Origin of the sequence: Deinococcus phoenicis (assembly GCF_000599865.1) — a bacterium.
Lineage (GTDB): Bacteria > Deinococcota > Deinococci > Deinococcales > Deinococcaceae > Deinococcus > Deinococcus phoenicis.
In genome coordinates, this window is record NZ_JHAC01000049.1 from 1 (window position 1) to 54,310 (window position 54,310).

At 70.0% G+C, this 54,310-nt stretch carries 58 protein-coding genes; 34 read left to right on the forward strand and 24 right to left on the reverse strand.

The features are described 5' to 3' along the window. The 6 genes from DEIPH_RS13915 to rdgB form a co-directional block, all read left to right on the forward strand. Nucleotides 1–1,005 (forward strand): sensor histidine kinase (locus DEIPH_RS13915; protein WP_051517398.1); only part of this gene is annotated, 1,005 nt, incomplete at its 5' end. A gap of 37 nt (nt 1,006–1,042) precedes the next feature. Then, complete coding sequence (locus DEIPH_RS13920) at nt 1,043–1,837, forward strand: NTP transferase domain-containing protein (RefSeq protein ID WP_034359174.1); 795 nt, start codon at nt 1,043–1,045, stop codon at nt 1,835–1,837. A 103-nt stretch (nt 1,838–1,940) separates the two neighbouring features. Next, nucleotides 1,941–2,177 carry a ferredoxin gene (locus tag DEIPH_RS13925; RefSeq protein WP_034357627.1) on the forward strand — a complete coding sequence of 79 codons (237 nt, stop codon included), beginning with the start codon at nt 1,941–1,943 and terminating at the stop codon, nt 2,175–2,177. A gap of 464 nt (nt 2,178–2,641) precedes the next feature. Beyond that, entirely contained in the window at nt 2,642–3,574 is a 933-nt protein-coding gene (locus DEIPH_RS13930) for a magnesium transporter CorA family protein (protein ID WP_034359176.1), read from the forward strand. A gap of 40 nt (nt 3,575–3,614) precedes the next feature. After that, nucleotides 3,615–4,316, forward strand: a complete 702-nt coding sequence (locus DEIPH_RS13935) for a hypothetical protein (protein ID WP_034359178.1) — start codon at nt 3,615–3,617, stop codon at nt 4,314–4,316. Between the two features lie 73 nt (nt 4,317–4,389). Continuing rightward, nucleotides 4,390–5,004, forward strand: a complete 615-nt coding sequence (gene rdgB / locus DEIPH_RS13940) for an RdgB/HAM1 family non-canonical purine NTP pyrophosphatase (protein WP_034359180.1) — start codon at nt 4,390–4,392, stop codon at nt 5,002–5,004. A gap of 17 nt (nt 5,005–5,021) precedes the next feature. On the opposite strand, the gene DEIPH_RS13945 is transcribed toward rdgB, so the two are convergent. Continuing rightward, entirely contained in the window at nt 5,022–5,465 is a 444-nt protein-coding gene (locus tag DEIPH_RS13945; RefSeq protein ID WP_034359182.1) for a SufE family protein, read from the reverse strand. A gap of 119 nt (nt 5,466–5,584) precedes the next feature. On the opposite strand from DEIPH_RS13945, the gene DEIPH_RS13950 reads away from it, so the two are divergent. From DEIPH_RS13950 to DEIPH_RS13975, 6 genes are all read left to right on the forward strand, one after another. After that, the gene (locus tag DEIPH_RS13950) at nt 5,585–6,445 is read left to right on the forward strand and encodes a sulfurtransferase (protein WP_034359185.1); all 861 of its coding nucleotides are present in this window, start codon (nt 5,585–5,587) and stop codon (nt 6,443–6,445) included. Nucleotides 6,446–6,575: 130 nt separating this feature from the next. After that, nucleotides 6,576–6,977, forward strand: coding sequence for a hypothetical protein (locus tag DEIPH_RS13955; RefSeq protein ID WP_034359187.1), 402 nt, complete (start codon nt 6,576–6,578; stop codon nt 6,975–6,977). A 208-nt stretch (nt 6,978–7,185) separates the two neighbouring features. Continuing rightward, entirely contained in the window at nt 7,186–7,545 is a 360-nt protein-coding gene (locus DEIPH_RS13960) for an MmcQ/YjbR family DNA-binding protein (RefSeq protein WP_034359189.1), read from the forward strand. After that, on the forward strand, nt 7,542–8,081 hold the full coding sequence (locus tag DEIPH_RS13965; protein WP_034359191.1) for a class I SAM-dependent methyltransferase: 540 nt from the start codon (nt 7,542–7,544) through the stop codon (nt 8,079–8,081). Before DEIPH_RS13960 ends, DEIPH_RS13965 begins: the two co-directional genes overlap by 4 nt. A 75-nt stretch (nt 8,082–8,156) precedes the next feature. Then, nucleotides 8,157–9,371 (forward strand): MFS transporter, encoded by a 1,215-nt coding sequence (locus DEIPH_RS13970; protein WP_152544952.1) that lies wholly within the window; start codon nt 8,157–8,159, stop codon nt 9,369–9,371. Between the two features lie 24 nt (nt 9,372–9,395). Further along, complete coding sequence (locus DEIPH_RS13975) at nt 9,396–9,872, forward strand: MerR family transcriptional regulator (protein ID WP_034359194.1); 477 nt, start codon at nt 9,396–9,398, stop codon at nt 9,870–9,872. Between the two features lie 230 nt (nt 9,873–10,102). Here DEIPH_RS13975 and alaS read toward each other — a convergent pair whose 3' ends face one another. Continuing rightward, nucleotides 10,103–12,793 (reverse strand): alanine--tRNA ligase, encoded by a 2,691-nt coding sequence (gene alaS, locus DEIPH_RS13980; protein ID WP_081790931.1) that lies wholly within the window; start codon nt 12,791–12,793, stop codon nt 10,103–10,105. Nucleotides 12,794–12,901: 108 nt separating this feature from the next. On the opposite strand from alaS, the gene DEIPH_RS13985 reads away from it, so the two are divergent. After that, entirely contained in the window at nt 12,902–13,696 is a 795-nt protein-coding gene (locus tag DEIPH_RS13985) for an aminoglycoside N(3)-acetyltransferase (protein WP_034359195.1), read from the forward strand. A 60-nt stretch (nt 13,697–13,756) separates the two neighbouring features. On the opposite strand, the gene DEIPH_RS13990 is transcribed toward DEIPH_RS13985, so the two are convergent. After that, nucleotides 13,757–14,266, reverse strand: a complete 510-nt coding sequence (locus tag DEIPH_RS13990) for a hypothetical protein (RefSeq protein WP_034359196.1) — start codon at nt 14,264–14,266, stop codon at nt 13,757–13,759. 183 nt (nt 14,267–14,449) lie between these two features. After that, on the reverse strand, nt 14,450–15,634 hold the full coding sequence (locus DEIPH_RS13995; RefSeq protein ID WP_034359198.1) for a YihY/virulence factor BrkB family protein: 1,185 nt from the start codon (nt 15,632–15,634) through the stop codon (nt 14,450–14,452). A 203-nt stretch (nt 15,635–15,837) separates the two neighbouring features. On the opposite strand from DEIPH_RS13995, the gene DEIPH_RS14000 reads away from it, so the two are divergent. From DEIPH_RS14000 to DEIPH_RS14010, 3 genes are all read left to right on the forward strand, one after another. Further along, nucleotides 15,838–16,266 (forward strand): thioesterase family protein, encoded by a 429-nt coding sequence (locus DEIPH_RS14000; RefSeq protein ID WP_034359202.1) that lies wholly within the window; start codon nt 15,838–15,840, stop codon nt 16,264–16,266. Between the two features lie 237 nt (nt 16,267–16,503). Further along, nucleotides 16,504–18,252, forward strand: a complete 1,749-nt coding sequence (locus tag DEIPH_RS14005; RefSeq protein ID WP_034359204.1) for an NAD-dependent malic enzyme — start codon at nt 16,504–16,506, stop codon at nt 18,250–18,252. 66 nt (nt 18,253–18,318) lie between these two features. Beyond that, complete coding sequence (locus DEIPH_RS14010) at nt 18,319–19,218, forward strand: GNAT family N-acetyltransferase (protein WP_034359206.1); 900 nt, start codon at nt 18,319–18,321, stop codon at nt 19,216–19,218. Nucleotides 19,219–19,305: 87 nt separating this feature from the next. Here the strand turns inward: DEIPH_RS14010 and lon are convergent, their stop codons facing one another. The 4 genes from lon to DEIPH_RS14030 form a co-directional block, all read right to left on the reverse strand. Continuing rightward, nucleotides 19,306–21,756 (reverse strand): endopeptidase La, encoded by a 2,451-nt coding sequence (gene lon / locus DEIPH_RS14015; protein WP_034359208.1) that lies wholly within the window; start codon nt 21,754–21,756, stop codon nt 19,306–19,308. 176 nt (nt 21,757–21,932) lie between these two features. Beyond that, nucleotides 21,933–23,153 carry an ATP-dependent Clp protease ATP-binding subunit ClpX gene (gene clpX / locus DEIPH_RS14020; protein ID WP_034359210.1) on the reverse strand — a complete coding sequence of 407 codons (1,221 nt, stop codon included), beginning with the start codon at nt 23,151–23,153 and terminating at the stop codon, nt 21,933–21,935. Next, nucleotides 23,150–23,761: an ATP-dependent Clp protease proteolytic subunit gene (gene clpP, locus DEIPH_RS14025; RefSeq protein WP_152544953.1), complete on the reverse strand. Its 612-nt coding sequence runs from the start codon at nt 23,759–23,761 to the stop codon at nt 23,150–23,152. The genes clpX and clpP overlap by 4 nt, the downstream gene beginning before the upstream one ends. 200 nt (nt 23,762–23,961) lie before the next feature. Further along, a complete protein-coding gene (locus tag DEIPH_RS14030) occupies nt 23,962–25,656 on the reverse strand; it encodes a ribonuclease J (protein WP_034359215.1) in 1,695 nt (564 codons plus the stop codon). 303 nt (nt 25,657–25,959) lie between these two features. Between DEIPH_RS14030 and DEIPH_RS14035 the strand changes: the two genes are divergently transcribed. From DEIPH_RS14035 to DEIPH_RS14045, 3 genes are read left to right on the forward strand one after another with little or no spacing between them, the layout of a single operon-like run. After that, the gene (locus DEIPH_RS14035; RefSeq protein WP_034359216.1) at nt 25,960–26,625 is read left to right on the forward strand and encodes a response regulator transcription factor; all 666 of its coding nucleotides are present in this window, start codon (nt 25,960–25,962) and stop codon (nt 26,623–26,625) included. 12 nt (nt 26,626–26,637) lie between these two features. After that, nucleotides 26,638–28,968, forward strand: coding sequence for a PAS domain-containing sensor histidine kinase (locus DEIPH_RS14040; RefSeq protein WP_034359218.1), 2,331 nt, complete (start codon nt 26,638–26,640; stop codon nt 28,966–28,968). 5 nt (nt 28,969–28,973) lie between these two features. After that, on the forward strand, nt 28,974–29,432 hold the full coding sequence (locus DEIPH_RS14045) for a response regulator (protein WP_034359221.1): 459 nt from the start codon (nt 28,974–28,976) through the stop codon (nt 29,430–29,432). A gap of 175 nt (nt 29,433–29,607) precedes the next feature. Here the strand turns inward: DEIPH_RS14045 and DEIPH_RS14050 are convergent, their stop codons facing one another. From DEIPH_RS14050 to DEIPH_RS14075, 6 genes are all read right to left on the reverse strand, one after another. Next, nucleotides 29,608–30,024, reverse strand: a complete 417-nt coding sequence (locus DEIPH_RS14050) for a hypothetical protein (protein WP_034359223.1) — start codon at nt 30,022–30,024, stop codon at nt 29,608–29,610. A gap of 121 nt (nt 30,025–30,145) precedes the next feature. Beyond that, on the reverse strand, nt 30,146–30,709 hold the full coding sequence (locus DEIPH_RS14055; RefSeq protein WP_034359226.1) for an HD domain-containing protein: 564 nt from the start codon (nt 30,707–30,709) through the stop codon (nt 30,146–30,148). Between the two features lie 95 nt (nt 30,710–30,804). Then, on the reverse strand, nt 30,805–31,374 hold the full coding sequence (locus tag DEIPH_RS14060) for an HNH endonuclease (RefSeq protein WP_051517399.1): 570 nt from the start codon (nt 31,372–31,374) through the stop codon (nt 30,805–30,807). Nucleotides 31,375–31,427: 53 nt separating this feature from the next. Further along, nucleotides 31,428–32,120, reverse strand: coding sequence for a MarC family protein (locus tag DEIPH_RS14065; protein WP_051517400.1), 693 nt, complete (start codon nt 32,118–32,120; stop codon nt 31,428–31,430). A 129-nt stretch (nt 32,121–32,249) separates the two neighbouring features. Then, nucleotides 32,250–32,903: a hypothetical protein gene (locus tag DEIPH_RS14070; RefSeq protein ID WP_034359230.1), complete on the reverse strand. Its 654-nt coding sequence runs from the start codon at nt 32,901–32,903 to the stop codon at nt 32,250–32,252. Nucleotides 32,904–32,944: 41 nt separating this feature from the next. Further along, nucleotides 32,945–33,349, reverse strand: coding sequence for a Fur family transcriptional regulator (locus DEIPH_RS14075; protein WP_034359232.1), 405 nt, complete (start codon nt 33,347–33,349; stop codon nt 32,945–32,947). A 145-nt stretch (nt 33,350–33,494) separates the two neighbouring features. Here DEIPH_RS14075 and DEIPH_RS14080 point away from each other — a divergent pair, with 145 nt between their 5' ends. Together DEIPH_RS14080 and DEIPH_RS14085 are read left to right on the forward strand one after the other, a co-directional pair. Beyond that, on the forward strand, nt 33,495–34,463 hold the full coding sequence (locus tag DEIPH_RS14080; RefSeq protein ID WP_034359234.1) for a bifunctional biotin--[acetyl-CoA-carboxylase] synthetase/biotin operon repressor: 969 nt from the start codon (nt 33,495–33,497) through the stop codon (nt 34,461–34,463). Next, entirely contained in the window at nt 34,460–35,038 is a 579-nt protein-coding gene (locus DEIPH_RS14085; protein ID WP_034359236.1) for a biotin transporter BioY, read from the forward strand. Before DEIPH_RS14080 ends, DEIPH_RS14085 begins: the two co-directional genes overlap by 4 nt. 181 nt (nt 35,039–35,219) lie before the next feature. On the opposite strand, the gene DEIPH_RS14090 is transcribed toward DEIPH_RS14085, so the two are convergent. From DEIPH_RS14090 to DEIPH_RS14105, 4 genes are all read right to left on the reverse strand, one after another. Next, nucleotides 35,220–35,438: a type II toxin-antitoxin system prevent-host-death family antitoxin gene (locus DEIPH_RS14090; protein ID WP_034359239.1), complete on the reverse strand. Its 219-nt coding sequence runs from the start codon at nt 35,436–35,438 to the stop codon at nt 35,220–35,222. Nucleotides 35,439–35,575: 137 nt separating this feature from the next. Further along, nucleotides 35,576–36,655 (reverse strand): recombinase RecA, encoded by a 1,080-nt coding sequence (gene recA, locus DEIPH_RS14095; RefSeq protein WP_034359241.1) that lies wholly within the window; start codon nt 36,653–36,655, stop codon nt 35,576–35,578. Beyond that, complete coding sequence (gene thpR, locus DEIPH_RS14100) at nt 36,652–37,428, reverse strand: RNA 2',3'-cyclic phosphodiesterase (protein WP_034359244.1); 777 nt, start codon at nt 37,426–37,428, stop codon at nt 36,652–36,654. The genes recA and thpR overlap by 4 nt, the downstream gene beginning before the upstream one ends. Further along, nucleotides 37,425–38,645 (reverse strand): CinA family nicotinamide mononucleotide deamidase-related protein, encoded by a 1,221-nt coding sequence (locus DEIPH_RS14105; protein ID WP_034359246.1) that lies wholly within the window; start codon nt 38,643–38,645, stop codon nt 37,425–37,427. Before DEIPH_RS14105 ends, thpR begins: the two co-directional genes overlap by 4 nt. A 327-nt stretch (nt 38,646–38,972) precedes the next feature. On the opposite strand from DEIPH_RS14105, the gene dnaX reads away from it, so the two are divergent. From dnaX to DEIPH_RS14130, 5 genes are all read left to right on the forward strand, one after another. Then, nucleotides 38,973–41,234 carry a DNA polymerase III subunit gamma/tau gene (gene dnaX / locus DEIPH_RS14110; RefSeq protein WP_034359248.1) on the forward strand — a complete coding sequence of 754 codons (2,262 nt, stop codon included), beginning with the start codon at nt 38,973–38,975 and terminating at the stop codon, nt 41,232–41,234. Nucleotides 41,235–41,315: 81 nt separating this feature from the next. After that, a complete protein-coding gene (locus DEIPH_RS14115; protein WP_235183255.1) occupies nt 41,316–42,959 on the forward strand; it encodes a glycoside hydrolase family 10 protein in 1,644 nt (547 codons plus the stop codon). A gap of 61 nt (nt 42,960–43,020) precedes the next feature. Then, the gene (locus DEIPH_RS14120) at nt 43,021–43,521 is read left to right on the forward strand and encodes a flavin reductase family protein (protein ID WP_034359250.1); all 501 of its coding nucleotides are present in this window, start codon (nt 43,021–43,023) and stop codon (nt 43,519–43,521) included. A 145-nt stretch (nt 43,522–43,666) separates the two neighbouring features. Next, on the forward strand, nt 43,667–44,638 hold the full coding sequence (locus DEIPH_RS14125) for a CobW family GTP-binding protein (protein WP_034359251.1): 972 nt from the start codon (nt 43,667–43,669) through the stop codon (nt 44,636–44,638). Between the two features lie 22 nt (nt 44,639–44,660). Continuing rightward, a complete protein-coding gene (locus DEIPH_RS14130; RefSeq protein WP_034359253.1) occupies nt 44,661–45,128 on the forward strand; it encodes a PaaI family thioesterase in 468 nt (155 codons plus the stop codon). A gap of 154 nt (nt 45,129–45,282) precedes the next feature. Here DEIPH_RS14130 and DEIPH_RS14135 read toward each other — a convergent pair whose 3' ends face one another. Further along, entirely contained in the window at nt 45,283–45,555 is a 273-nt protein-coding gene (locus DEIPH_RS14135; protein ID WP_034359255.1) for a hypothetical protein, read from the reverse strand. Between the two features lie 44 nt (nt 45,556–45,599). On the opposite strand from DEIPH_RS14135, the gene DEIPH_RS14140 reads away from it, so the two are divergent. Next, entirely contained in the window at nt 45,600–45,839 is a 240-nt protein-coding gene (locus DEIPH_RS14140; protein WP_034359258.1) for a DUF3248 domain-containing protein, read from the forward strand. A gap of 21 nt (nt 45,840–45,860) precedes the next feature. After that, nucleotides 45,861–46,337, forward strand: coding sequence for a DUF3809 domain-containing protein (locus DEIPH_RS14145; RefSeq protein WP_034359259.1), 477 nt, complete (start codon nt 45,861–45,863; stop codon nt 46,335–46,337). On the opposite strand, the gene DEIPH_RS14150 is transcribed toward DEIPH_RS14145, so the two are convergent. Continuing rightward, a complete protein-coding gene (locus tag DEIPH_RS14150) occupies nt 46,334–46,795 on the reverse strand; it encodes a hypothetical protein (RefSeq protein ID WP_152544954.1) in 462 nt (153 codons plus the stop codon). The genes DEIPH_RS14145 and DEIPH_RS14150 overlap by 4 nt on opposite strands. Before the next feature lie 180 nt (nt 46,796–46,975). Here DEIPH_RS14150 and metK point away from each other — a divergent pair, with 180 nt between their 5' ends. Continuing rightward, a complete protein-coding gene (gene metK, locus DEIPH_RS14155; protein WP_034359263.1) occupies nt 46,976–48,202 on the forward strand; it encodes a methionine adenosyltransferase in 1,227 nt (408 codons plus the stop codon). Nucleotides 48,203–48,256: 54 nt separating this feature from the next. On the opposite strand, the gene coaD is transcribed toward metK, so the two are convergent. Together coaD and DEIPH_RS14165 are read right to left on the reverse strand one after the other, a co-directional pair. After that, nucleotides 48,257–48,763, reverse strand: a complete 507-nt coding sequence (gene coaD / locus DEIPH_RS14160; protein ID WP_034359265.1) for a pantetheine-phosphate adenylyltransferase — start codon at nt 48,761–48,763, stop codon at nt 48,257–48,259. After that, nucleotides 48,760–49,311: an RsmD family RNA methyltransferase gene (locus tag DEIPH_RS14165; protein ID WP_034359267.1), complete on the reverse strand. Its 552-nt coding sequence runs from the start codon at nt 49,309–49,311 to the stop codon at nt 48,760–48,762. The genes coaD and DEIPH_RS14165 overlap by 4 nt, the downstream gene beginning before the upstream one ends. Before the next feature lie 150 nt (nt 49,312–49,461). On the opposite strand from DEIPH_RS14165, the gene mobA reads away from it, so the two are divergent. Then, nucleotides 49,462–50,055 (forward strand): molybdenum cofactor guanylyltransferase, encoded by a 594-nt coding sequence (gene mobA / locus DEIPH_RS14170; protein WP_034359269.1) that lies wholly within the window; start codon nt 49,462–49,464, stop codon nt 50,053–50,055. A gap of 176 nt (nt 50,056–50,231) precedes the next feature. Beyond that, the gene (gene rpsO / locus DEIPH_RS14175) at nt 50,232–50,507 is read left to right on the forward strand and encodes a 30S ribosomal protein S15 (protein ID WP_051517401.1); all 276 of its coding nucleotides are present in this window, start codon (nt 50,232–50,234) and stop codon (nt 50,505–50,507) included. Between the two features lie 68 nt (nt 50,508–50,575). Here rpsO and DEIPH_RS14180 read toward each other — a convergent pair whose 3' ends face one another. Both DEIPH_RS14180 and DEIPH_RS14185 read right to left on the reverse strand, forming a co-directional pair. Continuing rightward, nucleotides 50,576–51,004 (reverse strand): gamma-glutamylcyclotransferase family protein, encoded by a 429-nt coding sequence (locus DEIPH_RS14180; protein WP_034359272.1) that lies wholly within the window; start codon nt 51,002–51,004, stop codon nt 50,576–50,578. A 24-nt stretch (nt 51,005–51,028) separates the two neighbouring features. Then, entirely contained in the window at nt 51,029–51,736 is a 708-nt protein-coding gene (locus DEIPH_RS14185) for an XRE family transcriptional regulator (protein ID WP_235183256.1), read from the reverse strand. 161 nt (nt 51,737–51,897) lie between these two features. Here DEIPH_RS14185 and DEIPH_RS18880 point away from each other — a divergent pair, with 161 nt between their 5' ends. The 3 genes from DEIPH_RS18880 (at nt 51,898) to DEIPH_RS14200 (ending at nt 54,098) form a co-directional block, all read left to right on the forward strand. Beyond that, nucleotides 51,898–52,281 carry a hypothetical protein gene (locus tag DEIPH_RS18880; RefSeq protein ID WP_051517402.1) on the forward strand — a complete coding sequence of 128 codons (384 nt, stop codon included), beginning with the start codon at nt 51,898–51,900 and terminating at the stop codon, nt 52,279–52,281. Continuing rightward, nucleotides 52,278–53,459 (forward strand): S1C family serine protease, encoded by a 1,182-nt coding sequence (locus DEIPH_RS14195; protein ID WP_034359275.1) that lies wholly within the window; start codon nt 52,278–52,280, stop codon nt 53,457–53,459. The genes DEIPH_RS18880 and DEIPH_RS14195 overlap by 4 nt, the downstream gene beginning before the upstream one ends. Before the next feature lie 144 nt (nt 53,460–53,603). After that, entirely contained in the window at nt 53,604–54,098 is a 495-nt protein-coding gene (locus DEIPH_RS14200) for a hypothetical protein (protein ID WP_034359277.1), read from the forward strand. Nucleotides 54,099–54,310: the final 212 nt, after the last annotated feature.

Genomic DNA, 54,310 nt, shown 5'->3' on the forward strand with positions numbered 1-54,310 from the left:
GGCCGCGCCGCCCTCACCGTCGTGACCGATGCGCGGGCGCTGGGGGAAGCGCAGGCGGCCTTCGGGCGGGCGCTGTGGCTGCTGGTGCCGCTGGCGTTGGGGCTGGCGCTGGGGCTGGGCTGGACGGTCGCGGGGCGGCTGCTCTCGCCGGTGCGGACGCTGGAGGGCGCGGCGCGGGCGGTCGGGGCCGGGGGAGAGCTGCGGCGGCCCCTGCCCGGCGCGGGTGAGGGCGACGAACTCGCGCGGCTGGCCCTGACCTTGCAGGAGACGTTTACGCGCCTGGCCGATGCCCGCGACCGCGAACAGGACTTCCTGCGGGCCGCCGCACACGACCTGCGCAGTCCGCTGACCGCCCTGACCGCGCGGGTGGACGCGGCGCTGGCCCGCGACCGCGACGCCGCGCGCTACCGGGCCGAACTGCGCGAGATCGGGACCGACATCGCCCGGCTGTCCGGGCTGGCGAACCACCTGCTGCTGCTCGCGCGCGATCCCTCGGCCCTCGCGCGGGAGGAAGTGCCGCTGCGCGCCCTGGCCGCCGACGCCGTGGACCGTGCCCGCGAACTCGTCCCCGAGGCCGACGTGGACCTGATCGCCCCGCAGCCCGTCATGGTGGCGGGGGACCGCGTGCTGCTGGGGCAGGCCATCTGGAACCTGACGGCGAATGCGGTGCTGCACGCCCCCGGCGCGACCGTCACGGTGAGCGTCACGGACGACGAGGCGGGCGGCGCGGCCGTGACGGTGCGTGACGACGGCCCCGGCGTGGACGCGGAGGTGCTGGCCCGGCTGGGCGAGGCGTTCTACCGCCCCGACGTGAGCCGCGCCGCCTCCGGCCCAGGGGCAGGTGGGCACGGGCTGGGCCTCGCGCTGGTGCGCCGCGCGGCGGCCCTGCACGGCGGGACCCTGAGCTTGGAAAGCGTGCCCGGCGAGGGCCTGACCGCCACGCTGCACCTGCCCGCCCGGCCCCCGTTTCCGCTCTCCCCGGCCCCGCTGCCCCCCGGCAGTTGAGGCGACTGGACCGGAAGAGGATGCTAGGCTCTCCCCCATGACACAACCGAGAGCCGGGCAATGGAGCGCCGTCGTGCTGGGCGGCGGCGACCCCGGTGACCCCTTCGCGGCGGCCCACGGCGTGCCCGTCAAGGCGCTGATTCCGGTGCGCGGCGAGCCGATGGCGCTGCATGTCCTGCGGGCGCTGCGGGCGAGTGGGCGCGTGGCCCGGATCGCCTACGTCGGCCCCACGACGGCCGAGATGGACCCCCTGATCGACGAACGGGTGACCGACCACGGCACCCTGCTCAGCAATCTGGAAGCGGGCGTCGAGGCCCTGGCGGGCGCGGGTCTGGCCCCGGGCGAGCGCGTGTTGGTGGCGACCGCCGACATTCCGCTGGTCACGCCGGGGCAACTGGGTGAGGTGCTCGACGCGGCACCCCAGGCGGCGGCCCTGGTCTACCCGGTGGTCCGCCGCAGCGACTGCGAGCAGGCCTTTCCCGGCGTGAAGCGCACCTACGCCCGGCTGCGGGACGATACCTTCACGGGCGGGAATATCTTCCTGCTCGACCCGCGCCTGATCGGCCAGTTCCTGCCCCGGCTGCGCGAGGTGCTGGCCGCGCGGAAGGCCCCGCTGAAGCTGGCCGCCCTGATCGGGCCGGGCATCCTGCTGAAGCTGCTCACGCGCCGCCTGACCGTGGCCGAACTGGAAGGGCGGGTCAGTACCATCCTGGGGGTCCCGGCCCGCGCCCTGGTCACCGGGCACGCCGCCATCGGCACCGACGTGGACAAGGACGGCGACCTGCTGCTGGCCGAGGCGCATCTGCGCGCCGACGCACCCGCCCAATCCTGAGCGGACAACTTGGCTTTTGAGGCGTCTGCACGGGCAAAATCCTGTCGGGGGTCTGCAACGTCCGGCCTTGTCACGCTCCGGGGGGGTGTGCATACTGTGCCCCATGCCTCACGTGATTGTCAGCCCCTGCATCGGTGTCAAGGACCAGGCCTGCACCGAGGTCTGCCCGGTGGAGTGCATCTACGACGGCGGTGACCAGTTCCTGATTCACCCCGACGAGTGCATCGACTGCGGCGCGTGCGTGCCCGCCTGCCCGGTGAGCGCCATCTTCCCCGAGGAGGACGTACCCGCCGGTGAGGAAGAGTTCATCGTCAAGAACCGCGCCTTCTTCGGCCTGTAAGTTCAGGCAGCGCCCCCGTCCTGAGCCACTTATCCGCCCCGCTGTCCCCGGCCTGGTGCCGGGGGCTTTTTCTGGCCTGCTTTCAGCCCTTGCCCCTGCCGCACCCTCGCCGCTAGCATGGCGGGGCCGGTGCGTGGGCCTCCCGAAAGGGTGCCCTGTGCCCCAGGAGAGGAGGTGATGACGTGAATCCCGAACCCCAGGCTGACCTTGACCCCCCCAGTTGGGCCTGGCCCAGTCTTGAGTGGCCCAGTTGTGACTGGTTCAGTCGTGACTGGCCCCAGTGTGATTGGCCCCAGCGTGGCTGGTTCGGCCCCACGCCATCTCGCCCCTGGAGGACGCACCATGCAGGACACGAACACTAGGGCGGCGCTCCGTTCCGTCGCCGCATGTCTCGGGCGGCAACTTCACGGCACGCCGCCCTCATCACGGTTTCTCACGCCGCTTGGCTCAGCAGGGGCGCGCCCATGCTGACGTACTACCGCAGCATCGGCGGCAAGCTCCAGACCGTCCAGGGCTATATCGACGGCTGCTGGATCAACGCGACCGCCCCCACCGCCGAGGAACTCGCCCGCGTGAGCCGCGAGACGGGCCTCGACCTCGACTACCTGAGTTATCCCCTCGACCCCGACGAACGCTCCCGCTTCGAGCGCGAGGACGGCCAGCTGCTGATCATCATGCAGACCAGCTACCGGCTGGGCGAGGACAGCGATATTCCCTACGACACGGTGCCGCTGGGCATCCTGCACACCGACCACTGCCTCGTCACGGTCTGCGCCACCGAGAACCCGGTCGTGAACGACGTGGTCAGCGGGCTGGTGCGGCGGGTCAGCACCTCCAAGAAAAACCGCCTGACGCTCCAGCTTTTTTTGCGCAACGCCCAGCGGTTCCTGATCGATGTGCGGCAGATCAACAAGCGCGTGGACGCCATCGAGGACCGCATGGAGACGGCCACCCGCAACAAGGAACTGATGGACCTCCTCAAGCTCGAAAAGAGCCTGGTGTACTTCATCACCGGCCTCAAGGCCAACGAGGCGATGATGGAGCGCGTCAAACGCGACCGCATCTTCGAGATGTACGAGGAAGATTCCGACCTCCTGGACGACGTGCTGATCGAGAACCTCCAGGCCATCGAGATGGCGAACATCGCCAGCAACATCCTGACCAGCATGGCGGGGGCCTTTGCCAGCGTCATCAGCAACAACGTCAATCAGGTCGTGAAGGTGCTGACGGTCACGACCATTCTGGTGGCGATCCCCACCCTGGTCACCAGCATCTTCGGCATGAATGTGCCGCTGCCCTTTCAGCAGAGTCCGGAAGGGTTGTGGATCGTGCTGGGCATCGCCACGGTGCTGGCCGGCACCCTCGCCTTCCTGTTCTACCGCTGGCGGGTGTTTTGAAGGGGCGGCCAGCTTCTCCCTCTAACCGGCAGGCCTGCCCATGACTGATCCCCGCCTGGGCACCCGCTTCGCCGTCTACCTCTGCCCCCCGGCGGGCGACCCGTATTACCGGCTGGGCAGTGAGCTGCTGGGGTTCGACGTGCGGGCGGGACGAGAGGTGCCGCTGCCCGGCTTTCTGCGCCCCGCAGATCAGGTGGACGCCGGACCGTACGGCCTGCACCTGACCGTGGTGGAGGGCTTCTATACCGACCCTGCATGGTGGCCCGACATCGAGGCCGAGGCGCGGGCGTGTGTCGCCTGCCTCACGCCGGGCGCGGTCCTCACGCTGACCGGCGGACGGGTGGAGCTGTGGGACGGCGGCGAAACCGGGGTCCACCGCTTCGACCCGGGCGCGCCGCTGCTGGTGCTGCATACGCTGCTGCTCTCGCGTCTGGCCCGCTTCGTGACCGCCTCGCCCTTCGGCGCGCAGGTGGCGCAGGGGAAGTATGCCCGGCCCTTCGAGCAGGCGCGGCTGGGCCTGCTGCACACTCCGCGCGGCCTGGACTCGTGGCAGCCGCACTTCACGCTGGTGCAGCCCTACGGCGGCGCCGACCCGGCGGACCTGCGTGCCCGGCTGGAGGCTCTGACCGCGCCCCACCACGCGCAGACGTACCGCTCGGTGGCCCTCTTCGAGAAGCGGGAGGGCGAGACGCACTGGCGGGTGCGGGCGGACCTTCCCCTGGGGACCCCCCAAACGGAGTGAACCTCACGCGCCGTCCCCGCGCCTCACCTACACTCGGCAGGTGACGAGGAATGCGGGAACAGGCGAGAGCAGTATGCGGGTGGTCGTGGCGACCGGAAACGCCGGAAAAGTGCGCGAGATCGCGGAGGCGCTGGGGAATCTGGAGGCGGGCGGCCTGGGCTGGCAGCTGGAAGCCCTGAACGGCCTGCCGCTGCCGGAGGAAACGGGCACCACCTACGAGGAGAACGCGGCGCTCAAGGCCTGCGCGGCGGCGATCACGACCGGCCTGCCCGCCCTGGCGGACGACTCCGGCCTGGAGGTCGCGGCGCTGAACGGCCAGCCCGGCGTGTACAGCGCCCGCTTCGGCAACCGCGCGAACGACACCGAGCGGAACGTGTACCTGCTGGAAAAACTGCGGGGCGCCGCCGACCGCCGCGCGAAGTTCGTGTCGGTGGTGATCCTGGCCTACCCCGACGGCCACCTCGAAACGTACCGGGGCGAACTGCCCGGCACGCTGCTGGAAGGCCCGCGCGGCGAGAACGGCTTCGGCTACGATCCCCTCTTCGTGCCCGACGGCGAAACCCGCACGCTGGCCGAGATGACGGTGGCCGAAAAGCGCGCGATCAGCCACCGGGGCCGCGCCCTGGCCGCGCTGATGCAGGCCCATGAGGGCGGGCGGCCCGCGCCGGAAGTGTCGCAGGTGGAGTGAGGCGCGGGAGAGCTGGGCTATCCCTCCGCGTGTTCCCGCACGTCGTTTTTCAGCCGCATCAGGATCGCGCCCATGCCGCGCAGGCGCATCGGCGTGATCAGTTCGGTCAGGCCCATGTCCATGTAGAACTGGTCGGGCACGTTCAGGATCGTCTCGGGCGATTCGCCGTTCAGGGCCTCGCGCAGGATGCCCGCGTAGCCGCGCACGGTGGGCGCTTCCTCCGGGACCTTGAAGTGCAGGTTCACGCCGCCCTGTTCGTCCCGCTCGGTGACCAGAAAGAAGGGGCTGGCGCACTCGGGGACGGGCTGGAGAAACTCGGGGTGCTCCACGTACTTTTCCGGCAGCGGCGGCAGCTTCTTGCTGTACTCCAGCAGCGCCTGGAGGCGCAGAGGCTTGGGCGCGCTGCGAAACAGGGTCACGATGTTCTGGAGTTTCTCGGGCAGGGGCGCGGCGTCCGTCATGGGGCCACTGTACCGCTGCCCCCCGCCGCGTTATGGTAAGCCCTGTCCAGTTGACCTTTTTGGTCAATGAATGCGCTGCGCAGGTACAATCAACCCCGGAAAGCTTGGAGGAGGCACAGATGGAATACGCGAAAGACGTGCTGGTCAGCACCGACTGGGTGGCCCAGAACCTGAACACCCCTGGTATCCGCCTCGTGGAGGTGGACGAGGACATCCTGCTCTATGACACCGGGCATATTCCCGGCGCGGTGAAGGTGGACTGGCAGGCCGACTTCTGGGACCCCGTCATGCGCGAGTTCATCAGCGCGGACGACCTCTCGGCGCTGCTGGGCCGCCTGGGCTTGCAGGAAGGCGACACCCTGGTGCTGTACGGCGACAAGAGCAACTGGTGGGCTGCCTACGCCTACTGGTTCCTCAGCTACAACGGCGTCCAGAACCTGCGGCTGATGAACGGGGGCCGCCAGAAGTGGGTGGCCGAGGGCCGCGAACTCACCACCGACGTGCCGGACTCCGCACCGACCCAGTACCCCGCCCTCCAGCGTGACGAGAGCCTGCGTGCCTACCGCGACGAGGTGAAGGCGCACATTGAAACCGTCCGCGCGGGTCAGGGCGCGATGGTGGATGTCCGCAGCCCCGACGAGTTCTCGGGCAAGGTCACGCATATGCCCAACTACCCGCAGGAAGGCGTGCTGCGCGGCGGCCATATCCCCGGCGCGGCCAACATTCCCTGGGCACGCGCGACCAACGAGGACGGCACCTTCAAGACCGCCGACGAACTGGGCGCCCTGTACGCGGGCGAGGGCGTGACCCCCGACAAGGACGTGATCGCCTACTGCCGCATTGCCGAACGCAGCAGCCACAGCTGGTTCGTGCTGCGCGAGCTGCTGGGCTATCCCAGGGTCCGCAACTACGACGGCTCGTGGACCGAGTGGGGCAACGCCGTCGGGATGCCTATCGAGAAGACCTACAGCGAGGCGTAAAGCCGCCGGGGGTCGGGGCGCAGAGAGCAGGGGCATCCCCTCTCTGCGCCCCTTGTTTGTTGCTTTATTCATCTTCCTCCCCTCCGGTCAGGGGAAGCGCCGGGAGGCCGCCCGCCGCTAAGGTAGAGGCATGAAGTTCCTGATTCTCATTGTTCTCCTGGTGGCGGTGGTGCTGTTCCTGCGTCTGAGAAAACAGTCGGCGGGCAGTGCCCAGCCCCCCGGCACCGCCGATCTCGACGAGGAAACGGCGGTCAGGCCGGACATCGACCCGGCGGCCCTGGCTGCGGCGCGGGCCAGCGTCACGCCCGCCGTGCCGGACGCGGTGCTCTCCGACGCGCTGCTGGACGCCACCCCCCGGCAACTGGCGACCATGCTCGCCTCCGTCCCCACCGAGGTGATGGCCGCCGCCGTGGGCCACGACTCGTCCGCGCAGCCGCCGATCCAGGCCCGCGCCGAGGACCTCGCGCAACTTCGCAAGGTCAGCGAGGCCGTGGACGACCTGGAAATCTGGAGTTTCGGCGACAAGAACTGAGGGCGCGGCCAGACGCCGCCCAGGGGTGGAGAGCCTGGAGGAGGGCGCCGGTCCGCCTCAGCGTGCTGACGGATAGCGGGGCCTGCGGGCGTTAGAGGCCGACCTGCCCGCCGCCCTCTCCGGACAACGGCTGTGAGAACTGGACCTGCGGGGGACGTGCGAGCTGCGTCCCCCGCCTTCTGCCCAAGCTCTGCCCAATACTGCTTCCATGCTCTCTATCGCTGACGTGCGGGCGGCCTGCACCGCCCTGCCGGGGTCGTGCGAAACCTTTCCCTTTGGCGCGTCCACGCTGGTCTTCAAGGTCGGCGGGAAGATGTACGCCCTCACCGACATCACGGGTGACCCGGTGACCCTCAGCCTGAAGGTGCGGCCCGAGTGGGGCGACGAACTGCGCGCCGGGTATCCCGCCATCGTGCCGGGGTATCACCTCAACAAGCGCCACTGGGTGACGGTCACGCTGGACGGCACGGTTCCCGACGCCCTGCTGCAAGACCTGCTCTCGGGGAGCCATGCCCTCGTGGTGGGGAGCCTGACGCGGGCGCAGCGGGCCGAACTGGGGCTGGCATGAAGATCATGCTGGGCGCGGGCGAGCAGCGATGGGCCGGGTGGACACCTACGCAGCGGGAAGAGCTGGATCTGACCGACCCCGCCGCCTTCGCCCGCTTTTTTGAGGGCGCGCGGGCGGATGCCTTTCTGTGCGAGCACGTCTGGGAACACCTCACGCCCCAGCAGGGGCTGGCCGCCGCGCGGCTGGTCCTGGCGTATCTCAGGCCGGGCGGCCTCCTGCGTGTCGCCGTCCCGGACGGGCATCACCCGAACCCGGCGTATCGGGCGCGGGTGGCCGTGAACGGCCCCGGTCCCGCCCAGGACCACCGCGTGCTGTACACGCTGGAAAGCTTCGTGCCGGTGTTCGAGCACGCGGGGTTTGCCGTCACGCCGCTGGAATGGTGGGACGCTGCGGGCGTCTTTCACGCCGCCGACTGGTCGCCGGCAGACGGCCCGATTTACCGCAGCAGCCTCCTGGACCACCGCAATGCCGATTGGCGGGCAGGCCGTGGACGGCCGGGCTTCACCAGCCTGATCCTCGACGCCCAGCGGCCCTGAAGTTGTCCCGAACGGTGTGACAGGAGGAGACGCGATTCACGGTCTTCCGTAACCTATACGTATACGTTTAGGTTTATGGCCGTTCCTTTCTCTCTCACTTCTGCAGCTGGCCCGGAGGCGGCCCAGTCGGCGCGGCAGGGCATCGCTGCCTGGGCCGTCACGGCGGCCTGCCTGATCGTCTTTATGGGGATCGGTGTGGTGGACCCTATCCTGCCCGAGATCGGGCATCAACTGGGCGCCACACCCACCCAGGTCGAGCTGCTCTTTACCACCTACCTCGGCGTGATGGCCGTGATGACGCTATTTGCCGGGAATATCGGCACGCGGCTGGGCCGCCGCCGGGTGGCGCTGATCGGCCTGGGGCTGATCGGCCTCTTTGCCCTCGCCTGCGGCCTGAGCGGCAGCATTCCCGCGCTGGCCGTCTTCCGGGGCGGCTGGGGCCTGGGCAGCGCGCTGTTCACGCCCACCGCGCTGGTGCTGCTGCTGGCGCTGATCGGCCACGCCGAGAAGGCCATCATGCGCTACGAGGCCGCCATCGGCTTGGGCATGAGCATGGGGCCGCTGCTGGGCGGCGTGCTGGGCAGTCACGGCTGGCGCTTTCCCTTCCTGGGGGCCGCCGCGCTGATGCTGCTGGCCCTGGTCGCCGTCGCGGTTTTCGTGCGTGTGCCGGAGAGCAGGGAGCCGGCGCGCCCCGTGGGGGACGTATTCCGCGCCTACCGCCACCCCGCCTTTCTCGCGGTCGGCCTCACGGGGCTGCTGTACTACTTCGGGTTCTTCCTGCTGCTGGGCTACACGCCGCTCTTTCTGCACCTCAGCACCCTGGGGCTGGGCCTGACCTTCTTCGGCTGGGGCCTCCTGCTGGGGCTGGGAAGCACCCTGCTGGCCGAACGGCTGCTGCACCGGGTGCGGGCCAGCCGGATCGTTCTCGGATCGCTGGCGGGCCTCACGCTGCTGTTCGTGCTGCTGGGCTTTGCGCCCCTGGCGGGCGGCGTGAAGATCGCCCTGGTGGTGCTCAGCGGGACCCTCTTCGGCCTGATGAACGCCCTGCTGACCACCCTCAGCGTGGAGGTCGCCCACCTGCCGCGTGCCACCGCCACCAGCGCCTACAACTTCCTGCGCTGGCTGGGGGCGGCCGCCGCGCCGGTGACCAGCGGCTTCGTGGCCGAGCATCTGGGCGCGCCTGTGCCCTACGCCTTTGGGGCGGTGGCGGTGGCGCTGGCGGTGGGCATCATGGCCCTGGCCGCCCGCCCCATCGACGCGGCGCGGGCCAGCGACCCCCACGTTCACTGACCGCTGCCCACTACACTGTTTCCCATGACTGGCCCAGCCGTGCCCGACGACACCCCCCGCCTCCGGGTGGGTGAGGTCGCCGCGCGGCTGGGCCTCACGCTGCGGACCTTGAAGTATTACGAGGAACTGGGTCTGGTCACGCCGGGGCGCAGCGGCAGCCGCTACCGCCTGTATTCCGAAGCCGATGTGGAACGTCTGGAGCGCGTGCGGCGGATGCGTGCGCTGGGCCTGAGCCTGGACACCATCCGCGCCACCTTCACCCAGCCGCAGGAAGTGGACCCGGAAGGCCGCCGGGTGCTGACGCCGGAAGCCCTGCGGACCCTGGAAGGCGACCTGAGCGGGCAACTGGAGGTGCTGACGGGGCGCATCACGGCGGCCGAACGCGAACTGCGCGACGCCCGCGCCCTGCGCCGCGAACTGGAACGCGACCTCGCCTACGTGCGGCGGCGGTTGAGCGGGATTCAAGTGGGCGAGCTGCTGCGCGAGCAGAAGCCGGGCTGAACCGGAGTGCATAGAGGTCATCCGGATTGGTTCGGGAAAAGGCCGTGCCAGAGCGGGTTTTGGGAGACGGCGCATGAATTTGACTTCCCCTGCATCCTACGCTATTCTTTCCTTATCACCGTCCGAGAGGGCGGCTTTTTTATTGCCTGTGGGGCTGTCGCGGGGACAGCGGCCAGAAAAAGAGAAGCGGGGGCCTTCGCCCCAGCCTCTCCCGCTTCCTGGCTTTGCGCTCAGAACGCCGTGTCCAGCGCCCCCAGCGCCGCGTCCGGGTTTCTAATTCCGGCTTGCGCCATGTCGGGCCGCCCGCCGCCCTTGCCGCCGCCCGCCGCCGCGAGCTTGCCGACGAGTTGCCCGGCGTGTGCGCCCCGCGCGACGGCGTCCTTCGTGGCCTTCACGACCAGCCCCTTGTCGCTGGCAATCACGGCGAGGTCCGCGCCGCTCTGGTCCAGCAACTTGTCCGCCGCGCCGCGCAGCTCGTTGCCCTCGATGCCCGAGAGCTTCAGCGCCGCGACCTTGAAGCCGCCCAGCTCGCGGACCTGCTGCGCGCCCCCGCCGCCCCCCATCTGCGCCTCCGCGAGCTGCCGCCGGGCCTGCACCGTTTCCTGCTGCGCGGCCCTGAGCTGCGTCTGGAGGCCGACGACGCGCGGTTCCAGGGCGTCCGGGCTGGTGTTCAGCAGGCCCGCCACGCGGCCCACGTTGTTCAGGCGCTCGCGGACCCAACCCGTCGCCGCCTCGCCCGCCAGCGCCTCGATGCGGCGCACGCCTGCCGCCACGTTCTCGTCGGACACGATGACAAACGCGCCGATGTCCCCGGTGCGGGCCACGTGCGCCCCGCCGCACAGTTCCATGCTCGTCACGGTGGCGTCACCGAAGGGAATGCCGCCCTCTACCCGCACCACGCGCACGGTGTCGCCGTACTTCTCCCCGAAGAGGGCCGTCGCGCCCGCCGTCTTCGCCTCCGCGATGGGCATCTCGCGCCAGGACACGGGGAAGTTGGCCGTCACCCAGCGGCTCACCAGGCGCTCGACCTGCGCGAGTTCGTCCGCACTCAGGGCCGCCCCGTGCGCGAAGTCGAAGCGCAGGCGCTCGGGGGCGACCAGCGACCCCGCCTGCCGCACGCCCGGCCCCAGCACCGCCCGCAGCGCCGCGTGCAGCAGGTGCGTGGCCGTGTGGTGCCGCTGGGTGGCCTGCCGCTCGCCCGACACCACGCCGCGCACAGTCTGGCCCTCACGCAGCTCGCCTTCCTCCACCAGCACGTCGTGCAGGAACACGCCCGCCGGGGTCTTGCGGGTGTCGCGCACCAGACCACGCCCCCGCTCGCCATCGGCGCTGGCCCACTCCAGCACGCCGGTATCCCCGACCTCGCCGCCGCCCTCCGCGTAGAAGGGGGTGCGCGACAGCACCACGGTCGCCTCGCTGCCTGCGGGCAGGTGCTCCAGCCTCTCGCCAGGGCCGACCAGCGCCAGCACCTCGCCCTGCGCCTCCAGCTCGTCGTAGCCCACGAACTGGGTCGGCGCGAGGCCTTCGAGCGCCTCCTGGGTCCCGCCGAACAGCTCGGACTTGCCGTACTTGCTCGCGGCGCGGGCCGTCTCCTGCGCCTTTTCCAGGCTCTCGGCGTACTCGGCCTCGTTCACGCTGATGCCGTATTCCTCGGCAATCTCGCGGGTGAGGTCGAGCGGAAAGCCGTAGGTGTCGTACAGCAGAAAGGCTTCCTCGCCGGGCAGCACCGCGCCGCGTTCCATGCCGTTCAGCAGGCCGCCGATGCGCTGCATCCCGCTTTCCAGCGTCTTGAGGAAGCGCTCTTCCTCGGCGCGGATGGCGGCCGTCACGCGCGCCTCCTCCTGCACCAGTTCGGGGTACGCGCCGCCCATCGCCTGCACGACCAGGGGCACCAGCTTGTAGAGGGTCGGCTCGCGCAGGCCCAGCAGGTAGGCGTGGCGGCTCGCACGGCGCAGAATCTTGCGAATCACGTAGCCGCGTCCGGTGTTGGACAGGGCCACGCCGTCCGCCACCGTCATGGAAACGCTGCGGATGTGTTCGGCCACCACCCGGTGTGAGAGGCTCTGCGGCCCCTCATAGGGCCTGCCGCTGAGTTCGGCGACCTTCTCCACCAGGGGCCGGAACACGTCGTTGGAGTAGAAGTCGTACACGTCCTGCACGACGGTGGCGATGCGCTCCAGGCCCATGCCGGTGTCGATGTTCTTGAAGGGCAGGTCCGCCAGCACGGGCGTCCCGTCGGGGAGGGGGTCCTGGCGATCGTACTGCGGGAACACGTTGTTCCAGATTTCGAGGAAGCGGGCGCTCTCGCGGGTCTCGGCGTAGTCGGCCCAGGTGTCGTCGCCGTACTTCGGTCCCCGGTCGTAGAAAATCTCGGAGCAGGGGCCGCAGGGGCCGTTGGGGCCTTCTTTGGGCGCGTCGGCGGGCCAGAAGTTCTCGTCGGCCCCGAAGCGCAGGATGTGGTCTTCGGGCAGGCCGATGTCCTGGGTCCAGATCTGGAAGGCTTCCTCGTCGTCCTGGTAGATGGTCGCGTAGAGCTTGGAAGCGTCCAGGCCCATCCACTCGGGACTGGTCAGGAACTCCCAGGCCCAGGTCAGCGATTCACGCTTGAAGTAGTCGCCGAAGGAGAAGTTGCCCAGCATCTCCAGCAGCGAGCAGTGCCGCAGCGTGCGCCCCACGTTCTCGATGTCGCCCACACGCAGGCACTTTTGGGCCGTGGTCACGCGCCGGTTCTCGCCGTGGCCCGGAAACTGGGCGGGTGCGCCCATGAACTGCGGCTTGAAGGGCTGCATCCCCGCCACCGTGAACAGTGTGGTGGGATCGGGCGCAATCAGGGAATGGCTGGGCAGGCGCAAGTGCCCCTTGCTCTCGAAAAAGGAGAGGTACTTCTCGCGGATTTCAGCGGTGGTCAGCGGCCCGGTCATGGGGGAGAGTCTATCAGCGGGGGTGCGGGGCGAATCTGCCGCTGTCACGCTTGGCTGTGCGCCAGTCGGCGGATGCCCCTTCCTTGCTGGCCGGTTAAGCTGCGGAGGATGCCTGAAGCCGACGCCATTGCCCACACGGGCGCCCCGCGCACCCGCCAGAGCCTCGCCGCCGACCTGCGCGCGCTGGGGGTAGGGGCGGGGGAGACGCTGCTGGTCCATTCCAGCCTCAGCGCCCTGGGCTGGGTGGTAGGCGGCCCGGTGGCGGTGCTTCAGGCTTTGCAGGACGTGTTGACTCCGGCCGGCACGCTGGTGATGCCCACCTTTACGCTGAACCTGACCGATCCCTCGGGCTGGCGGCGTCCACCTGTGCCGGAGGCGTGGTGGGCCACCATCCGCGCCGAGCTGCCCGCCTTCGACCCGGCGCTGACCCCCACCCGCAACATGGGCCGCATCCCGGAGCTGTTCCGCACCTGGCCGGGGGTGCGGCGCAGTGACCATCCGCACAGCTCCTTCGCGGCCTGGGGCCAGCACGCCGAATTCGTCACAGCCGATCACGCCCTGGCCTTCTCGCTGGGCGAGGGATCGCCGCTGGCCCGCGTGTACGATCTGGACGGCCGGGTGCTGCTGCTGGGCACCGAGAAGAACACCAGCTTGCACCTCGCGGAGGTGCGGGCCGGACGGCGGGCCACCGCCGCATTCGGCGGTCCCGTTCTCAGGGCTGGGCAGCGGCAGTGGGTCACCTTCGAGGAACCCGACTACGATGATGGGACATTCCCGCCCGTCAAGGCCGCCTTTGGGGCGAGCGGCGCGGTCACGGTCGGTCAGGTCGGCTCCGCCTCCGCCCGGCTGATGCGGCAACGGGCACTGGTGGACTTCGCGGTGCAGTTCTGGCGAACGGCCTGACGCTGCCCACGAAAAGAGGCAAAGCCGCAGCCTTGCCTCGGTCAGAAGGGGGGTTTCAGCTCAGACGAACTGGCCGCCGTGACGGGCCGCCGCCGCCTCCACCGCGTCTGCCGGGACCGAGTCCTCAACGGCGATGGCCCGGCCACCGTTCGACATGCCGCTGTTCAGGCGGTCATAGCGGTCTTCTTCCACATACCCACCCGTCTCGTCCACGCCAGCCGCTCCGCCGATGGCGCCCACGCCTGCGCCGACACCCGCACCGAGGGCCGTCATTCCCAGGATCACGGGCAGCGCCAGGCCCCCCGTGGCGACGGTCGCGACCGCTCCCGCCACACCCGCCACCGCGCCCACTGCGGCACCCACGCCGGTCCCCTCGATGGCCCCTTCGCCCGCGTCCTCGGCGGTGCCGCCGCCCTCGACAAAGTCCGTCCGGGTGGTGGTCGTCTGTGTCGTGGTGCCGCGCCGGTTCAGCATGGTGTTCCCGATCTCCGGCTGGATAAGTCCCTGCGCGCGCAGGTCCTCGATAAAGGCGTCGGCCTGTTGCTGGCTGGGAAAGAGGAGATGTTTCATGAGAGCCAGTCTGAGGGCGAGCGGAAAGGTTCAGATGAGAAGGCCACCAAGCCGGATTGCGGATCGGGGGGAGGGATTCTGGCGAACCGTATTCCGAAGGGGATGTCCCGGGGGCCGGCTGTCTTGCGGCGCGACCCGAGGACCGCGAACCCGCCCCGCTTCCCCGGCTCCAGTCGGGACGGTTCAGCGCTTCCTGCGTCCGGTCCACCCCACCAGCCGCAGCACGATCACGGCAGGGACCGCCAGCAGCGCGGTCACGGCGTTCCAGAGGGCCGAACCCACGCTGGGAAGCAGGGCGCGGGAAGCGGGGGCGGGCGCAGCGGGACGGGCGCTGCGGCGGAAGCGGGAAAGACGGGGCAGCGGCAGCCCCAGCACGCGGCCCCGCGCGTCCTGCACAGGCTCACCGGGTTTGGCGTTCTGGGCGGCTTCCCGCTCCTGCTGGCTGGGCGTGGTGTCGATCTCGGCACCCTGGGCCGCCACGGCCTGCTTCTTGGCGACATTCGCGGCCCCCCCGGCATGGGTGCCGAACTTCTGCGAGTACACCCAGGTCACTTCCGCCCCGAAGAAGAAGATCATGGCGCTGTAGTAGATCCAGAGCATCAGGACCACCAGCGACCCCGCGACGCCGAACACGCTGCCCGGTGCGGCGCGCCCCAGGTAGAGGCCGATGGCGAGCTGCCCCAGCGTGAACAGCAGGGCGGTCACGGCGCTGCCCACCCAGACCTCGCGCCACTGGAGCTTGACGGCGGGCAGGAACTTGTAGATCAGGGCAAACACCGGGGTCAGCAGCAGGATACTCAGCAGCGCCGTGCCCGCCCGCACGAAGAAAGCCCCCGCGCCGATGCGGTCCCCGAGGTGCTGCGCGATGGCCGAGAGGTACGTGTTCAGGCCCAGAAAGGCGATCAGAATCAGGCCGATGCCCAGGATCAGCCCGAAGGACAGCACTCGCGCCTGCACCACTTTCAGAAAGCCTCCCGGCGGCGGCGGGTCCGCGCCCCACAGGCTGCTCAGCGCGTCTTGGAGCTGCACGAAGAGGCCGGTCGCCCCCATGAACAGCGTCACGAAGCCGAAGATGCTGGCCACCAGCGAACCGCGCTGAATGCCTTCCTGGTTGGACACCAGGCTCTTCAGGAAGGCGGCGGTGTCCTGGCCCACGTTCTGCGCGACCGTGCTGTCCGGCCCGAAGAGTTGCTGCACCACCTGATCGTTCGTCAGAAAAAAGCCCGCCACCGCCACCGCGAACAGCAGCAGCGGCGCGATGCTGAACATGGCGTAGTAGGCGATGGCCGCCGCCAGCCGGGGGGCCTTGTCCTGGCCGAACGCCAGGGCCGCTTCCCGGATCAGGGTAAACAGGTCCGCGAACTTCACACGGCCAGTCTAGGGGCTGATTCCGCCCTGGCCCGGCGGATGAACATCTGGAAAAGTGCCGGGGGTTCATCCGCCGGGCCAGGCCCTTTTTTCCGGCCCGCTGCCGAAGCGGACAGGGGCACCGCTCCGCAGGCCGGGCAGCGGGGAGCGCGTGGCTCCGGGCCTCTTCGCCCGGCCTGCCGCCTCCCTGCTAGCTTGACGCCATGCGCCCTATCCCGGCCAGCTTCACCCAGACCCTCGCCGTTACGGTCACCTCTGAAATGACCGTGCAGTTCGCGGAACTCGGCGCGGTGCATCCCGTCTACGCGACCTACTGGCTGGCCCGGCACTTCGAGGAAGCGGGCCGCAAAATCATCCTTCCCTTTCTGGAAGACGGCGAGGGCGGCATCGGCACCGACGTGCAGGTCACGCACACGGCCTCGGCGTTGCCCGGTATGACCGTCACCGTGACCGCCACCTTCGAGCGGATGGAGGGCCGCCGTATCGTCTGCACCCTGCGTGCCGTCTCTGAACTCGGGGACGAGATCGGGCACGGCACCACCGGCCAGATGGTGCTGCCCCAGGCGAAGATCGACGCGAACTTCGAGCGGCTGCGCGGGCGCTGGCGGGAGCGGCAGGGGGAGGGCGCCTGAACCGGCCCCGTTCCGCTGAATCTGGCCGACGTGGCGGAAGGTGAATCGGTCACAGCTTCAGGGGAGCGGCTGTCCTTCGCGCGGTCCCTCTCTGGCCCCTTTGCCGACCCGATGACGACGAGATCCTGTTTCTACCGCTGCCGCACCAGGGCTGACGTGACCTTATCTTGCACCAAGTAAAAAACGTGTGCGTGGTATGGAATATGGCGCATCCGTCTGGGCTAAACTCCTCAGGGTATGCCCGAAGCTCCCCGCGTCTCCCGCTACTATGACGTCAAGCGTGACGAGAACGGCCACCGTTATCTGGACGTGAACGTGACCGGCTTCTCGCTGCTGCACATCCCCCTGCTGAACAAGTCCACCGGCTTTACCCGCGAGGAACGCCGCGCCTTCGGCATCGAGGGCCTGGTGCCGCCGCACCACAGCACGCTGGAGGAACAGAAGGACCGCACCTACCTGCGCTACCTCCAGCAGACCACCGATCTGGATCGGCACGAGTTCCTGCGCGCCCTGCAAGACCGCAACGAGGTGCTGTTCTACGCGCTTTTCGCCGACCACCTCGAAGAGATGCTGCCCATCCTCTACACGCCCACCGTGGGCGAGGCCGTGCGCGTCTTCTCGCATATCTACCGCTACCCGCGCGGCTTCGCGGTCAGTACCGAGGAGATCGACCGGGTGGACGACCTGCTGGAAAACGTGCCCCTCAACGACGTGCGGATGATCGTGGCGACCGACTCCAGCGCGATTCTGGGCATCGGGGACCAGGGCTTCGGCGGCATGGCGATCTCGATCGGCAAGCTCAGCCTCTACACGGCGGCGGGCGGCGTCGGCCCTGACAAGACCCTGCCCGTCGAGCTGGACGTGGGCACCGACCGCCAGGACCTGATCGACGATCCCCTCTACCTGGGCGTTCACCACAAGCGCCTGACCGGCCCCGAGTACGACGAGTTCCTCGACCGCTTCGTGGAGGCGACCGTTGCCCGCTACCCCAAGGCGATCATTCAGTGGGAGGATTTTGCGCGCGGCACGGCCTTCCGGGTGCTGGAGCGGTACCGCAAGGTGGTGCCCAGCTTCAACGACGACATCCAGGGCACCGGCGCGATGGCGCTGGCCGGGCTGATCAGCGCCAGCCGCCTGAAGGGCGAACGCCTGACCGACCAGACCTTCGTGGTGGTCGGGGCCGGGGCGGGCGGCATCGGCGTGGCGAGCGCCATCCGCCAGGGCCTGATGCGCGAGGGCCTGAGTTATGCGGACGCCAATGCCCGCGTGTTCGTGGTGGACCGTTACGGCCTGCTGATGCACGGCCAGCCCGGTCTGGAAGACCACCAGCTTTCCTTTGCCCGCCACCCGGGAGACGTGCAGGGCTGGGCCTGCGAGGGCGAGTGGCCCACTCTGCACGAGACGGTCGTGAACGCCCGCGCCACGGCCCTGCTGGGCCTGACCGGCGTGCCCGGCCTGTTCCGGCAGCCCACCGTCGAGGCCATGCTGGCGCACACCCAGCGCCCCATCGTCTTCCCCCTCTCCAACCCCACCAGCAACGTGGAGGCGCAACCCGCCGACCTGCTGCGCTGGACGGACGGCGCGGCGATCATCGCCACCGGCAGTCCCTTTCCCGACATCGAATACGGTGGGCAGACCTATCCGGTCGGGCAGGGCAACAACGCCTTTATCTTCCCCGGCCTGGGCTTCGGGGCCGTCATCAGCCGCGCGCGTGAAATCACCGACAGCATGGTGATGGAGGCCGCGCAGACCCTGGCCGACGAGACGGCGGCCTACGGAAACCGGGTCTACCCGCCCATCAGTGCCCTGCGCGAACTCAGCCTCAAGGTCGCTGTGCGGGTCGCCCGCCGGGCCATTGCCGAGGGCGTGTGTGCCGAGCGGCGCATCCGCAACCTCACCGACGACGAGCTGGAGGCGTTCGTGCGCGGCCGCCAGTGGGTGCCCAAGTACCTGCCGCTCCGGAAGGCGGCGGGGGCGCGGGACTGAGGGAGGCGGCGGCTTCCCCGCCCTTCGGCCCACGTTCCCGGCGTTCGTCCGCGTCAGACTTCCACCATGTTCACCCTGCGTCCCGCCACACCGAAGGATGCTGTTCCCATCCTGACCCTGCTTGGCGGAGTCTGGGACGGTGATGAGGAAGCCGTCGCTTATCACGGCGGCGGGCGCACGCCGGGTGTCATAGCGCTGGAGGAGGGGCGGCTCGTCGGGTACGCCTCCCTCCGGCGTGGAACCCTGCATCCCACGCACCTTTACGTGGGGGTTCACGTTCACCCGGATGCGCGGCGGCGGGGGGTGGGCGCGGCACTCTGGGAAGCAGTGACAGCGGGCGTCAGCGGCAGCCTGAAGACCGCGACCTCTGCCCACCACCCGGAAGCCCTGCGCTTTCTGGAACGCCGGGGGCTGCGGGTCAGCGTGCGGACGCATCAGCCGACGCTCGATCCGGCAGTTCTGACGGGGGCGGAGGTGGAAGAGTGGGTGGGGGCAGTGCGGGCACGGGGATACGACCTGCTTCCCATGGCCGCCCTGACTGGCCCGAATGTTCGCCGTGACCTCGCCCGGTTGCATCTGGAGGTCTATGCCCACACGCACCGCCACGACCCGCCGGCCGCCGCCGCTCTGGCCGGGGTGGACTTTCTGGGCGATGACCTGAACCCCGCCTGGCTGTGGATGGCGCGGCGGGCAGGGCAACTGGCGGGCGTCGCCAGCATCCGCACCACGGCTGACCCGGCGGGCGGGGAACTGGGCTGGTTCGGCGTGACGGCCGAACATGCCGCAGAGGGCGCGGCCCTTACCCGGGCGCTGACCGGCCTGGCTCTGCGTGCGGCAGGGGCAGACAGCGTGCGGGAGGTGGCCGCCGAACTCGACAGCGCCGATCCGAATGCCCTGGACCTGCTGCATGCCCTGCCCTGGCACCCGGGACGGGTCTGGCTGACCCTGGTGTCGACGCCCCGCTAACCCACCACCACAAAAAGAAACGCCCCCGATCCCCCGGAGGCGTTCCTCTTGTTGCTGATCCCTGAAGGCTGACGGCTGAAAGCTTTCTTACGCCCCCGGCTGCGTCACGTCGCGCCCCTGGGTGGGGGGAATCGCGGCGGGCTGAGACTCGGGCGCGGGCAGCAGCAGCAGGTCCAGCACCTCGCCCACGCGCTCGACGGCGTGTATCCGCAGGTCGCCCCGGATGCTCTCGGGCACGTCCTGAAGGTTCGGCTCGTTGTCCTTGGGGAAAATCACTTCGCGGATGCCGCCCTGGTGCGCGGCCAGCAGCTTCTCCTTCAGGCCGCCGATGGGCAGCACCCGGCCCCTGAGGCTGATCTCGCCGGTCATCGCCACATCCAGCCGCACCGGGCGGCCCGTGATCGCGCTGATGACGGCGGTGGCAATCGTGATGCCCGCGCTGGGGCCGTCCTTGGGCGTGGCGCCGTCGGGGAAGTGCACGTGCAGGTCGAGCTTCTTGTGGAACTCGGGATCCGCGCCGTACTTGTGGGCGTGGGCGCGCAGGTAGGCGACCGCCGCCGAGACGCTCTCCTTCATCACGTCGCCCAGCGAGCCGGTCATGCTGATCTTGCCGCTGCCGGGCGTGGCGAGCGCCTCGACCATCAGCATGGTGCCGCCCACGCTGGTCCAGGCCAGACCCTGCGCCACGCCGACCTGGGGTTCTTTCTCCATGCGGTCAGGGTGGTGCAGCGGCACGCCGAGGTAGTCGGGAATGTCCGCCGCGTCGATCACCTTCAGGCCCTCCCAGGGTTTTTCGAGCAGCTCGCGGGCGGCCTTGCGGGCCAGCTTGCTGATCTGGCGGTCGAGGTTGCGCACGCCGCTCTCGGCGGTGTACTCCTCCACGATGCGGTTCAGCGCGGCGTCGGTGATCTCCAGCCTGCCGGTCAGACCGTGGCTCTTGATCTGCCGGGGCACGCGGTAGCGCTTGGCGATCTCCACCTTCTCGGGCTGGGTGTAGCCGGGAATGTTGATGACTTCCATGCGGTCCAGCAGCGGGCGCGGAATGGTCTGGAGGGTGTTCGCGGTCGTGATGAACATCACCTGCGAGAGGTCGTAGGGCACCTCCAGGTAGTGGTCCTGGAAGGTGTGGTTCTGCTCGGGGTCGAGCACTTCCAGCATCGCGCTGCTGGGGTCACCGCGCCAGTCGCTGCTCATCTTGTCGATCTCGTCGAGCAGGATGATGGGGTTGGTCACGCCCGCCGTCTTCATCGCCTGGATGATGCGGCCCGGCATCGAGCCGATGTAGGTGCGGCGGTGGCCGCGAATCTCGGCCTCGTCGCGCACGCCGCCCAGCGCCATCCGCACGAACTTGCGGTTGAGGCTGCGGGCGATGCTCTTGCCCAGCGAGGTCTTGCCGACGCCGGGAGGGCCGACCAGCACCAGAATCGGGGCACGCAGTTCGCCGTCCTCGATGCGCTCCTCGGCGGTGCGCTCCCTGCGCTGCTCTTCCGTCTCGCCGTCCTTGTGGGTCAGCTGGCGCACGGCCAGGAACTCCAGGATGCGGTCCTTCACGTCGCCCAGCGCGTAGTGGTCGGCGTCGAGGATGTCACGCGTCCGGTTGATATCGAGGATTTCCTCGTCGCGCTTGCTCCAGGGCACGTCGGTCAGCCAGTCGATGTAGTTGCGGACCACGGTGCTTTCGGGGCTGCCGCCGGGCGTGCGCTCCAGGCGTTGCAGCTCCTTGAGGGCCTTGTCCTTGACCGACTCGGGCATCCCCGCCGCCTCGATCTTCTCGCGCAGGGCGTCGACCTCGGCGGGGCCGTCCTCGCCGCCGCCCAGCTCCTTGCCGATGGCCTTCATCTGCTCGCGCAGGTAGTACTCGCGCTGGTTGGCGTCCATCTGCTCCTTGACGCGCCCGGCGATCTTCTTGTCCATATTGAAACGCTCGGTGTCGCGCGTGAGCAACTTCAGCACGGCTTCCAGGCGGTCACGGGGCGAGACGGCCGAGAGAACCTCCTGCTTTTCCTCGGGAGTCCAGGTGGCGTGGTGGGCCACCTGATCGGCCAGCGCGCCGGGGTCGTTCAGGTTCTTCAGGCCTTCGAGCTGGTAGTTGTCCAGGCGCAAGTTCTTGTTCTGGCGCTGGTATTCCTCGAAGGCCGACTTGACCTCCTGCATGAAGACCTGCACCTCGCGCCCCGCCTCCTGGGTGGCCGCGTCCTGCTCGGTGGGCTGCGTCTCGGCCCGCACCCGCAGGTAGGCCGAGGGCACCTCGTCCAGTACCTTGGCGCGTTCCTGCGCCTCGACCAGCACCTGATAGGTGTTGTCGGGCATCCGCACAACCTGCTTGACGACCGCCAGCACGCCCATGTCGTACAGCTCGGCGCGGGTGGGGTCGTCGGTGCGCGGGTCACGCTGGGTCAGCAGCAGCACGCGGCGGTCGCTGGCCTGCGCCTCGTCCACGGCGCGCTTGCTCTTGGGGCGGCCCACATCGACGTTCATGGTGATGCCGGGCAGGATCACGATGTTTCTGAGTGCGACTACGGGAAGTTCCCAGATCATGCTTGCTCCTTGGAACCGGAACCGGAAAAGGGTCCGGAGAAGAGGTGAGTCTAACGCGGGGGGTCTTCTTCTGCGCTTCTTCGCCTGGGTTACCCCCGGTGAACAAAGACACCCCGCCCACGATGTCCCCAGATTCTAGGGACGTGGGCGGGACCGTGCTGTAATCTACGTTGCGTTTAGGCAGACTTCTTGAGTCCCTTAGACTCAAGCAGATCGAGAGGCTGATCGATGTTCCCGGCGTCGAAGCGCAGCTCCTTGAGGTTCTCGACGGGCAGCTCGAACAGCAGGTCGGTCATGGCCTTTTCCAGCACCGCCCGCAGGCCACGCGCGCCGGTCTTGCGTTCCCTGGCCCGGTGGGCCACCTCGCGCAGCGCCCCCTCGGTGAAGGTCAGGTCCACGTCCTGAAAGCCGAACAGCGCCTGGTACTGCCGGACGATCGCGCCCTGCGGCTCGGTCAGAATCCGCACCAGGGCGTCCTCGTCGAGGTCCTGAAGCTGCACCACCAGCGGCAGGCGGCCCACGAACTCGGGGATCAACCCGAACTTCACCAGGTCCTCGGGCAGAAAGCGCAGTTCCTCTTTCTCCTCGCCCTTGTGCTCGGCGCCGAAGCCCACCGCGCGTACGTTGGTGCGGGCGCGGGCGATCTCGGCCATGCTCTCGAAGGCCCCACCCACGATAAAGAGGATGTTCTTGGTGTTCACCTGCACCAGTTCCTGCTGCGGGTGCTTGCGGCCCCCCTGCGGCGGCACCTGCGCCACCGTGCCCTCGATGATCTTGAGGAGCGCCTGCTGGACGCCCTCGCCGCTCACGTCACGGGTGATGGAGGTGCCCTCGGACTTGCGGGCGATCTTGTCGATCTCGTCGATGTAGATGATGCCGCGCTCGGCTGCCGATACGTCGTACTCGGCGGCCTGGAGCAGGCGCACGATCACGTTTTCCACGTCGTCGCCCACGTAGCCGGCCTCGGTCAGCGTGGTCGCGTCGGCAATGGCAAAGGGCACTTCCAGCATCTCGGCCAGCGACTGCGCCAGCAGCGTCTTGCCGGTGCCGGTCGGCCCGATCAGGAGGATGTTGCTTTTTTGCAGGTTCACGTCGGGGTGGGCCAGGCGCTGGTAGTGGCTGACGACCGCGACTGCGAGCGCCTTTTTGGCCTCGTCCTGCCCGATCACGAACTCGTCGAGGTAGGCCTTGATCTCGCGGGGGGTGGGCAGTTCGTCCAGGCTGAACTCGCTGCCCTTGGCCTTGTTCTGCTTGACCAGCTCGAAGGCGCGGTCGGTGCACTCGTTGCAGATAAAGGCCGCGCGGCCCGGGGCCTCGATCAGTTGCGCGATCTGGGGATGCTGCCGCCCGCAAAACGAGCAGCGGTCGCCGCCCGCGCTGGTGCCGCGCCCGGTCACAGGGCCGCCTCGACCGGGCGGGTGCTCTGGATCACCGAGTCGATCAGGCCGTACTTCATCGCTTCCTCCGGCGACATGAAATAGTCGCGCTCCATGTCGCGCATCAGCTTCTCGTGCGGGATGCTGGTGTGCTCGTGGTAGATCTCGACCAGGCGGTCGCGCAGGTGCAACACCTCCTTGGCCTGCACCTCCAGGTCGGGCGTGTTGCCCCGGAAGCCCGCCGACCCCTGGTGAATCATGATGCGGCTGTTGGGCAGCGCCAGCCGCTTGCCCTTGTCCCCGGCCATCAGCAGCACGCTGCCCATGCTCATGGCGATGCCCACGCAGATCGTGCTGACCGGAGCTTTGATGTAGCGCATGGTGTCGTAGATCGCCAGGCCCGCGTACACCTCGCCGCCGGGGCAGTTGATGTACATCTGGATCTCCTGCTCGGGGTTCTGGGAGTCCAGCAACAGCAGCTGCGCCACGATGGTGTTCGCCATCTGCGATTCGATGGGCGTGCCCACAAAAATGATCCGGTCTTTGAGGAGGCGCGAGTAGATGTCGTACATCCGCTCGCCCCGACCGGTCTGCTCGATCACGTAGGGAATCACGCTCATGCGCGGCATTATCGCACGCGCTGGCGGAGGGAACGTGGGCAAGACTGCGCTGGGAAGCGCTGCATTTGCTGGTCCACCGGGCAATGGCAACAGGCCGAACGGTCCGGGGCGGGCAGGCTGCCCATTTCCCCAGACCGTTCGACGGTTCGGCATTTTGACTGTTGTTCAGATTGTCTGCTGTTCAGACCGGCGCGCCCGCGCCCTGGCCCTCAGTCCACGATCAGCGGAATCAGCACCGGATTCCGGCCCGTCACCTTGCGCACGAAGCGGCGGACGGCCCCGTACATGTCGTCTCGCACGTCTTCCAGCCGCTTCTTCTCGCGCATCCCGCCCTCGACGGCGTCCAGGGCGATCTTGCGAATCTGCCCGTCGAGGTCGCGGTTGGCGCGGACGAAGCCGCGCGAGACGATCTCGACGTGCGGGGTGGGGTGCAGCACCGCCGTCATGATCAGGATGCCTTCCTGGCTCATGTTGGCGCGGTCGAGCAGCACGTCGTCCCCGATGTCGCCCACGCCCAGGCCGTCCACGTAGACGCCCCCGGCGGGCACCGTGCCCGTCACCTTGAACTCGTCGGCGCCGAGGCGCACCACGTCACCGTTCTTGGCGATCAAGGTGCGCTTGGGCGGGCGGGGGAGGGTCTGGGCCAGGCGGGCGTGGTTGATCTGGTGGCGGGGTTCGCCGTGCCAGGGCAAGAAGAACTTGGGCCGGGCGAGGTTCAGCACGGTGGCGAGTTCCTCCTGGCTGCCGTGCCCGGAGGCGTGGACCCGGTAGGTGGGGGGGTAGTACACGTCCACGCCGATCTCGTACAGGCGGTTGATGACCAGGTTCACGGCGTCCTCGTTGCCGGGAATCGGGTTGCTGGACAGGATCACGCTGTCGCCCCGGCGCAACGCGATCTTGGCGTGGTTCCCGAAGGCCAGGCGGCCCAGCACGGCCATCGGCTGGCCCTGCGACCCGGTGCAGACATAGAGAATCTGCTGGTCTTGCAGGTCGCCGACCTCCTCATTGGTCAGCAGGGGCTCGGGCAGGTCCATGTAGCCCAGGCTCTGCGCGACCTGCGCATATTTGAGCATCGAGCGGCCTTCCATCACGACGCGGCGGCCCTGGCGGTGCGCGATGTTGATCACGTTCTGGATGCGGTGGACGTTCGACGCGAAGGTCGTCATGAACACGCGGCCCTTGCACTTCGAGATCAGGTCTTCGAGGTTGCGGGCCACGTCCGCCTCGCTGGCGGTGCGGCCGGGGCGCTCGGCGTTGGTGGAGTCGCTGATGAGCAGCAGCACGCCGTCCTTGCCCGCCTGCTCGATCTTGCCCAGGTCGCTGAGCTTGCCGTCGCTGGGTTCCTCGTCGAGCTTGAAGTCGCCGGTATGCACGATCCGCCCGACCGGCGTGGTCAGGATGTACCCGGCGTTGTCGGGAATCGAGTGGGTCATGCGGATGAACTCCACCCCGAAGTGCTTGCCGATGCGGACCTTGTCGGTGAGCTGCACCTCGCGCAGGTCGGTGTCACCCTCCTTGATGCCGAACTCGGCCAGCTTCTCGCGCACCAGGCCCAGCGTCAGGCCCGCGCCGTAGACCGGCACGCGCGGCAGCCGGGGCAGGATGTACGGCAGGCCGCCGATATGGTCCTCGTGGCCGTGGGTCAGAATCCAGCCCTTGATCAGCCCGGCGTTCTGCTGGAGGTAGTCGATGCGCGGGATAATCAGGTCCACGCCCATCTGGTGGGCATCCGGGAAGGCCAGCCCGCCGTCCACGACCATGATCTCGTCGCCGTACCGGTAGGCGGTGATGTTCTTGCCGATCTCGCCCATCCCGCCGAGCGGAATGACTTCGAGGTGCTGCGTGTCCTGCTGTGCGGGCGCGGCGGCCTGTCCGGCCTGGGCGTCCTTGGCGGGGTTGGTCATGTGTTCTCCGGTCGCACGGTGCTTTCCTGCCCTGATTGGGTGGTCCGGTGGTCGAGATCCCGGGTCAAGAGCGGTGCGTTCTGAATGGGGGATGTGGCTGCGCCCAGGGACGCGGCCCGGTGAAGAGAGCGGAAAAAGAGCCAGATGAATGAGCCAGTGGAGACGGGTTGTGTCGCCCGGCCCAGAGAGGGCGTGAGGCGCAGTTTCCCCAGGGTAGCACAGGCCCCCCCGTCCCCGTCGCCCACCAGGACAGGGCAGGCCGCGCCCGTATGAAGCTGCTGTGAAGGCAGGTATCATGAAGGGGTGAGTGCCCAACGGATTCTCGTGATCGAGGACGACCTCGACATTGCCAACGTGCTGAGGCTGGACTTGACGGACGCGGGGTATGCGGTCGAACATGCCGACTCCGCCATGAACGGTCTGATCCGGGCACGTGAAGACCACCCCGACCTGATCCTGCTCGACCTCGGCCTGCCCGACTTCGACGGCGGCGACGTGGTGCAGCGGCTGCGCAAGAACAGCGCCGTGCCGATCATCGTGCTGACCGCCCGCGACACGGTGGACGAAAAAGTGCGCCTGCTGGGCCTGGGGGCCGACGACTACCTGATCAAGCCCTTCCACCCCGACGAGCTGCTGGCCCGCGTGAAAGTGCAGCTGCGCCAGCGCATCAGCGAGAGCCTCAGCATGGGCGAGCTGACCCTCGATCCGCAAAAGCGCCTGGTGACCTACAAGGCGGAAGAACTGCGCCTCTCGCCCAAGGAATTCGACATCCTGGCGCTCCTGATCCGTCAGCCGGGCCGGGTGTACTCGCGCCAGGAGATCGGTCAGGAAATCTGGCAGGGCCGCCTGCCCGAGGGCAGCAACGTGGTGGACGTGCATATGGCGAACCTGCGCGCCAAGCTGCGCGACCTCGACGGCTACGGCCTGCTGAGGACCGTGCGCGGCGTCGGGTACGCCCTGCGCGGCTAAGGGGATCGGCTGATGCTGGAGCAGGCTTCCCCGCCCCTGCCGGACGCCTTCGCGGCGGTGGACTTCAGGCCGCTGCTGGCGGCGCTGCCCGACCCGGTGCTGCTGCTGGACGGGGAGGCCGCCTGGCTGAATGCCGCCGCCCACGAGTGCCTGGGCGACCTGCCCGCGCCGGGCGCCTGGGAGGCCCTGTTTCCGCCCGGGACGGCCCGCCTGCTGACCAACGCCGCGGCGCGGGCGGGCCGGGGGGAAACCGTCCGCGAGAGTGTCGTGCTGCGCGGCAGCCAGGCGCCCGCCCTCGCCACGCTCACGCCCGCCGGGCCGGGCCGGGTGCTGCTGCACCTGCGCGACACGCGCCATCCGCTGGAGGTGGCCGAGGAACTGATGGACGGCCTGGGGCTGGGGATGCTGGTGCAGGCCGCCGATGGCCGGGTGCTGGCGGCCAACGCCGCCGGGCAGGACCTGCTGGGCCTCAGCCTGGCGCAGATGACCGGGCAGGCCCCGGCCGACACGCGCTGGCACCTGGTCCACCCGGACGGTCGGCCCTTCCCACCGGAAACGCTGCCCACCGTCCATGCCCTCCAGACCGGCGAGGCCGTGCGGGACGTGCCGCTGGGTGTGGTGGTGCCGGAGGCCGGGGAGGGCGGCGCGGACGAGACCCGCTGGCTGAACGTGACCGCCCTGCCCCGCCGTGCGCCCGGTGCGGCCCGGCCCAAGCAGGTCACCACCGTCTTTGCCGACGTGACCGGAGAGCGGCGGCTGCGTCAGCAGATGCAGGCCAGCGAGGAACGCTACCGCTCGCTGGTTGAGGCGACCTCGCAGATCGTGTGGGTCACCACCGCCGGGGGGGAACTGCTGGGGCCGCAGCCCACCTGGGCGGCCTTTACCGGCCAGAGCGAGGCCGGGTACAGCGGCGCGGGCTGGCTGGAGGCCGTGCATCCGGACGACCGCGCCATGACGCTGGACGCGTGGCAGCAGGCCGTGGAGTCCCGGATTCCCTATCAGGTCGAATACCGGCTGCGCCGCGCGGACGGCGTGTATGTGCCCATGGAGGCGCGCGGCGTGGCGGTCGTCAATCCGGACGGCAGCGTGCGCGAGTGGGTCGGGGTCAATCAGGACCTCAGCGCGGTCAAGGCCGCCGAGGACCACCTGCGCACCCTGAACGCGGAACTCGAAGCGCGGGTGCAGGACCGCACGCGCGAACTGGCCGAACTCACGCGCTTTTCCACCCTGCTGCTGACCGCTGCCGGCGAAGGCATCTTCGGGCTGGACGCCTCGGGCCGCACGACCTTTGCCAACCCCGCCGCCGCGCGCATCCTGGGATACAGCGTCGAGCGGCTGATCGGTTCGCCGCAGCACGCCCTGATCCACCATCACCATGCCGATGGCCGCGACTACCCGCTGGCCGAATGCCCGGTTCATCAGACCCTGCAAGACGGCGAGGCCCGGCGCCGCGAGGAGGACGTGTTCTGGCACGCGCAGGGCCACCCGGTGCCGGTCGCCTACGTCGTCTCGCCCACCCGGGACCCCGAGGGCCGGGTGACGGGCGCGGTCGTGATGTTCCAGGACGTGACGGCGCGGGTGCGCGCCCAGGCCGAGCTGGAAAGTGCCGTCGCCCATCTGGAGCGCAGCAACCGCGAACTCGAACAGTTCGCCTACGTCGCCAGCCACGACCTTCAGGAACCCCTGCGGACGGTGGGCAGCTACGCGGAACTGCTCGCCAAGCGCTACCAGGGCCAGCTCGACCCCCGCGCCGACCAGTATCTGGAGTTCATGCAGGACGCCGTGGGCCGGATGCGGAGCCTGATCCAGGACCTGCTGGGCTTTGCGCGGGTGGGCCGCCAGGGCACCTCACCGCAGCCCACCCCGCTGGCCGAGGTGCTGCGCCAAGCAGCGCAGAATGTGGAAGGCACCCTGCGGGAGGTGGGCGGCACCCTGACCTGGGACACGCCCCAGACCGTGTGGGGACATCCCGGCCTGCTGGTCCAGCTGTTCACGAACCTGATCGGCAACGGCCTGAAGTTTTCCCGCGAGGGCGTTCCCCCGCAGGTCCGGGTTACCGCCCGCCAGGAGGGCCAGCAGGTGAGCATCGAGGTGCAGGACAACGGCATCGGCATCGCCGCCGAGTACCATGAGCGGGTGTTTGCGATCTTCCAGCGGCTGAACCGCCGGGAAGCCTACCCGGGCAACGGCATGGGGCTGGCCATCTGCCGCAAGATCGCCGAGCAGCACGGCGGTATGCTCTCCCTCAGCTCTGTTCCCGGTGAGGGCACCACCTTCCACCTGACCCTCAGCGTTCAGCCCTTCCCGTCCCCACAGCCGTCTCCGCAGCGCCCCACCCCTTGATCCCTATGCCTGCCGAATCCCTGACCCCCACCCAGCCCCTGATCGAAATCCTGCTTGTCGAGGACAGCGAACCCGATGTGCTGCTGACCCAGGAGGCCTTCGCGGACGCCCGCGTTCCCAACCGTGTGCATGTGGTCCGCGACGGCGTCGAGGCCCTGCGCTTCCTGCGCCGCGAGGGCGAATATGCCGGGATGCCCCGGCCCGACGTGATCCTGCTGGACATCAACATGCCGCGCAAAAGCGGCCTGGAAGTGCTGGCCGAGATCAAGGCCGACGCTGCGCTCGCCACCATCCCGGTCGTCATGCTGACCACCAGCCAGTCGGAAGACGACGTGCGCGGGTCCTATGCCCGGCACGCCAACGGCTACGTCGTCAAACCCGTCGGCTTCGAGAACTTCCTCCAGGCCATCCGCGCCTTCGAGGACTTCTGGATGACTTTCGTCCGTTTTCCGCCCCGGGTCTGAACACACGGGCCTGATACGGATTCCGTCCGATTCCTTGACTTCCGGAACCCGTCTGTTCTCCTTCTCGCGTCCGCTCGGATTGAATCACTCCGTCAACGATTCAATCGGAGTTCGTATGAGAAGACAAAAGCACGTCCCCGGACCTGACGGCGGGGACGTGGCAGCGCTGAAGGGGTTAGCGGCGGTCGGTCGTGGTGGTGCTGGTGTAGGTGGTGCCTGCCGCCGGGGTACCGGGGTGAACCACCGGCACGGGCTTGTTGCGGCCCATCAGGCCGAACAGGCCCAGCAGACCCAGCAGGCCCCACGGGAACTGGCGCGTATCGGCCACACCGTCGTTGTTGGAATCGACCACACCGTCACCGTTGGGGTCCACGGCGTTGTTCACCGCGTCGGTGGTGTTCTGGGCGGCCTGATCGACGGCCGCACCGGCCTGCTCGGCGGCGCCGTCGTTGGCGTCGGCCCCGGTCGTGCCGGTCGTGTCGGTGCCGGTGGTGCTGGTGTCCTGCACCTGCATGTAGCCGGAGGTGGGCGCGGTGGCGAGGGCGGTGGGGGCAGCGAAGATCAATGCGAGGGTCAACAGGGTCTTGTTCATAGGAACTCCTTGGGTCGCCCGAGAGTGACGGGTGAATTGCCCACAGTGTGGGCGGCGCACATGGCTCCACGCTGAGCACTACCTCCATGAGTCCTTCATGTGCTGAAGGCGCCCGGCCGCGTCACGGCCCGGCGGTGGCCTCCTGGGTCTGCCCTGAAGCCGCTTGCAGCGCGGTCAGCACATTGTTCAGGTGGGTGTCCAGGTCCACCGCGAGTTCGCGCGCCCCCTGCTCCACCTCTTCCCGGTTGACCCCCGCCGCGAAGGCCCGGTTCCTGAACCGCTTTTTCAGGCTGGAAAGTTCCAGTTGCCGCACGTCGCGGTCGGGGCGAATCAGGGCCGCCGCCTGCACCAGCCCGGTCAGCTCGTCCACGGCGAACAGCGTTTTCGCCAGCCGCGTCTCGCGGGGGGTGCCGGTGAACGCCGCGTGGCCCAGAATCGCGTCCAGTACCTCGGGCGGCGTGTCCGTGTGGTCGCGCAGGTAGGCCACGCCCCAGGCCGGATGCTCCTCGGGGTGCAGTTCATAGTCGAAGTCGTGCAGCAGCCCCGCCACGGCGTAGAGTTCCTCGTCCTCGCCCCAGTGGCAGGCATACCAGCGCATTGCGGCTTCCACGTTCAGCATGTGCCGCCGCAGCGATTCGGAGGGCGTGTGTTCCAGCATCAGGGCGTAAGCCTGCTCGCGGTTCATGCCGCAGTGTATAAAGCCGCAGTGTAAAAGCTACAGACCGGAGAACAGCCAGCGGGGGGGCCAGCCGCTCCCGCTCGCTGTGCCTGGCCGCCGGGCTAGCCCTGGATGTACCGCGCCCACTCCGGCTGCCAGTGGGCAAACTGCCCGTGGGCGTACACGCCGAACGTGGGCGCGCGAGGCCGGGAGCGCAGTGGCATCCCGGCCTCGTCGGGGGTGCGGTTCCCCTTGCGCTGGTTGCACGCCCGGCAGGCCGTGATCACGTTCTCCCAGTTGTGCCGGCCCCCACGCGAGCGCGGCAGCACGTGGTCGAGGGTGAGGTCGGCTTCCGAGCCGCAGTACTGGCAGGCGAAGGTGTCGCGGCGCAGCACGTTGCGGCGGTTGAACGGCACCGGGTGCACCCGCGGGCGGCGCACGTAGCGCCGCAGCCGGATCACGCTGGGCACGCGCAGGATGGTCGAGGGCGAGCGGACCACGTCGGCGCTGACTTCCAACACCTCGGCGACGCCGTACTGGAGGAGCGTGATGGCGCGCTTGGCGCTCGTCACGTGCAGGGGTTCGTACGACGCGTTCAGGACCAGCACGCGCGGTGCATTCAGGTCGGGCACCACGCGCAGCCCGCGCGCCTCCTCTCTCGTCACGCTCGCTAACGGGTTCACGAGACGCATTTTAGAGCGTGCGTGTGAAGCGAATGTTGCGTCAGGTGGCTTAGTGGTCCCCTTCAGGCCAGCCCGGCAGTGCTCAGCGCGGGCCGCAGCCAGGACTGGGTGCCCACGTGCAGGAACTCCAGCACGCCGTCGGCGACGTACTGCACCGCGAGCGCCCCCAGCAGCACGCCCAGCACGCGCGTGACCACGTGGACGCCCGTCACGCCGATCACGCGGGCGATCTGCCCCGACAGCCGCAGGGCGAGGTAACACAGCAGCAGCACGCCGAAGGTCACCACGAAGACCGCGACCAGCAGGGCCGGGCTGCCGTGGGCGTCCCCGGCCAGAATCATGATGCTGGCGAGCGTGCCCGGCCCGGCGATCAGCGGAATCGCCAGCGGAAAGACGCTGATGTCCTGGCGTTCCTGCGCCTCCTGTTCCTCTTCCGGGGTTTCCTTGCTGCCGCTGGGGCGGGCAAAAACCATATCCAGCGCGATCAGAAACAGCAGGATGCCGCCCGCGATCCGGAACGCACTCAGGCTGATGCCCAGGTGGTCGAGCAGGCCGCGTCCGAACAGCCCGAACAGCAGGATGATCGCGCCCGCCACGAGGGACGCCTTGAGCGCCATGCGCCGCCGCTCGAAGCTGGGGCGGTTGCCGGCCAGCCCGATAAAGATCGGGGCGAGGCCGATGGGGTCCATCACCACCAGCATCGTTAGGAAAGTCTGCGAGATCATGGCGATCAGCTCGGGTCCCAGGGCCGTCATGAGTCCCCTCCCGTCAGGAAAGTCTGGCGACGGATGCTGGACAGTTCGGCCACGTTCACGCTGCCCAGCCTACCTGCTCGGCCTGCCCGCTGCGCCTCCCGGAAGGGGCCGCCGCCGGGGGAAGGGAGGTCAGGGCTGCACATTCACGCTGAGGGTCCCCACCGCCTCGAAGCTGCGGGTGTCCCGGCGCTGCACGCCCTGCACGCCCACGGTGTAGGTGTTCGGCGGGGTGTTGGCAGCCACGTTCACGCGCAGGGGCACGACCTCGCCCGCTGCGGCCTCGCGGCGGGGCAGCGTGAGGGTGATGCCGGGGGCGCTGCTCGCGGTGGAGAGGGCGAAGGGGCCAGGATGTGACTGCGGCGTATACCCCCCGACCCTCAGGGTGAGGTCGAGCGTGTCCCCCGCCCGCACGTTGACCTCCGACACCGAGCTGCCCCCCGCCGGGGCCAGGATGATGTAGCCGCCCGCACAGCCGGTGGCCCGCAGCACGCCGATATCGCGCGCGCCCACCGCCAGTGCCGGCAGGAAGGACGCCACCACCAGCCCCAGGCCCAGCGCCGCCCGCCGGGGCCGCCCCCAGTTCGAGGCCGTGAAGGCCAGGCCGCCCGGTCCCAGCACCAGCGGCACCAGCAGGGCCAGCACCGCCCGCCCCCGGCAGGGGTCATTCAGCAGGGCCAGGCCGGCCGTCCGCACCAGCAGGAACAGCAGTGTTCCCAGGCCCCACCCCAGCAGAAAGGGGGGAAACAGGGCGGGGCGGGGGGCGGCGGGGGCAGGCGCGGTCATGCGGGCAGGCTAGCGCGGCGGGCGCAGGACAAACCGGGCGGTCAGCCTTCGGGCGTGTGGTCCGCCGCGCAGCCGGGGCACACCCCCATGAACTCCAGGCGCACCTCGGTCACCTGGAAGCCCGCCGGGAGGGCCGCCGCCGGGATAGAAGGCACCGCGCCCGCGTCCACATCGAAGATCGCGCCGCAGCTCCGGCATACGGCGTGGTGGTGGTCCTCGCCCGCGTGCTTGTAGTCGTAGCGGGTCGCCTGTCCGGCCCGCTCGATGGTCACGACCACGCCGTCGCGGACCAGGGCGTCCAGCGTGCGGTACACGGTCCCCAGGCTCACGCTGGGCAGCGTGCCGCGCACCTGCCCATGAATCCACGCCGCGTCGGGGTGCTCCCGCGACGCGCGCAACACCTCGATCACGGCTTGCCTTTGCCGGGTTTGCCGCACCATCGTCATGGCGCGAGGATAGCAGACGCCCTGCGGCGGGCCTGACGCGGGGATCACGGTTCTGTCGTGGTGGGGCCGGTGCAGGCGGGCGGAGTTCCGGTCCTCTGGACCCGGTCCATTGCCTTCGTTCAGCAAATCCACTAGAACACTGAACGTGCCCGCCCGCCTGCTTCCGCTGCTGACCGACCGGCCCCAGTCCGGGGAGAGCCTGGGCCTCCGTCTGGGGGTCAACCGCGTGACGGTCAACACCCTCGCGCGGCGGCTGGCAGAGGAGGGCGTGCCGGTCGTGACCTCACGCGGCGGGTACGCGCTGGCACCGGGCACGCCCGCGCCGGGGCTGGTGCCGGTCGCGGGTACCTTCGGGCAGGCCCTGCGCTATGCGGGCACCGTCGGCAGCACGCAGGACGAGGCCCGTGCCTGGGCCGACGATCCGCACGACCCTGCGCCCCACGGGGCCGTGGTCGTCGCGGAGCGGCAGACCGCCGGGCGCGGGCGGCGCGGGCGGGTCTGGGACACCACGGGCGGCACCCTGGTCTTCAGCGTGTTGCTGGGGGGTCCCCTCGCCCTACCTGAGCTGGCGCTCATGCCGCTGGCCGCCGGGGTTGCTCTGCGAGCTGCTTGCGGCGTCGGCGGCCTGAAGTGGCCCAACGACCTGCTGGCCCCCCCTCCAGACGGCACGGGCGGGCGCAAGCTCGCGGGCATCCTCCTCGAAGCCGACCTGCGCGGCGAGGAGGCGCGGCGGGCGGTCCTGGGCATCGGCGTGAACGTCAGCGCCGCGCCGGAGGGGGCCGCCTGGCTCTCCGCCTTCACGCCCGGCCTGACCCGCGCGGCCCTGCTGGCCCGGATTCTGGCGGAACTCGAACGCTGGCTCGCCGCGCCGCCCGGAGCCGTGCTGGACGCGTGGCGGGCCGTGAACGTCACCCTGGGCCGCGAGGTCCGGGTGTCCACGCCGCGCGGCGACCTGACCGGCACCGCCCTCGACCTCGACGCACAGGGCAGCCTGCTGATCCGCACGCCGGAAGGCTCTGTCGTCACCGCCCACGCGGGCGACGTTCACCTCATCGGCTCCCTCGCCCCCTCAGCCCCTGCCCCGCAGGACCGTCCACAGGAGGACACCCCATGACGCAAGCCACGCACCCCACCCTCGCCCGCACGCTCGCGCCTGCGCCCAGCCTCGCCCGTGACGTGCTGCTGATTCTCGGCGGCGCGGCGCTGGTCGCCCTCGTCGCCCAGGTCGAATTGCCGCTGAAGCCCGTGCCCGTCACTCTCCAGACGCTCGCGGTGCTGCTGGTGGGCGCGGCGCTGGGCTGGAAGCGCGGCGCGGCCAGCCTGAGTACGTATCTCCTGGCGGGTGCGGCGGGCCTCCCCGTTTTCGCGGGGGGCAGCGCGGGCCTTGCCAAGTTCGCCGGTCCGACGGGTGGCTACCTCCTCAGCTACGTGTTCGCCGCCGCCCTGGTCGGCTGGCTGGTGCAGCGGTACGCGCTGGACCGCAGGCCCCTGGGGGCCGCCCTCGCCATGCTGGCCGCCAGCGTGGTGATCTACGCCTTCGGCCTGACCTGGCTGGGCCTGGTGACGGGCCTGAAGGGGCAGGCGCTCCTGACGGCGGGTCTGACGCCCTTCCTGCTGGGCGACGGCCTGAAGATCGGGCTGGCGGCGTTGCTGCTGCCGGGGGCGTGGGCGTTGGCCCGGAAGCGGTAAAGCCACAGCGCGGAAATGCCCCCACCTTCACTCGGGTGGGGGCTTCTTCTTCGGGCGGGTTGTCGATGCGTCCCGTGCGGAAGCCCCGCCCGAAGCGTGCGCCCAGTCTGCGCCGGCAGCGGGGGCGGCGGCATCCGCCGAAAGGTGGAGGTGGAGGCTAGGGGAAATGGCGGGGGGCGTGTTACTCGTCCGCTTCGCTGCTCCCGGTGGGATGGGCGAGGCTGACGGTGGTGCTGCGGACCAGTTTGACGCCCTGCGAGGTGCGGGTGGCCAGCACCACGATGACGCTGCCGTCGGGCTGCACGATCCGCTGCGGCTCGCCGTCGGCGGCCCGCTCCAGCAGTTCGCTGAGGTGTTCCTGGGCGGCGGCGTAGGGCCAGGGGGCGCGGGATGGATTCATCGGAAGACCTCCAGAAAAGGATATGGCTCCCAGGCTGACATGCCGGCCCTCTCGCTTTCCTTACTCACCCGGCCAGAACAGCAAAACGCCCCGCCCACCGGGGGCAGGGACGCTGGCTGTTCCTGAAGCCTAGGCGCTCATTCCGCCACGGCGGGGACGGTCGCTACGGCGGGCACTTCACCCACCCGGCCTTCCTTGATGCTCGCCAGCACACGGTCGCGGATTTCCTGTTCCATCTCGGGGCGCTCGGCGATGTAGGCGATGGCCTTTTCCTTGCCCTGGCCGATGCGCTCGTCGCCATAGGAGTAAAAAGAACCGGCCTTCTTGATGATGTCCATGTCGCTGGCCAGCGTCACAAGGTCGCTGAGCTGGTCGAAGCCCTTGCCGTACATCAGGGTCAGCTCGACTTCCTTGAAGGGCGGCGCGACCTTGTTCTTCACGGTCTTGACCTTCACGGTGTTGCCCACCGCGTCGTTGCCCAGCTTGACCGGCTGGCCGATCTTACGGACATCCAGACGGACCGAGGAGTAGAACTTCAGCGCCCGCCCGCCCGTGGTCGTCTCGGGGTTGCCGTACATCACGCCGATCTTCTCGCGCACCTGGTTGATGAAGATGGCGGCGGTGCCAGTCTTGGACAGGATGGCGGTCAGCTTGCGCAGGGCTTGAGACATCAGGCGGGCCTGGAGGCCGGGCAGGCTGTCGCCCATCTCGCCCTCGATCTCGGCGCGGGGCGTCAGGGCGGCCACCGAGTCCACCACGACCACGTCGATGGCGCCCGAGCGCACCAGCAGTTCCATGATTTCCAGCGCCTGCTCGCCGTTGTCGGGCTGCGACACCAGCAGTTCGTCGGTGCTGACGCCCAGGCTGCGGGCATACACCGGGTCGAGCGCGTGTTCGGCGTCGATAAAGGCGCAGGTTCCGCCCGCCTTCTGCGCCTGCGCGATGATGCTCAGGGCCAGCGTGGTCTTACCGCCCGACTCGGGGCCGTAGATCTCGGTGATGCGGCCGCGCGGAATGCCGCCCACGCCCAGCGCTAGGTCGAGGCTGAGGCTGCCGGTGCTGACCACCTGCACGTCGAGTTTGCTCTCGGCGCCCAGCTTCATGATCGAGCCTTTGCCGAACGCCTTCTCGATCTGGGTCATGGCCATCTCGATGGCCTTGGTGCGTTCCTTGCTGTCGCCGGGCGTGCCGAAGTCCTTGGGGTTGTCCTTGCTCATGGCGTCTCCTCTGGAGTGGGGGGTGGGCTGTGGGGGGCGGGTTGTGGGGCGTGTTCAGGTTCTGTGCCCCGCAGGCGAAAGGTGCTTTCGGTGTCGTAGATCGGGCCGGTCTTACGGAGGGTGCTGCGAATCAAGGCAGCGTTCCCCGCCTGCCAGCCCAGTTCGAAGGTGAGGGGCGGCACGCGCGGCGCGGGGCCTTTCTTGCGCGCCAGCGTGATGTGGGCCTTGAAGGGGAGGTCGTCGGTCTTCAGGCCCAGGGCGTGAATGCCGTCGCGCAGGGCCGCCGCCAGCGCGTCCAGGCCTTCGGCCTCCACCTTCACGAACCAGACGCGCGGGCTGCCCTCGTTGGGAAAGTACCCGGTGCCGCGCAGCCTGACCTGCATGGGCGCGAGGTCTTCCGTGAGCCGTGCGCCCAGCCGCTTGAGGTCGTCCACCCGTTCCGGCGGCACGGTGGGCAGGTAGGCGAGCGTGACGTGAAACTGGTCCGCCCGCACCGCCCGCCAGTTGCCCCGCAGATTCCGCTGGGCTTCCGCGAGCGGCGTCGCCACGTCGCCGGGAACCTTCAGTGCAAAGAAGAGGCGCAGGGTGCGGTCCTCAGGGGCGGAGGGGCGCGGGGCGCGGGGCGCGGGGGAGGTCGGGGCTGCCCTGACCACCTCGGCTGTCTCCCTCCTGCCTGCCTCCCTCTCGGCTGGCCCCCTCCCGGCTGGCGCGGCGGCCTCGACCTTCTTCACCGGCTTCAGCGGCGGCCGGGGGGTCTTCCGGATCTTCGTCATGCGCCCCCCGCTTCCTCACCGGGTTGGGGCAGGCGCAGGGCGCGGTAGGCCAGGGCCAGGGCGGCCACGGCAGCCCGCTCGCGGATCTGCGCGGGGTCGCCGGGCCAGTTCACGCCCGCCACCTCCTCCAGGTCCTCGGCGCTCAGGGCGACAAAGGTCTGTCCGGCCCCCTCCCCGCCCGCCGCCGTCACGACCGCCAGCCCCACCTCCGCGCCGAGGTGTTCGCGCGCGCCCGCCGCGAGTTCGCGCGCCGCCGCCTCGCTGACCACCCCGGCGTCGCGCAGCGTGACGGGGGTCAGGCCCAGGGTAATCAGCCGCGCGTGGTCCACTGTCACGGCGGCGTCCAGAAAGCCCGGCTCACCCGCGAGCAGCAGACACAGGGCACCGCCGCTTCCGGCCTCGATCACGCCCAGGGTCCGGCCATCCAGGGTGGAGGTCACGGCGCCCGCCAGCGTGTCGCCGTCCTCGCCCCAGGTCCAGCGGTTCAGCTTGTTCCGCACGGTGTCCAGCACGGGAGCGGCGAGGGCCTGCGCTTCTGCGGCGGTGGGGGCACTTGCCGCCACGCGCACGTCCACACCCATCCGGCGCGCGTAGGTGGCGACGCTGGGATTGGCCCCTTTCGTCAGGTCGCCCAGCAGTTCCGCCAGGTTGCTCTCCCCGATGCCCTGGGTGTGGATGGTCACGGCGGACAGGGCATGGTCGGGCAGCGGCAGGCGGGGAAGCACCTGCTCGCGCCACATCTTCTGCATCTCACGGGGTGGGCCGGGCAGCGCGACTATCCATTTGCCGTTCGTCTGCACGAACCAGCCCGGCGCGGTGCCGACCGGATTGGACAGAGCCTCCGCGCTGGGAATCAGCCACGCCTGCTTGCGGTTCAACTGCGGCATGACGCGGCCCCGCGCGGCATACAGCCCTTCGAGCCACGCGAGCAGTTCCGGGTCTTCTGCCGGCGTTTCCCCCAGCACCGCCGCGATCGCCTCGCGCGTCAGGTCGTCGTCGGTGGGGCCGAGGCCGCCGCCGAGAATCACCAGATCGGCGCGGGAAAGGGCCTGCCGGAGGCCGTCCGAGACCCGGTTCAGGTTGTCGCCCAGCACCGTCTTGCGGTGCAGCGTCACGCCGCGCGCCGCGAGTTCCTGCGCGAGAAAGGCCGCGTTGCTGTCGACGATCTCGCCGAGCAGCAGCTCCGTCCCCACGCTGATAATTTCTGCTAGAAGCATAACAACCTCGCCTGAGTATAGGCGATACCGAAACAGGATGCCAGTGGGATCACCCCCAAAGTGTAGGGGCTGGGGAGGGGGTGGCGCGGGCGGGATGAGGCCGCTTTTCTCCGGGTTCACGGGGTTGAGGAAAGCTCTGAAGGCCCCAGCCTGCCCTCACCACCTGCCCTGTGCCTGCCTCACCGCGCGCCGGACCTGGTCCCGGTACACTGGCCGGGTGAAGAGGTCAGTGGTCCGTGGTGGGTGGTCCGTGGTGAGTGGGTCGGTCCCCTGTCTTTGCCCACAGCCCACAGTCCACAGCCCGCACCCCGCACCGCAGGTGCACCCATGAGCGCCATCTACCAGCGTGCCCGCCCGGTCAACTGGGATCAGGTGGTGGGCCAGGAACACGTGAAGGACGTGCTGCGGGCCGCGCTGGAACAGGGCCGGGTGGGGCACGCCTACCTGTTCAGCGGGCCGCGCGGCGTGGGCAAGACCACCACCGCCCGCCTGATCGCCATGACCGCCAACTGCACCGGGCCTGCGCCGAAGCCCTGCGGCGAATGCGAAAGCTGCCTGGCGGTGCGGGCGGGGTCGCACCCCGACGTGCTGGAAATCGACGCGGCCAGCAACAACAGCGTGGACGACGTGCGCGACCTGCGCGAGAAGGTCGGTCTGGCGGCCATGCGCGGCGGCAAGAAGATCTATATCCTTGACGAGGCGCACATGATGAGCCGCGCGGCCTTCAACGCGCTGCTCAAGACGCTGGAGGAGCCGCCGGGCCACGTCATCTTCATCCTGGCGACGACCGAGCCGGAAAAGATCATCCCGACCATCCTCTCGCGCTGCCAGCACTACCGCTTCCGCCGCCTGACCCCGGAGGAGATCGCCGGAAAACTGGCGGGCCTGGCTGCCCGCGAGGGCCTGGGCGCCGAGCCGGAGGCCCTGCACCTGATCGGGCGGCTGGCCGACGGCGCGATGCGCGACGGCGAGAGCCTGCTCGAACGGATGCTGGCGGCGGGCACGGCGGTCACGCGCGCCGGGGTAGAAGACGCACTGGGGCTGCCGCCCGGCGAGCGCGTGCGCGGCATTGCGGGGGCGCTGGTGCTGGGCGACGCGGGCGCGGCGATCACCGGGGCCGCCGAACTGTACCGGGAGGGTTTCGCGGCCCGCACGGTCGTCGAGGGGCTGGTGGCCGCCTTCGCGGACGCCCTGCACGCCGAGCTGGGCCTGGAGGGCGAGGCCCTGGAAGGTGCGGACGTGCCCCGGCTGCTCAAGCTCCAGGCCGCGCTGGACGCCCAGGAGGCCCGCTTCGCCCGCTCGGCGGACCAGCTCAGCCTGGAACTGGCCCTCACGCACGCGCTCCTCGCCGCCGAGGCGGGCGAGGGAGGGGCGGCGGCCAGTGTGGCGGCCCCGGCCAGCGTTCCTGCCGATGTGGCGCAGCGCCTCAACCGGCTGGAAAAGGAACTGGCGGGGCTGCGGGCAGGAGGGGCGAGGGCGGCCCCGGCAAACGAGGTGCCCGCCTTCGAGCCGGGGGGACGGCGCGCGCCTGCGGCCACGTCCGGCGAGGCTCCGGCCCGTGCCGCGCCGCCCGTGCCCGCCGCACCCGCCGAGGTCCAGGGCAATTGGGCCGACGTGACGCGGCAGGCCAGCATGCAGCTGCGCGCTTTCCTGAAGCCCGCCCGGATGCATGCCGAACCCGGTTCCGTCAGCCTCACCTACGACGAGAAGAACGCTTTTCATGCCAAGCAGATCGCCGGCAAGTTCGACGAGGTGGCGGCGCTGGTCCTGAAGGTCTTCGGCCCGGTCACCTTCGAGCTGTTCACGCCGGAGGGCAACCGCCGGGTGACCCTGGGGGGACGGGGGCCGGATGGCGGCGGGGGCGGGGGCGGCGTGCCCGCGCCTGCGCCGGCCGCCCCCGCTGGCCCTGTCCTCGCCCGTGCCCAGCCGCAGGCGGCCCCGGAAGGTTCCGCTCCCCAGCCTGCCGCGCGGCCCCGGAGCGCGGGCAACACGGCGCGCGGCCCGGCGTTCGAACCCCTGGAGCGGGCGCCCGTTGAAGGCCGCGCCGCACCGCAGGCCCAGCGGCCACCCCGCACGGCCACCGCCACCCTCGATGCCCCCGCGCCCGCCCCCCTGCGCCCCGCGCCGCCCCCCAGCCCGGACGACGTGGCCCCCGCGCCTCTGCCCGACTCGCGGCCTGCCCCCTGGGATGACGACCACGCCGCCGACCCGCCTCCCGCGCCCGCCGACGCGCAGGCCGGGGACCGGCTGCCGCCCAGCGGCGCGGCCCGCGAGCTGTACATCGTGGAAGCCATCACCGAGGAACCCGACTGGGGGGACATCGGCGGCGCGGTGGAGGGACCGCCCCCCACCCTGGAAGACGCTCCCTTCGCGGACGCCGTGCCCGCCCGGCCTGTCCCGGTTGCCCGGCCTGACCCCCGCCCGGCGGCGCAGGCGGCGGCCCCGGCCCGCCCCGGCGATATCCGCTCGCACCCCATGTACGAGGAGATCAAGGGGCGCTTCTCTGGCCGCGTGCGCGAGATCGGCAAGAACCGCAATCCCCAGCCGGCGGCCGCCGCCGAGGGCGAGAGCGAGGATGCCGAGGCGTAGCCCCGGCGCCCTGCCCCCCGGCGGGTGGAGCCTGGCCCTTCACGTTGACCGCCGCCCCCTGCGCTACCCTGCCCCCACACCGTGAAGACCTCTCCCTTCCTCGCCGCGCTGCTGGTCCTGACGCTCGTCCCGCTGGCGAACGCGGCCGCCCCGGTTCCTGTTCCGGAAGCGCCTCCGGCCCCGGCGGCCCCAGTCCCAGTGGCGCCAGTCCCAGTGACTCCAGTCCCAGTGGCCCCGGCCCCAGTGGCGCCAGTCGCTGCGGTGGTTGCCCCGGCGGTGCTGGCGCCTGCGCCCACGCCCGCTCCTGAGCCGATCAGTGGCGTGCGGGGGCTGTGGGTGGACGCCTTCGGGCCGGGCCTCAAGACGCGCGCGCAGGCGCAGCAGACCGTCGAGGACGCCGCCCGGCTCGGCGTGAACACGCTGTTCGTGCAGGCGATCCGCCGGGGTGACTGCCTGTGCCTGCGCTCGGCGCTGCCGCCCATCACCGACGCGGACTTCGAGAAGAACTTCGATCCGCTCACCATCGTGACCCGGCTGGCCCACGCGCGGGGCATGCGGGTGATCGCCTGGGTCAGCGTGACGGGCGCCTCGAACACGCAGGTGCCGAATACCAACCGTGCCCACGTCTCCCGGCAGCACGGCCCGAACGCGGGCGCGGCGTCGTGGCTGTCGCGCCGCCCCGACGGGTCCTGGCAGGAGGGCGCGGACGGCTGGCTGGACCCCGCGATTCCCGCCGCCGCCGATTTCATGGTGGCGGGCGTGGTCAGCCTGGTGCAGAACTACGCGGTGGACGGCGTGCAGCTCGACCGTATCCGGTATCCGGACGGGGGGGCCTGGGGCTACGACCCCAAGACCCTGGCCCGCTACCGCGCCGAGACGGGCGCGCGCGGCACACCCGCCCCGACCGACGCGCGCTGGCAGAACTGGAAGCGCGAGCAGGTCACGCTACTCGTCCGCCGCATCGCCCTGGAGGTCAAGGCCGTGCGGCCCACCGCCTGGGTGAGTGCCGCGACCATCACCTATGGCCCGCCGCCCGCACCCGGCGACCTCGCGGCCTTCCGCAAGACCCGCACCTACAGCGACGTGTTGCAGGACTGGCCCACCTGGATGCGCGACGGCCTGCTGGACCTGAACGTCCTGATGAACTACAAGCGCGACGCGGTGGGCGACCAGGGCGCGTGGCTGGACGGCTGGAACGCCTTTGCCGCCAGCGTCCGGGGCGGCGCGGAGGTCGCGGGCGGCACTGCCCTGTATCTCAATCCCCCCGCCGTGATCGCCTCGCAGGCGGCCCGCACGGTGGGGTCGGGGCTGGGCTGGGTCGGGTACTCCTACCGCACCCCCACGCTGGACGTGTACGGCACCCGCCAGACTACCCCGCAGGGCCTGACCGCCATTCGGGCCGTCCTGACGGCTCCCGGCGGTCCCCTCGCCACACCCCTGCCCTGGAAGGCCCAGCCCCCCACGGTGCGCGGCCTGATCGGGCGCGTGGTGGGCACCCTCACCCCCGGGGGCCGGCCGGTGGAGGCGGTGCGTGACGGGCAGGTCGTCGCCCGCACCACCACCGACGGCGGCGGCCACTACGGCTTCCTGAACCTGCCCCCCGGCCCGGTCGAGGTGCGTGTCAGCGGCCAGCGCTGGGCCGAACCCGTGCCCGAGACGGGGGTTATCCGTTACCCCGACCTGCTGGTGCGGGACATGCAACCGGCGGCGAGCGGCCGGCCCTGACCGGACGCGGGCCGGGGAAGGGTGCGCCTCCCGTCTTTCCCCACTCGCTACACTCACGGGCATGACGTCCACCGCCCCCGGCTCCGGCCCCGCAGGTCTTTCCCCCCATGAATTCCGGCAGACGCTCGGGCGCTTTGCCAGCGGCGTGACGGTCATCACGGCCACGGACGGCGCGGCGCGGCGCGGCATGACGGCCAGCGCCTTCGTGTCGGTCAGCCTGACGCCGCCGCTGATCCTGATCAGCGTGGACCACCGCGCCCACATGCACGCGCTGCTCTCGGAAGGCGGGGTGACCCGCTTCGGCGTGAGCGTGCTGAGCAGCGCGCAGCGGCACCTCAGCGATCACTTCGCGGGGCGGCCCGGCCCCGAGGAAGCCGTGCCCTGGTTCGACCACGAAGGGCTGCCCCTGATCGGCGGCAGCGTGGCGCAACTGGTGTGCCGCAAGCATCAGGTCATCCCGGCCGGAGATCACACCCTCTACCTGGGTTACGTCGAATACGCCCGCTACACCGACGACGACCCCCTGCTGTATTTCCGGGGCCAGTACCACGAACTGGGCTGAGGAGGCGGGGGGCGAAAGGCCGGGAGCAGAAGGCAGAGAGCGGAAGGCCGGGGCCGTCCACTGGCCGCTGTCCTGTCACGGCGGACCGTACCTGCCCCGGTGGGCCTTCACGTACTGACGCCGGGGGTGGCCCTATGCTGCCCGCATGACTGGCCCCACCTCCATCCCAGAGCCGCGCCTCCCCGACGCACGCATCCCCGTGATCGTGATCGGCGGGTTTCTGGGCGCGGGCAAGACCACGCTGGTCAATCACCTGATTCGCTCGCTGCCCCACCGCCTGGGCGTGATCGTGAACGAGTTCGGGCAGGCGGGCGTGGACGGCGGCCTGATCGAGCGCCTTCAGGATGACGTGACCGAACTGACGGCGGGCTGCCTGTGCTGCACGGGCCGGGATGACCTGCTGCGTGCCCTGGTGACCATCAGCCTGCGGGAGCAGAAGCCTGACGCCGTGCTGGTCGAACTCAGCGGCGTGGCCGACCCGACCCCGGTGCTGACCACGCTGCTGGAACGCTCGGTGCGCGCGGCCTTTCGCGTGACCACGCTGGTCGCGGTGGTGGACGCCCGCCACGCCCTCCAGACCCTGCACGACCACCCGGAGGCGGCGCGGCAACTTGCCTACGCGAACGTCGTCGTGCTGAACAAGACCGATCTGGCCGACCCGGCGCTGCTGGACCACGCCGAAGAGGTGCTGCGCGGGGTGAATCCGCTGGCCCGCATCGTCCGGGTGGAACGCGGGCAACTCGACGCGGACGCCCTGCTGGCCCGCGACGACTTCGATCCCCGCGTGCTGGACGGAGCCGGGCCGGTGGAGCATACGCCCGGCCTGACCTCCTTCACGTTGCGCGCTGGCCGCCCCCTCGATCCTTACCGCTGGCAGCGCTTCATGACCGACTTCATCCTCTCGCGGCCCGCCGAGGTGCTGCGGGTCAAGGGCTTCCTGAGTCTGCACGGCTACCCCCAGCGGGTGCTGTTCCAGGCGGTGCGCGACCTCTTCACCGCCGACGCCTGGGACGAGGCGGACGGGCAGACCGAACTGGTGTTCATAGGGCGGGGGCTGGACCGGGCGGAGTACGCGGCGGCCTTCGGGACATGCGTGACGCAGGCGCAAACGGCCTGAGCACCTGCCGTATCCTCCCCGCATGACCCTGCACCCCGACCTGCACCTGCCCACTCCCGACGAGCTGGACCGCCTGACCCCGGAAGAACTGGCCGGGCGGCTGAACGGCCTTTCCGGCACGCTGGGCGAGCGCCTGGGCATCCGGCTCCTGACGGCGGCGCGCGACCACCTGACGGCGCAGATGCCCGTGGAGGGCAACCGCCAGCCCGCCGGACGCCTGCACGGCGGCGCGAGCCTCGCCCTGGCCGAGGAACTCGCCAGCATCGGCACCTGGCTGAATCTGGACGTGCGGCGGCAGGTGGGCGTCGGCGTGGACGTCAGCGGCACGCACGTCCGGGGCGTGACCGGCGGCGCGGTGACCGCCGAGGCCCGGCTCGTCTACCGGGGGCGCACCGTGATGGTCTGGACCGTCGAGGTCCGGGACGAACGGGGCCGGACGACCACGCTGGCGCGGTGTACCTGCAACGTGGTGACGCACGCGGAGGGCTGAGACGAGCTGCGGGTACATCGAGGGCGAGGGGGAGCGGCCTTGTCGAGCGGCGCGGCAGCGGGGCTGTCCCGGGGCCTCCCGCCCCTGGAGAACCTCCAGTGGGGTGCCAGATGTTCCGGAATCCGCGCAAGTGGGTAGGACCCGGCTGCTCGCCTCAGCCCAGGTACGGTCCCGCCGCCCCGAAGCCGGCCAGTGCCTCCGGCCCCAGCAGCCAGTCGTCCCCCTGTCGCTGCGCCTGTCCGGCCTGGGTCAGGCGGTTGAGTTCGGCCTCCACCCGCTGGCCCACGCGGCGCAGGGGCATCCCGGCGGCATCCTCCACGCCGCGCCAGGTCAGGAAGGCGCGGTGAAAGTCGGGGAGGGCGTCCAGGCCCACGCGGGTTTCCAGGGCGCGCCAGGACAGGGGGGGAGAAGCCGGGTCTTCAGACATGCCTTCCGTTCTACCCCTGCACCGCCGCACGTACAATGGCGGGTATGACTGGCCCCACCTCCCCGGACCTGCCCCCGGACCTCGCCCGGCAACTGGAGGCGCTGGGTGGGCAACTGGTGTGGCGCATCGGCAAGGACGAACTGAGCGACGACGTGGTCGTGCGCCTGGGCTACGCTTCGGCCACACCGCGCTTTGCGCACCTGCCCCGGCTGCGCAGCGCGGGCGACGCCGAGTTGCAGGCGGCCCTGAGTGAAAACCGCGTGGTGATCGAGTGGGTGGACTGACATGGGTGGGTTGATCGGGGCGTGCTGATCGAGGCGCAGCAGACCTTTACCCTGAGGCATCCCGGCGGGCAGGCGGCGGGGCTGGCATTCGTGCGGGATGCGGGCGCGGCCCTCGCGCATGTGCGCTTTCTGCGGGGCCTGAGGGCCGACGCGCGGGGCGTGACCGGCGAACTGATCGTGCCCGTCCCCGTGCTGGGTGAAGTGGACCTGCCCTTCCTGAGCCGCCTGACCGTCACGCCGGACGGGGCCACCCTCACGCCGCAGCCTATCGGGGGCGAACGCGCCTGGGTGGAGGTGGCCGGGCAGGCCCAGGTGGACGCCGCCGGAGCCGTCACCTTCCACTTTCACTTCCGCGCCCACCTCGCCACCCCGCAGGCCGAGGGCTGGGGCGGCGCGGCCTTCGAGAAGATGGTGCGCGCCGCCGCCGGGCGCACGCTGGAGCGGGTGGCGGGGGAATTGCCGGCGGGGATCGGGGCGGCGATGGGGCGAGCGGATTAGAGGAAGCCCTGCAACGTTGCCGCGACCTCGCCCCGCAGGGCCGAGTTCTCCGATTTCCAGGGAGGAGGCCACAGGTCAAGCAGGGCGGCCAGAACCTCGTCGGGCAACTGCGGCAAGCGCACATCATCGGGCACCCCTGAAAAGCTGAGATGCTGTAGCTCTCCGATGGAATGCAGAAAAGCGCCGTCTATTTGCTCCGCCCGCAGAGCATCTAACAACTTTTGCGCCAACAGAGGCACCGCTGCCCCGGCCTTCCCCATCCGTGCCAGTTGCCGCAACAGCGTTTCCGCCTCGTTCGGCTTCCCCACACTCAGGCTCAGTTCCAACAGTTCTTCAGGCGGCGCGTCCAGCCTCAGAATCCACCCGTCTGCCCAGGCCACCACTTCTTCCCAAGCCACGGCCCCGACATATACGGCCCATACCAGCGCCAGGGCTTCCGCATTCAGGGCCTCAGACATCACTCCCCACCTTACCGCTGCCTGTCCCGCATCCCTGCCGTTCGTCCTTTCGCAGAGCGGGGCCGGTGGAGTACGCTGCCCCGGTACCGCCCCCCCAGAGGCGGGCCGTGTGGGGACCGCAGCGACATCCCTCTCCAGGTGGTTCTGTGAGACGCCCCCCCGCACGCAGAGGAGCGAAGCATGCGGAAGTTTTATACGTCGGAGTCGGTATCGGAAGGCCACCCGGACAAGCTGGCGGATTTCGTCTCGGACAGCCTGCTCGACGAGTTCCTGAGGCAGGAGCCGACCAGCCGGGTGGCGGTCGAGACGCTGGTCACGACGGGCATGGCCGTGGTGGCGGGTGAGGTGCGCGCCCGCACCGCACATGTGGACGTGCAGAAGGTGGTGCGCGAGGCCGTGATGAAGGTGGGCTACACCCGCGCCAACTACGGCTTCGACGCCGAGTACAGCGCCGTGCTGGTGTCCATCCACGAGCAGAGTCCCGAGATCGGCGGCACGGTGGACAGCTCCGAGGAGTGGCGCGACATGACGGACGCCGAACGCGCCCTGCCCGAGAACGCGGCCTCCCGGGTCGGCGCGGGCGACCAGGGCCTGATGTTCGGCTACGCGACCGACGAGACGCCCGAGCTGATGCCGCTGCCCATCTCGCTGGCGCACAAGCTCACGCACCGCCTGGCCGAGCTGCGCAAGAATGGCGCCCTGCCCTACCTGCGCCCCGACGCCAAGGCCCAGGTGACGGTCGTCCGCGACGGCGAGCCGCACGAGGCCACCCAGACCTTCGTGGACACCATCGTCATCAGCACCCAGCACGGCGAGGACGTGAGCCAGGAGCAAATCGAGGCGGACATGCTCCAGCACGTGATCCGCGCGGTGATCCCGGCCGAGCTGCTGACCCCGGACACCAAGTTCTTCATCAACCCCAGCGGCCGCTTCGTGATCGGCGGCCCGCACGGGGACACCGGCCTGACCGGGCGCAAGATCATCGTGGACACCTACGGCGGGGCGGTGCCGCACGGCGGCGGGGCCTTTTCCGGCAAGGACCCGACCAAGGTGGACCGCTCGGCGGCCTACTACGCGCGCTACATCGCCAAGAACATCGTGGCGGCGGGGCTGGCGCGGCGGGCGCTGGTGGAAGTCGCCTACGCCATCGGTCGCGCGCACCCGGTCAGCCTGCGGGTGGATACCTACGGCACCGGCACCGTCAGCGACGAGCGGCTGGCCGAACTGGTGCGGGAGCACTTCGACGCCCGGCCCCAGTCGATCATCGCCCAGCTCGACCTCCAGCGCCCGATCTACGCGCAGACTGCCGCCTACGGGCACTTCGGGCGCGACGGCTTTCCCTGGGAGGCCACCGACCGGGCCGAGATGCTGCGGCAGGCCGCCGAGGGGCTGAAGCAGGAGGCGTAAGACGGGAGAAGACCAGGGAGGCCGGGGGAAGTTCTGTCCCCGGCCCCTCTGTCGTTAGCCCTCTGCGGCCCGCTCGGCGTACTGCTCGGCAAACTTGCGCTTGAGCGCCGACGCGCTCGCCCGGGGCACCATCTCGCTGACGTCGCCGCCGTAGCTGGCGATCTCGCGGACCATCGTGCTGCTGACAAAGCTCCAGCGGGTCGCGCCCATGATGAACACGGTTTCGACCTCCCCGATCTGGCGGTTGAGGTGGGCGATCTGGAGTTCGTACTCGTAGTCCGAGACGGCGCGCAGGCCACGCACGATGATGCCTTTTTGCTGCTGGCGCATGTAGTCCACCAGCAGGCCGCTGAAGCTGTCCACGCTGACGTTCGGCAGGTGCGCGGTCGCCTCCCGCAGAATCGCCAGCCGTTCTTCCAGGGTGAACAGGTGACGGCCCTGCTTGCGGGCGTTGTGCATCACCGTCACGGTGACGTGCTCGAAGATGCGCGAGGCCCGCGTCAGCACGTCCATATGGCCGCTGGTGACGGGATCGAAGGAGCCGGGAAAGACCGCGTTCATGCGGGTCCGATGTTATCCCGCCGGCTGTGTTCCCGGCGATAGAGGGTCAGCGTGTTGCTGCCGTAGACCCGCTCCTCACGCACCCAGCCGGGCGTGTCGGGGAGGGGGGTGCGGTCCGGGTGCTGGCAGACCAGCAGGCCGCCGGGCGCGACCACGCCGGAGGCCAGCAGCGTCCCGGTCAGGCGCGGGATGTCCTGCACGTAGGGGGGATCGCTGAACACCACGTCGAACTCACCCAGGCGGGGCAGCAGCGCCAGCGCGTCGCCGCGCTGGAGGCGGACGGGCAGGCCCAGCGTGCGGCTGTTCTCCTCCAGCGCCCGGACGGCGCGGGCATCCTTTTCGATCAGCGTCACGGCGTAGCCCCGGCTGGCCGCCTCCAGCCCCACCGCGCCGCTGCCCCCGTGCAGGTCGAGAAAGCTGCCGCCGGGCGCACGGAAGGCCAGCAGGTCGAAGAGGCTCTTGCGGATGCGGGCGCCGCTGGGCCGGGCGCTGTCTGGAACTTTCAGGGCGCGGCCTTTGGCACTGCCGCCCAGGATTCGGACGCTCACGGGAGGCAGGGTAACGCACGGGCCAGGGGGGAGACACCCCGTGCCCCGAAAAGCCTTCAGAATGTCGGAGAAATGCAGAGGCCAGGAAGGCAGCGGCGAGGGGGGCGGCCAGGTGTCCTGTTCGGCGTCGCCGGGGGGGGGCGCTGAGGCGTGCGGGACGTGACAGCGGCGGTCACGGCGGGCGGACGTTCCCGGCGCTTCGGGAGCGACAAGGCCCTGGCGCGGCTGGGGGGGCGAACCCTGCTGGAACACGTCGCCGCGAGCCTGGCCGCCTGCCCGCTGCGCCTGCTGGTGGCCCCGCCCGGACAGTACGCGCTTCCCGGCTGGGTCAGCGTGCCCGACACCCGACCCGGTGAAGGGCCACTCGCGGGGCTGGAGGCGGCCCTGGGGCACGCACGCCTCCAGAGGGGCGAAGGCTGGGTGGCCTTTGCCGGTGTGGACATGCCCCGCCTGACGCCGGCCTACTGGGCCGCGCTGGCCGGGGCGCGCACGCCGGAAGCGCGGGCAGTTCTGGCCCTGGACGCCGCCGGCCGCCCCCAACCCCTGGCCGCGCTGTACCACACGGCCCTGCTGGAACAGGTGACGGCCTTGCTGAATGGGGGAGAACGTCGCCTGCGTGCGGCGGCCCTGCCCGCCTGTACCGTGTCCGTCCCCTTCCGGGCTATCCAGGCCGTCAGTCCGGACGCCCTGCGGAACGTGAACACGCCCGCCGACCTCGCGGCCCTGGGCGGGGCGGGGCCATGAAAAAGCCGCCCTCCCGGACGGGACCGGACGCGAACAGAAGGCAGGCAGACTTTCTGGGCCGTGCGGCGGCCTGTTCTTCACGTGGGCCGACATGCTACACTCTCCGGTGCCGCCGGAAGTGGTGGGGATCAACCCTGGCTACGCCGTGCGGGACTTCATAACAAGAGAGGTATCCCGTGATCGACAAACAGAAGACCATCCAGGCCCACGCCAAGAGCGCCAGCGACACCGGCAGCACCACGGTTCAGGTCGCGCTGCTGACCGAGCGCATCAACAACCTCTCGCGTCACCTGACCGAGAACAAGAAGGACAAGCACGGCCAGCGCGGCCTCCAGCTGCTGAACGGCCAGCGCCGCCGCCTGCTGAAGTACCTGGAGCGCACCAGCTACGACGAGTACATCGCCCTGACGGACCAGCTCGGCATCCGCCGCGGCCAGCGAATCGTCCGCTAAAACCGCTTCTGCCCGCTCCCGCCCCGGTCTTCCGGGGCGGTTTTTCGTCTGGCGTCAGCAGGCTGGCGTCAGCGGCCGCTGACACTGCGCCAGTCGCCCCGGGGCACCGGCCACACGCCGGGCCGGGAGAGGCGGGCGGCGTCGGCGTACACGTACACCCAGGCCGGAACGCGCCCGCCGGCCTCCAGCGTGACGGTCACGCGCTCACGCCGGTACAGGGGCGGCGTCTCGTGAACGCCCTCCAGGACGTCGAGCAGGGGCAGCGCGTGCGCCCAGTCTCCTGCGGCGTAGGTGAGGGCGTGGCCCCGGACCTCCTCGCCAGGGTCGCCTGGCAGGATGCCCGGATAGCCTTCCGGCGTCAGGTGCAGCAGGCGGAAGCCCGCGAGGTGTGCGGCGGAAGCCTCGAAGCGGCCACCCTGCGCCGCCACGGAGGCGTTCCGCTCCCCCGGCATCAGGGTGCCGTAGACGAAGACGCGGGTCAGCGGGAAGTCGCTCATACGTTGCCAGGGTACTGTTTGCCTTCAGAGACGTGTTCCCCGGGGCTGGTGATAGTACACCCGCCCCACGATGGTCGCTTCCTCCGGGCGGACCGGGGGGTGGTCGGGGTTGTCGCTGGTCAGCCAGACGTGTTCGCCGTAGTGCCGCAGCCGCTTGACGGTCAATCCCAGGCCCGGCACGTGCAGCACGTAGACCCGGCCCTCGCGCAGGTCGAGATCACCGGGGTCCACGTAGATGCGGTCACCGGGCCGGATGCCGCCCCCGCCCGGTTCGGTCATGGACTCCCCCTGCACTTCCAGCACCAGCATGCCGGGGCGGTGTTCGCGGGCCGGCACCAGCTCGATGTCGATGATGCTGCCGTGATCCTCCGCCAGGGGCAGGCCCGCCGTGGCCAGCGCCCGCACCGGCACCCGGACCAGTTCGAGGGCACCCAGCAGGTCGCCTCCCGTGTCGGCGGCGGGAGAGAGGAGCGGCAGGCCGGTGCGCGCCACCCACTCGCTGGCGCTGATCTCCAGGGCGCGCCGCAGGGCGTCCTGACGCGCCGCCGTGAGGGCCGTGAGGGGCCGCGTGCCCCGTTCCAGGCGGCTGAGATACGGCTGCGTGACGCTGCCCGCCTCGCCACCATGCGCCGCAGTGCGCCGCGCAATCTCGTCCTGTCTCAGCCCCAGCGCGCCGCGCCGCTCGCGCAACCAGGCAGCCAGGTCGGGCGGGTCCGGCGGGGGAAGCATCATGGGAAAAGTGTAGAGGCCGGCTCGGCAGAAAAATGGAATCGGAGGACTTGAATTTATGCCCGTAGTCATATTATGCTGTGGGCGTACCCCCGCTTTCTCGTTTCGCGTATCGCCCCCATCCGCGTTCGTTCTGCCCTGGCCCCAGAGCAGAGGAGGTTGCCATGTCCGACCCCGCTTTTCTCGCTGGTCTGGTTCCCCTGTTCGGCGGCGCCTTTGTCGCCGGAGCCGTGACGCAGCTCGCGCGGCAACTGGCGCGGCCCGCGCCGCCCCGCGCCCGCGTGGTGATCGCCCGGGCGACCTGCGCGGGCATCGCGGCCCTGACGGTCGCGGCGCTGCTGACGGTGGTCGTGCGGCCCGTGCCCGCCGCCGCGTTGTTGCTGGCCGCCGCGTGCGTGACGGGCTGGAGTGGCCCCGGCATCCTGACGCGGCTGGGCACACTCGTCGAGCGCAAACTCGGCTTGCCCGGCGACCCCCAGCGTGAGTGGCGCGGGAACGAAAGGCACCGCACACACCCGGCGGGCCCGGACGGGCACACTGAAGCATGAAAGCCATGCGGATGGCCGCCGCGCGCGGCCTGGCCCTCACCGTCGCGCTGCTCGCCCCCGCACTGCTCGCTCCGGCGCTGGCCCAGGCGGTGCCGGCCTCATCTGGCGCGGCTCAGGCTCCCGCGCTGACTGCCCCGGCGACCACACCGGCGCAGCGGCGCAACGTGACCCCCGCGCCCCTGAGTGCGGGCGAGACGGCGGCCCTGGCGGCCCTGTATCAGAACCTGCGCCCCGCCACCCTGCGCATCGAGGACTGTCCCCCGAACGACTGCCTCGATCCCGACGGCGTCGGCACGGCCTTTCTGATCGGGGACGGCTACGCGCTGACGGCCTACCACGTGGTCTTCGCGGCCGGGCATCTCAGCGCCCTGACGCTGGACCGGCAACGCTACCCCGTGCAGGTGATCGGCTATGACGACCAGGCCGACCTGGCCCTGATCCGGGTGGGGGTGCCCGCCGGGACGCCCTTCCTGCCCCTCGCCGCCGCGCGCCCGGCGGTGGGCGATCCGGCCCTCGCCATCGGCAACGGCGGCGGCGCCTTCCTGCTGCCCAAGACGGGCCGCCTGACCGGTCTGGACAGTCAGGCGAGCAGCGCGGACCTGCCGCCCGGCACGCTGGAACTGAGCGCGCCCCTGATTCCCGGTGACAGTGGCGGCCCGATCATCAATGCCCGCGGCGAGGTCATGGGGATCGTCAGTTACGGCTCGTTCGTGCCGGGCCGGCGGGTGACGTCCTACGCCGTGCCGGTCACGCGGAATGATGCCAGGCTGGCCGAGCTGCGCAGGGGCGTCAAGCGGGACGCGCCGGTCATCGGCATTACCCTCGACCTTCCGCCGGAGCTGGCACCGGTCACCGCCCTCCCCGCCGAGGACTTCCCGACCTTCAGCAAGTATTTCGATCTGGGTGACACGCCCGGCGCGTTTTTCACCCGCGTCTCGCCGGACAGCCCGGCAGCCCGCGCGGGCCTGCAACCCCTGAACTACAACGCCGAGGGCAAGCGCACCTCGGGAGACATCGTGACCGCCGTGAACGGCCAGCCCATCGCCAACTTCTCCGACTTCCAGTACGCCGTGCGCCGCTACCAGCCGGGACAGACCGTCACCCTCAGCGTCCTGCGCGGCGGCAAGAAGATCGAGGTCAAGCTGACCCTCGCGCCCCGGACCCAGGTCCACAACTGAGACGCGGCCCGCAGACCTGCGGAGCAGCAAGGCCCTGTGTCTGCCTGTGCCCTGGCCCTGCTGTTCTGTTCCCAAAAGAATGATCGAAGAGTATTAAGACGAATCCATCTTGACAATTCTGCCAAAAACAGAACAATACGGGATATGGATACTCTGCTGAAAAAAGCGGGCACGATGCTCGCCCACCTCGACCTGTTCACGCACATGCTGCATCTGCGCGGGCTGCTGCAACTCGCGGCGCACATGGAGGAGCGCGGGGACCGCGTGACCCTGATCTCGCCCGAGATGATCACCCTGGTCGGGGCGGACATGACCAGCGACGCCAGCGTCACCACCAGCAAGGGCGCGACGGTCGAGGCGGGCAACGCCTACAGCGTGCTGCGGACCCTCAAGGGCCACGATGCCCCCGAGTACGCCGTCACCCGCGAGGAACTCAAGGCCCTCAACGCCCGTGCGGTCTCGGAACTGGAGGCCAGTGACGCCATGCGGGCCTTCGGGGAAACCCTGACGCGCCTCGGCGTTCCGGGCGCGGCCAGTGCGGCGGCCGCTGCCACGCCTGCCGAGGCGGCTCCCGAGCGTCCGGCCCGCAGCCGCCGCACCCCGGAAGGCGACGGCGCGAGCGAGCAGCCTGCGGCGTAAAGTCGACGTTCTGCGCTCCAGCGTCACGCTTCCCCGGTGGAGGCGTGATGTTTTTTTGGGCGGGGGAAGCGGCCACCGACCCGGTTTTAAAAGATCAGGAGTGGTGCTGGGGAAGGTTCACCCCGAGCCTGGCAGGCAGAGAACAAGCCTCTTAGGACGGCGCTCATAAGGGTTGCCGGGTGAGGGTATAGCCACACCGTTGAAACCAGCCC

What these genes read in the sequence shown, in the direction of transcription:
- DEIPH_RS13920 (WP_034359174.1), top strand. Translation starts at nt 1,043, where the DNA reads ATGACACAACCGAGAGCCGGGCAATGGAGCGCCGTCGTGCTGGGCGGC.
- DEIPH_RS13925 (WP_034357627.1), top strand. Translation starts at nt 1,941, where the DNA reads ATGCCTCACGTGATTGTCAGCCCCTGCATCGGTGTCAAGGACCAGGCC.
- DEIPH_RS13930 (WP_034359176.1), top strand. Translation starts at nt 2,642, where the DNA reads ATGCTGACGTACTACCGCAGCATCGGCGGCAAGCTCCAGACCGTCCAG.
- DEIPH_RS13935 (WP_034359178.1), top strand. Translation starts at nt 3,615, where the DNA reads ATGACTGATCCCCGCCTGGGCACCCGCTTCGCCGTCTACCTCTGCCCC.
- rdgB (WP_034359180.1), top strand. Translation starts at nt 4,390, where the DNA reads ATGCGGGTGGTCGTGGCGACCGGAAACGCCGGAAAAGTGCGCGAGATC.
- DEIPH_RS13945 (WP_034359182.1), bottom strand. Translation starts at nt 5,465, where the DNA reads ATGACGGACGCCGCGCCCCTGCCCGAGAAACTCCAGAACATCGTGACC.
- DEIPH_RS13950 (WP_034359185.1), top strand. Translation starts at nt 5,585, where the DNA reads ATGGAATACGCGAAAGACGTGCTGGTCAGCACCGACTGGGTGGCCCAG.
- DEIPH_RS13955 (WP_034359187.1), top strand. Translation starts at nt 6,576, where the DNA reads ATGAAGTTCCTGATTCTCATTGTTCTCCTGGTGGCGGTGGTGCTGTTC.
- DEIPH_RS13960 (WP_034359189.1), top strand. Translation starts at nt 7,186, where the DNA reads ATGCTCTCTATCGCTGACGTGCGGGCGGCCTGCACCGCCCTGCCGGGG.
- DEIPH_RS13965 (WP_034359191.1), top strand. Translation starts at nt 7,542, where the DNA reads ATGAAGATCATGCTGGGCGCGGGCGAGCAGCGATGGGCCGGGTGGACA.
- DEIPH_RS13970 (WP_152544952.1), top strand. Translation starts at nt 8,157, where the DNA reads ATGGCCGTTCCTTTCTCTCTCACTTCTGCAGCTGGCCCGGAGGCGGCC.
- DEIPH_RS13975 (WP_034359194.1), top strand. Translation starts at nt 9,396, where the DNA reads ATGACTGGCCCAGCCGTGCCCGACGACACCCCCCGCCTCCGGGTGGGT.
- alaS (WP_081790931.1), bottom strand. Translation starts at nt 12,793, where the DNA reads ATGACCGGGCCGCTGACCACCGCTGAAATCCGCGAGAAGTACCTCTCC.
- DEIPH_RS13985 (WP_034359195.1), top strand. Translation starts at nt 12,902, where the DNA reads ATGCCTGAAGCCGACGCCATTGCCCACACGGGCGCCCCGCGCACCCGC.
- DEIPH_RS13990 (WP_034359196.1), bottom strand. Translation starts at nt 14,266, where the DNA reads ATGAAACATCTCCTCTTTCCCAGCCAGCAACAGGCCGACGCCTTTATC.
- DEIPH_RS14000 (WP_034359202.1), top strand. Translation starts at nt 15,838, where the DNA reads ATGCGCCCTATCCCGGCCAGCTTCACCCAGACCCTCGCCGTTACGGTC.
- DEIPH_RS14005 (WP_034359204.1), top strand. Translation starts at nt 16,504, where the DNA reads ATGCCCGAAGCTCCCCGCGTCTCCCGCTACTATGACGTCAAGCGTGAC.
- DEIPH_RS14010 (WP_034359206.1), top strand. Translation starts at nt 18,319, where the DNA reads ATGTTCACCCTGCGTCCCGCCACACCGAAGGATGCTGTTCCCATCCTG.
- lon (WP_034359208.1), bottom strand. Translation starts at nt 21,756, where the DNA reads ATGATCTGGGAACTTCCCGTAGTCGCACTCAGAAACATCGTGATCCTG.
- clpP (WP_152544953.1), bottom strand. Translation starts at nt 23,761, where the DNA reads ATGCCGCGCATGAGCGTGATTCCCTACGTGATCGAGCAGACCGGTCGG.
- DEIPH_RS14030 (WP_034359215.1), bottom strand. Translation starts at nt 25,656, where the DNA reads ATGACCAACCCCGCCAAGGACGCCCAGGCCGGACAGGCCGCCGCGCCC.
- DEIPH_RS14040 (WP_034359218.1), top strand. Translation starts at nt 26,638, where the DNA reads ATGCTGGAGCAGGCTTCCCCGCCCCTGCCGGACGCCTTCGCGGCGGTG.
- DEIPH_RS14045 (WP_034359221.1), top strand. Translation starts at nt 28,974, where the DNA reads ATGCCTGCCGAATCCCTGACCCCCACCCAGCCCCTGATCGAAATCCTG.
- DEIPH_RS14050 (WP_034359223.1), bottom strand. Translation starts at nt 30,024, where the DNA reads ATGAACAAGACCCTGTTGACCCTCGCATTGATCTTCGCTGCCCCCACC.
- DEIPH_RS14055 (WP_034359226.1), bottom strand. Translation starts at nt 30,709, where the DNA reads ATGAACCGCGAGCAGGCTTACGCCCTGATGCTGGAACACACGCCCTCC.
- DEIPH_RS14060 (WP_051517399.1), bottom strand. Translation starts at nt 31,374, where the DNA reads ATGCGTCTCGTGAACCCGTTAGCGAGCGTGACGAGAGAGGAGGCGCGC.
- DEIPH_RS14065 (WP_051517400.1), bottom strand. Translation starts at nt 32,120, where the DNA reads ATGACGGCCCTGGGACCCGAGCTGATCGCCATGATCTCGCAGACTTTC.
- DEIPH_RS14070 (WP_034359230.1), bottom strand. Translation starts at nt 32,903, where the DNA reads ATGACCGCGCCTGCCCCCGCCGCCCCCCGCCCCGCCCTGTTTCCCCCC.
- DEIPH_RS14075 (WP_034359232.1), bottom strand. Translation starts at nt 33,349, where the DNA reads ATGACGATGGTGCGGCAAACCCGGCAAAGGCAAGCCGTGATCGAGGTG.
- DEIPH_RS14085 (WP_034359236.1), top strand. Translation starts at nt 34,460, where the DNA reads ATGACGCAAGCCACGCACCCCACCCTCGCCCGCACGCTCGCGCCTGCG.
- DEIPH_RS14090 (WP_034359239.1), bottom strand. Translation starts at nt 35,438, where the DNA reads ATGAATCCATCCCGCGCCCCCTGGCCCTACGCCGCCGCCCAGGAACAC.
- recA (WP_034359241.1), bottom strand. Translation starts at nt 36,655, where the DNA reads ATGAGCAAGGACAACCCCAAGGACTTCGGCACGCCCGGCGACAGCAAG.
- thpR (WP_034359244.1), bottom strand. Translation starts at nt 37,428, where the DNA reads ATGACGAAGATCCGGAAGACCCCCCGGCCGCCGCTGAAGCCGGTGAAG.
- DEIPH_RS14105 (WP_034359246.1), bottom strand. Translation starts at nt 38,645, where the DNA reads ATGCTTCTAGCAGAAATTATCAGCGTGGGGACGGAGCTGCTGCTCGGC.
- dnaX (WP_034359248.1), top strand. Translation starts at nt 38,973, where the DNA reads ATGAGCGCCATCTACCAGCGTGCCCGCCCGGTCAACTGGGATCAGGTG.
- DEIPH_RS14120 (WP_034359250.1), top strand. Translation starts at nt 43,021, where the DNA reads ATGACGTCCACCGCCCCCGGCTCCGGCCCCGCAGGTCTTTCCCCCCAT.
- DEIPH_RS14125 (WP_034359251.1), top strand. Translation starts at nt 43,667, where the DNA reads ATGACTGGCCCCACCTCCATCCCAGAGCCGCGCCTCCCCGACGCACGC.
- DEIPH_RS14130 (WP_034359253.1), top strand. Translation starts at nt 44,661, where the DNA reads ATGACCCTGCACCCCGACCTGCACCTGCCCACTCCCGACGAGCTGGAC.
- DEIPH_RS14135 (WP_034359255.1), bottom strand. Translation starts at nt 45,555, where the DNA reads ATGTCTGAAGACCCGGCTTCTCCCCCCCTGTCCTGGCGCGCCCTGGAA.
- DEIPH_RS14140 (WP_034359258.1), top strand. Translation starts at nt 45,600, where the DNA reads ATGACTGGCCCCACCTCCCCGGACCTGCCCCCGGACCTCGCCCGGCAA.
- DEIPH_RS14150 (WP_152544954.1), bottom strand. Translation starts at nt 46,795, where the DNA reads ATGTCTGAGGCCCTGAATGCGGAAGCCCTGGCGCTGGTATGGGCCGTA.
- metK (WP_034359263.1), top strand. Translation starts at nt 46,976, where the DNA reads ATGCGGAAGTTTTATACGTCGGAGTCGGTATCGGAAGGCCACCCGGAC.
- coaD (WP_034359265.1), bottom strand. Translation starts at nt 48,763, where the DNA reads ATGAACGCGGTCTTTCCCGGCTCCTTCGATCCCGTCACCAGCGGCCAT.
- DEIPH_RS14180 (WP_034359272.1), bottom strand. Translation starts at nt 51,004, where the DNA reads ATGAGCGACTTCCCGCTGACCCGCGTCTTCGTCTACGGCACCCTGATG.
- DEIPH_RS14185 (WP_235183256.1), bottom strand. Translation starts at nt 51,736, where the DNA reads ATGATGCTTCCCCCGCCGGACCCGCCCGACCTGGCTGCCTGGTTGCGC.
- DEIPH_RS18880 (WP_051517402.1), top strand. Translation starts at nt 51,898, where the DNA reads ATGTCCGACCCCGCTTTTCTCGCTGGTCTGGTTCCCCTGTTCGGCGGC.
- DEIPH_RS14195 (WP_034359275.1), top strand. Translation starts at nt 52,278, where the DNA reads ATGAAAGCCATGCGGATGGCCGCCGCGCGCGGCCTGGCCCTCACCGTC.
- DEIPH_RS14200 (WP_034359277.1), top strand. Translation starts at nt 53,604, where the DNA reads ATGGATACTCTGCTGAAAAAAGCGGGCACGATGCTCGCCCACCTCGAC.